This is a genomic window from Rhizobium oryziradicis (genome assembly GCF_001939045.1).
GTDB lineage: Bacteria > Pseudomonadota > Alphaproteobacteria > Rhizobiales > Rhizobiaceae > Allorhizobium > Allorhizobium oryziradicis.
Genome location: NZ_MKIM01000021.1, coordinates 57452 through 115122, shown reverse-complemented (window position 1 = coordinate 115122; position 57671 = coordinate 57452). Strand labels below are relative to the sequence as shown.

Genomic DNA, 57671 nt, shown 5'->3' with positions numbered 1-57671 from the left:
GAGGCGGGATGCCCGGCGGGCCTGTTCAATCTCGTCATGGGTGCAGGCTCGCGCATTGGCCCGGCGATGCTCTCGGATGCCCATATTCAGGCAATCTCGTTTACGGGTTCGGTTCCGACCGGTCGCGGCATTGCGCGGACGGCAGCAGAGACGATGAAAAAGGTTCAGCTCGAAATGGGTGGCAAAAACCCCATGGTCGTGATGGAGGATGCCGATCTTGAGGTGGCTGTATCCGTTTGTCTCAACGGTGCGTTTTTCTCGACCGGTCAAAGATGCACAGCCTCGTCTCGCCTGATTGTGCATGAAAAAATTCACGACGCCTTTGTCGAAAAATTGTCTGCGCACATGCGCGACCTCAAGGTCGGGCCAGCTCTGGATGCCACAAGCCAAATCGGCCCTGTTGCTTCTGAGAGCCAGTTGAACGGCAATCTTGGCTATGTCGCTTTGGCAAAAGAGGAGGGGTGTGACGTTATCGGTGGTGAGCGGCTTGACGGCCCAACCAACGGATATTTCCAACGCCCCGCACTGTTTATCGGTGCCAGCAATGACATGCGCGTGAGCCGGGAAGAAATTTTTGGCCCCTGCGCCAGCGTCATCAAGGTCTCCGATTTTGATCATGCGTTGAGCATCGCCAATGATACGCAGTTTGGCCTTTCATCCGGCATTTGCACGCAAAGCCTGCGCTATTCGCGTGAGTTTCGGCGCAACAGCCAATCGGGCATGGTCATGGTCAATCTGCCGACCGCAGGTGTTGATTATCACGTGCCCTTTGGTGGCCGCAAAGCCAGCAGCTTTGGCCCCCGCGAACAGGGGCGCTACGCCGCCGAATTCTACACAACGGTCAAGACGGCCTACGTGTCTGCATCCTATTAAAAAAACAGCGCCGGTCGAGCCGAGCGCATCCGAGAGAGGGTTCCATGACGATTTTAAACAGCACCCGGGAATTGCAAATCACTGATGCCGCGCATCACCTGCACCCTTTCACCAATACGCGAGAGCTCAACGCGCGTGGCGTCCGCGTCATCACAACAGGCAAGGGTGTTTATCTGCATGATTCCGAGGGCAACAAGATCCTCGACGGGATGAGCGGTCTTTGGTGCGTGAATGTCGGTCATGGTCGCAAGGATATCGTCGATGCCGTGGCCAAACAGCTGGAAGAACTGACGTTCTACAATACGTTTTTCAACACCACCCATCCGCCCGTTGTTGCGCTGTCAAAGCTGCTCTCGGAAGTGACGCCCAAGCAATTCAACTATTTCCATTTTACCGGCTCCGGCTCGGAATCCAATGACACAATCTTCCGGCTGGCACGTTATTATTGGCAGTTGATGGACAAGCCGGAGAAGACGATCTTCATCTCCCGCAGAGGCGGCTATCATGGCTCCACCGTTGCCTCGGCATCACTGGGCGGCTTTGGGTCGATGCACGAGCAGGGTGGCCTGCCAATTCCAGGCATTTTCCACGCTCCACCGCCATCATGGTGGGCCAATGGCGGCGATTTGACCCCGGACGAGTTTGGTTTGAAGGTTGCCAATCAAACACTGGAACTGATTGACTCCATTGGTGCGCACAAGATTGCAGCGATGATCGGCGAGCCGATTATGGGTGCTGGCGGCGTCATCATTCCACCCAAGACCTATTGGCCCGCCGTGGCCAAGGGGCTGAAAGAGCGCGACATTCTGTTCATCTCCGACGAAGTGATCTGCGGCTTTGGCCGCACCGGGGAATGGTTCGGCTGCGAACTGATGGGCACCGAGCCTGACTTCATGACCATGGCCAAGGGTATTACATCCGGATATGTGCCCATGGGCTGCGTCGGCGTGTCAGACCGCATTGCCAATGTTTTGTTGGAAAAAGGCGGCGAGTTTGCGCACGGCTACACCTATTCCGGCCATCCGGCAGCATGTGCTGCGGCCATTGCCAATCTGGAAATTATCCGCTCGGAAAAGCTGGTGGATCGCGTTCGTGACGATATTGGCCCGTATCTTCAAAGCAAATGGAAAGCCCTTGCTGACCATCCAATGGTTGGTGAAGCGGTGATGGAAGGTCTTATTGGCGCTTTCCAGTTTACGCCAGATAAGAACGCCCGTTCCAACTTTGCCGATGAAGCCAAAATTGGTTTGACCGCCCGTGATTTCTCGTTTGAAAATGGTTTGGTCATGCGCGCTGTTGGTGATCGCATGGTCATTGCACCGCCATTGACGATTACCCATGCCGAAGTGGATGACCTGATGGAAAAGACCATCAAGGTTATTGATCTCACCTATGCCCATGTTCGAAAAAATGGGCTCATTGGCTAAGTTGAAATCCACACAGATGTTGAACTGGTAGTAAGCATGACAACAATATCACCAACCGGCTCTAACCTCGATGAAGCCAGTGAATTTCTCGCAAAATACCCTGAGGTCGAGGGTATCGATATTGTCATGACGGATTGCCACGGCATTGGCCGTGGCAAGATTATTCGCCGTCATGAACTGGCTTCGCTCTACACTTCGGGCCGTGCCATGCCGAGTTCCCTGTTTGGGCAGGATGTGGCCGGTGACGATGTGGATACGTCGGGGCAGGTGCTGGATGGCGGTGGAGACAAGCGGTGCTGGCCATTGCCCGGCACACTGGGCATGATGCCGCACACCAAGCGTGGCCAGGTTCTGGTGAGCATGTATGATGCAAGTGGGGAGGCCTATCCGGCCGAGCCACGGCATGCACTGGTTCGCCAGATCGAAAAGTCCGTAGCGAGCGGTTTCACCCCGATGGGTGCGTTTGAGCTGGAATTCTATCTGGTGGACCGCAAGCCTGACCAAACTGGTCGGTATCAGCCAGCGGGTTACGTGATGACGGGCCGACGCTCGCTCAATCGAAATACGATGGCCGTGGACGAACTGGATGAAATGTCGCCTCTGTTCGATGCCATTTATGAAGGGGCGGCCCATCTCGGTTTGACGCTGGAATCGTTGATTTCAGAATATGCGGTTGGGCAATATGAGTTGACCATTCGTTACCGCGACCTGCTGCGGGCCGCTGATGATGTGATCATTGCCAAGCGATTGATCCGGTCGTGCGCGAGACGGTTTGGCGTGGAGGCTTGCTTTATGGCAAAGCCCTTTGGTCTTGAAGCTGGCTCTGGCATGCATCTGCATCTGTCGCTGGCTGATAGGGCCGGCAACAATCTCTATGCCGACCAGGCAGATGGATCACTCAGCCCTTTGATGCTGCAATCCATCGCCGGCATCCGCAACACGGTCGGTGATACGATGCTGGTTCTGGCGCCCTTTCTCAATTCATGGCGCAGGTTTGCGTCGGCATCCTATTCGCCAGCATCGGATGATTGGGGCGTTGAAAACCGCACGGTGGCACTGCGCATACCGGGCACGCCGGGCAAAACCCGCCATTTCGAACACCGCGTTGCCGGTGTGGATGCCAACCCTTACATGGTTGCCACAGTGACACTCGCTGGCGCTTTGCGCGGGATTGCCGAAAAGCTGGATCCAGGCCCCGCTGTCGAAGGCAATAGCTATGCCGAGCAGCGCGCCAACAGCCTGCCCAAAAGCTGGCTTGAGGCCATTCATAGAACGGAGCAATCCAGCTTTGTGAAGGATGTTTTGGGCGCAAGTCTGCATCAGGCTTTCACCGCCGTAAAGCATGCGGAATATCAACGCCTTGCGCTTGAGGTGTCTCAAGCCGAATGGGATCTTTATGGGTTTGTTGTGTGATGACAGATGAAAGCTGCACGCCTATTTCTCCCGGTCTTGAATTTGTTTTCGATATAAATGCAGAGATCGGGCAGCCGCTGGATGGTGGTGTAGGTCGCAATGGCCATCGACGGATTATCCCCATTCTGGGCGGCGTGGTGCGTGGACCACGGCTCAACGGTCGTGTTTTGATGGGCGGGGCAGATTACGAGTTGATCCGCAGCGACGGCTGCTCCGTGGTGACCGCGCATTACACCCTTGAAGCCGATGATGGTACCCCGATTTATATTCGCAATCAGGGCCTGTTTATCGCCCCGCGCGAGACGGTTGTGCGGGTTGAAGCGGGCGATTTTGTCTCGCCGGACCAATACTATTTTCGGTCCGCGCCGATCTTTGATGCACCCATCGGTCCCCATTGCTGGCTGTCCGATGCGCTGTTTATTGCCTCCTGCGCGTTCAAGACCACAGATGTGACCATTTCTGTCTACAAAGTGACTTAAAGCGTATTGCGGCTTATCCGCCTCAGGAAAAATGCTTTAAGTATTTGTTTTTTCGATACCGCAAAGCCGCTGCAATCCTTTGCGAAACAGACTCTAGCCGGAGCAGTAAAATGACGCCGAAGCACAAGACAATAGGCATTCTGGTCACCGGGCACACGCCCGAGGAACTGAAGGAGGATTTCGGCACCTATGCCGATATGTTCGTGTCTATGCTCGGGGATTTCAACTTCACGTTTAAGCGCTATTTTGTTGTTGATGGTGAGTTTCCTGACGGACCACACGATGCCGAGGGCTGGTTGGTCAGCGGGTCGAAGTTTGGCGTCTACGAAGATTACGCCTGGATCCGGCAGCTTGAAGATTTCATCCGCTCGGTTCATGCCGCAAATGTGCCGATGGTGGGCATTTGCTTTGGACACCAAGCCATGGCCAAGGCGCTGGGCGGCGAGGTTGAAAAATTCAATGGAGGTTGGGCTGTCGGAACAACAACCTACCAGAGGCCTGAGCTGAACGAAGAGCAGGTGTTGTTGGCCTGGCATCAGGATCAGGTCATCAAGGCACCAGCCATCGCACAGGTTGTTGGCTCCAACGATTTCTGCCAAAACGCAGTGCTGCGCTATGGCGACTGGGGCCTCTCCTTTCAGCCGCATCCCGAGTTTAGCCCTGCATTTTACAAGGGACTGCTCGATACCCGCTCGTCCGTTCTGCCACTAGCCCTTGTTGAACAGGTGCGCGATGTCACGCAGCCTTTATCAACGCAGCCTGTGGTCCAGGAGATTGGTGAATTTCTGGCGCGCGAGCGTTGAAGAAGCAAAGTTGGGCGCTGTTGCAGCAGCTCTCACCGCAAGGACGTCACCGAGGGTCATTGTTTCTCAATCGATTGGGCTTTTGCTTTGTCTAAAAAGAAATGCCGCCCGAGATGACCAATACCGTCTTGAATATCCGCCGTGATTGCGATTTTGAGTGCTTCAATGTCTTTATCGCGGATGGCGGCTATAGCCTCGGCATGGCGGTCAACGCGGTAACTTTCGGCGAGATTGGCGGTTGCTGCACGCATAAACGGCCCAAGCCGAACCCAGATGGAATCCAGCAGGCTCAGCAGCACAAAACCGGAGTTCACCTCAAAAATGCAGCGGTGAAACGCGATGTTGAGCCGTGTTGCCCCCTGAAAATCGCCTGCGTCATAAGCTTCTTCAAGTTGTTTATCGATGGCCTGCAGCATGTCAATGCGTGCGGTCTCGATGTGCGGCAGCGCCCGCTCTGCCGCCAATGTCTCCAGCGCAATTCTGGTTGCAATGATTTCATCAAATTTCACAGGCGTCATATCTGGAACGCGAACACGCCTGTTGTCCATATATTCCAGCGCGCCATCGGCAACCAGACGGTGCAGTGCCTCGCGCACAGGCATGGCGCTCACCTTCAGACTTTCGGCAACGCCATTAATGGTAATGGGCAAGCCGGGTTCGACTGCTCCACACATCACTTGATCGCGCAGGGTTCTATAGACCCACTGCTTGGCCGATTCTGAGGCTCTTTTTTTTTCCTTGATCATTGCTCACTCTGCTTTGTTGCAACACGGACCATGCCCTCTCCCTATCATATGCGCGCAATCTGCGAAGAGTAACGGCAATGTTTTTTTAAAAAGCGCATTTAATTCTTGCAATTTGATCAAATTGAGTTTGATATGATCAAAACAATGCGATCGCAGATCACATAAATGGGGAATGAATGGATGACGCTTAATGCTGAAGCAGGGCACGGCGATGCTGTGGCTTTAGATGCTGTGACGAGAGATTTTGGCATCTATCGTGCCGTCAATGAAATCTCGCTTTCGATTGCCAACAATGAATTTTTTACGCTGCTCGGCCCTTCAGGGTGCGGAAAGACGACTCTCTTGCGCATGATTGCTGGTTTTGATTGGCCAACCAGCGGCCGCATTTTTGTGGCAGGCGATGAAATGACGCATTTGCCGCCCAACCGCAGACCCATTAACACCGTTTTCCAAAGTTATGCGCTGTTTCCGCATATGACTGTTGCCGAAAATATTGGCTTTGGACTTCGCATGCTGAAGCGTCCACGCGAAGAAGTCACAGCCACCGTTAATAAAATGCTGGATCTCATCCATTTGAGCGGTCGCGGTGATCAGTCTGTGACGCGCCTATCCGGCGGGCAGCAACAGCGTGTTGCCCTTGCGCGGGCGCTGGCACCGCGCCCCAAAGTTCTCCTGCTGGATGAGCCGCTTTCGGCGCTGGATCTGAAGCTGCGCAAGGCCATGCAGATTGAATTGAAACGCTTGCAGGCCGATACCGGCATTACCTTTATCTTCGTGACCCATGATCAGGAAGAAGCGCTGTCCATGTCAGACCGCATCGCGGTGTTGAGTGAAGGGTCGGTGCGACAGCTGGGAGCGCCCAGTGAGCTATATGACCGCCCTGCTGACCGGTTTGTGGCGGATTTCATTGGCGAAACAAATTTCCTGACCGTCGATGTGAGCGATATTTCGGCAGGAGCAGGGCGCGTCACATTGGCGTCTGGCGCTGTGGTGGGTGCCAAATGCCCCCAAGGGCTTGCCGCTGGAAAAGCAACGGCCGTCGTGCGCCCGGAGCATGCCCAACTTGTTACGAATGACGCCGATGCACTGCTGAGGGGGACGATCCGAGATGTCATTTATCTGGGAACAGATACGCATCTTCACGTTACCTTGTCTGATGGCGGTCATTTCATTGTGCGTCAGCAAAACCTGACGGCAGGCACGTGCGGTGTCGAGGCCGGTCAAACGGTTGCCATCGGCTTTGCCGAAGGCACGCTTCAGCTTTTGAAGGATTAGGCCATGAGCACTTTGTCTTTGCAGGAAAGCGCCCGCAAAAAGGCTGACATCCGGGGACGTTGGCTGAGATCGGCACCGGCGCTGGTTCTTGTGACGTTGGGTGCGGCGGCCCCTCTGCTCGTGGTCTTTATCTATTCGTTTTTAAGCCCCGGTGATTATGGGGATGTGAAATTTGAACTTTCGGGGCAGGGCTGGTTCGGCGTTCTGTTCGAGGTGGATTTTCTGGACGGCACCGTCTCGTTTGCCCAGACCAATCTGGATGTTCTGGTTCGAAGCATCAAACTCGCATTGCTGACGACACTGATCTGCGCCATTGTCGGCTTTCCAACTGCCTTTTTTATCGCAACCCGCAAGCGGCAGGTGCGATCCGTCTGGCTGTTTCTGATCACCATCCCGTTCTGGACAAATATGCTGATCCGCACTTTTGCGATTCAGGATTTGTTGCGCACAGAGGGGATCGTCAATTTCCAACTCTTACGTTTTGGCATCATCGATCAGCCTATTCAGTTTTTGTACACGGATACGGCTGTGCTTTTGGGCATGCTCTATGTCTTTCTGCCGCTGATGGTTCTGCCGCTCTATTCCAGTCTGGAGAAGTTTGATTTCCGGCTCGTTGAAGCGGCTTATGATCTCTATGCGTCGCGCTGGGCGATGTTGACCAAAGTGATCATGCCGCTTGCGGCACCCGGTTTGATTGCGGGGTCTGTGCTGGTGTTTATCCCGGCAGTTTCCAACTACATCGTTCCACAGCTTCTGGGGGGCGGCAAAAACATGATGATCGGCAATCTGATCGACCTTCAATTTGGCCAGGGGCGAAATTGGCCTTTGGGTTCTGCGCTTGCGGTGAGCCTAGTTGCCATCGTCTCCGTGGTTCTGGTGGTTGTCATGCGACGGGCAAAGGGCGCGGAGGTCTCCCATGGCTAAAATGAAAAGTACCTCCTATCTGCCAGGGGTTGCCCCTGTGGCGGCGCTGGTTTTCTTCTTCCTGTACGCGCCAATCGGCGTGCTCGTCTTATATGCCTTCAACGCGGGCACATCGGTGACGGGTTGGGAAGGCTTCTCTCTGCGCTGGTTTGCTGCTGCATGGAACGATCCGCATGTGTTTGATGCAGCCAGCCGCTCGCTCTTCATTGCCGCTTGTGCCTCTGTTATTGCCACGGCCGTCGCAACACCCGCGGCACTGGCAACCACACGAGTTGCCGAGTACCGTGGCAAGGGCTTGAAAACATCGATCATCAATTTGCCACTGCTGGTGCCAGAAATCGTAACCGCTGTGGGCCTGTTGATTGTGTTTTCGCGTCTCAAGGTTTGGACCGGCTACACAGGTATCGGATATATCGTCCTTGCCCACGCCGCATTCTGCGTTCCCTTTGCGTATATGCCGCTGCGGGCGCGCTTGTCGGACATGAACCGCTCATTGGAAAACGCCGCTTCGGACCTGTATGCCTCCAGCTGGCAAACCTTCAGATTCGTCACCTTGCCGATGATTTGGCCCGCCATCATTGCCGGCGGCATGCTCTCTTTCGTGATTTCCCTCGATGACGTTGTCATTACCGAATTCATCAAAAGCGGCGGGCAGGAAACCATCCCCACCTACATGCTGGGCCAGATCAGGCGTGGCGTAACACCCCAAATTAACGCGATCGCAACCGCCTTTTTAGCGATCTCCATTGCGATTGTGACGGTGTTTTACTTCGTCAACCGCACCGACAATCAGGAGTAGAACTTGTCCGGGAGCCATGGTCAGCTGCTTTCCCGAAACGACAAACCCACACCCTGGCCAACAACAAGTAGTAAAAAAAATAGAGGAGAACGATTATGGCCTGTAAATTTGCATTGGTATCGACAGCGGTCATAGGGTTGATGACCGCGTCCATGGGCACAGCTTCGGCTGAAGGTGCCCTCAATATTTTCACCTGGGGCAATTACACGAGCCCCGAACTGATCAAGAAATTCTCAGACACCTACAAAGTGAAAGTATCCATCACGGAATACGATTCGAATGACGCTGCTTTGGCAAAAGTTCGTCAAGGCGGAACAGGCTTCGATATCGTGGTCCCCAGTTCTCCCGTCATGCCAGTCTGGATCAAGGAGGGCTTGCTGCTTGAAACCCGACCAGACCAGATGGAAAACTTCAAGAATGTTGACCCGAGATGGGTGAATGTCGATTTTGACAAGGGGCGGCATTACAGCGTTCCTTGGGTTTGGGGTGCCACAGGGGTAACCGTCAACACCAAGGCTTATAAGGGCGACATCAATACCTCGGCACTCTTCATGGATCCGCCAAAGGAACTGGCTGGCAAGGTCAATGTTGTGCCGGAAATGTCTGATGTCTTGGCGCTGGCGACTTACTATGTTGGCGGCAAGCAGTGCACCGATGACAAAGCCGTTTTGCGCAAGCTGCGTGACACATTGAGTGCTGCAAAAAAGAAATGGGTGTCCATCACCTACAGCAATGAAAACCAATATGCCGGCGGTGAGTTTCTGGCTGGCGTGAACTGGTCTGGCGCGTCCTATCGCTCGCGCATGCTTGATGATGCCATCAAGTTTGGCTATCCGAAAGAAGGCTTTCCGCTCTGGACGGACAGCGTGGCCGTCCTGAAAGATGCGAAAAACGTCGAGAACGCCAAGTTGTTTCAAAACTTCATTATGGCCCCGGAAAATGCGGCCCTGATCTCCAACTTCAACCGCTATAACAATGGGATTATGGGGTCTGAGCAATATATGGACCCAAGCCTGAAAAACGCACCGGAATTATTCCCATCAGCCGAATTGTTGTCGCACGGCATTTTCACCATTCCGTGCTCGCCTGAGGTGCAAGCTATCTACAACAAGATCTGGACCGAAGTGATGCGGTAATCATCCTATCTGGCTGACACCCTGTTGATGTCAGCCAGATATCCAGACTGTCATGCAAGACATGTCAGTGCCCCCCGGCGCTGTACACAAACCTTGTGTTTCTCCATGTAATTTCCAGGATGTTCGTGATGACCGAAGCAGCTTCGATTGTAATTAAAAATGGCCGCGTTTTGACGATGGATGTGGACACACCAACGGCCAGCGCTCTGGCAATACGGGATAACCGTATTGTTGCGGTGGGAAACTGGGATGATGTTTCTGGCTATGTTGGTGATACAACCCGCATCATTGATGCGGGCGAGGGCACCGTTTTGCCGGGCTTCAACGAAGGACATATGCATATTTTCAGCGGGTCGGTCTCGCTGGTGCAGCTCAATGTGTATGGCCTCAAAGGATTTGAGGTACTGAAGGACGCTGTTCTGGACTATGCGAATGCCAATCCCGATTTGAACCTGTTGATCGGCAATGGTGCTGACTACGGCATTATCGAACCAAAACGCCTTAGCAGACATGATCTGGATGCCATCATAGCTGATCGCCCCTTTATCCTGTTCGCCTTCGACCATCACATCGCCTGGGCCAACACGCTGGCACTGGAACAGGCTGGTCTATTGCATGGCCGTGATGTTGGTGTGGGCAATGAAGTGGTGATGGGGCCGGATGGGCTAGCCACGGGCGAATTGCGCGAAGCAAACGCATTTGGCCCGGTTGTTGATCTCTCTGAAAGTGGTGGCCGGGACATGCTGGGCATCTCAACGGGCGGTGATCCGGAAAACATCACGGATGAGGAGCGCAACAGCGATATCGCGGTGATCAAGCAGGGGCTGGCCTATTGCGCTTCGCTCGGCATCACCTCCATCCAGAATATGGACGGCAGCCTCTACCAGCTCGAACTTCTCGAGGAAATCAAGAACACCGATGGCTTGCCCTGCCGCGTTCGCATGCCATTTCACATGAAGAATTTCATGCCGCTCAGCGATATTCAGGACAAAGCTGTGGCGTGGCGGGCGCGCTTTAACGACGATCATTTGCGGTCTGACTTTATCAAAATGTTCATGGATGGCGTCATCGAAGGTGAAACCGCCGTCATGCATGATGATTATGCCCATAAGCCGGGCCTAAAAGGCGATCCACTGTTTTCGCAAGAGGCGTTTGATGCCATCGCCATCGCGGCAACCAGGGAAGGTCTTCCGATTGCCGTCCACGCCATTGGTGATGGTGCCGTCAATATGGTCTTGAACGGGTATGAGGCGGGCATCAAAACCACAGGAAATGTGGCCATCCGTCACCGGATAGAGCATATTGAAGTGGTGTTGCCGACGGATATTCCGCGCTTCAAAGAGCTGGGCGTTGTCGCTTCCATGCAGCCTCCACACCCACCAGGCACAGGCTCCTTGCCGCTGCATCCTTGTATCGATTATATTGGCCGTGAACGCTGGCCTTATTCTTACGCATGGAGAACATTGGTGGATGCTGGTGCTAAAATGGTGTTTGCAACCGACTGGCCCGTATGCCCTCTGGATCCAATGGTGTCGATTGAGCAGGCCATGACCCGCCAGAAATGGGCGGATGATCTTCAGGATCAACGGTTGACGCTGCAAGAAACGCTGCAAGCCTATACGATTAACGGTGCCTATGTGGAAAGCATGGAAGACCGCAAGGGCATTTTGAAGAAGGGCTATCTGGCCGATATTGTTGTGCTTAACGGCGACGTTGAAGCCGTCCCATCCAACGCTCTGTCACAGGTTCGACCCGTGGTTACCATCTGCGATGGGCAGGTTACATTTGAGGCCTGACACGTGGTGGAGTGCATGTTCCGGCGCATGCCATGTGCGCCGGAACACCGTGCTTGCGTTGACGCAAGCGAAAAAGATACTAAATGGATTTTATGATCACCCGTGCGGGCGACGCCATAAATAAGGACGTTGAGACATGACCAAAACTGCGCTGATCATCATTGATCTCCAGAATGATTACTTCGCCGACGGAAAATTTCCGCTGGTTGGGATTGATGAAGCAACACAGACCGCCGCTCATATTCTTTCGGCAGCGCGCACGGCAGGTGATCTTGTCATCCACATTCGCCATGAATCGGCACCCGGTGAAGATGCTCCGTTCTTTTTGGCTGGCACGCAGGGCGCCGAAATTCATGATCAGGTCAAGCCTCTCGCTGACGAGATTGTGGTGACAAAACAACAGATCAATGCGTTTCTCGGAACCAATCTGCAGGATGTGCTGAAGCAAAATGCAATCAGCAATGTCACCATCATCGGTGCCATGAGCCATATGTGTGTTGACGCTGCCGTTCGCGCGGCGTCGGATTTGGGCTTTACCACAACGGTTGTGCATGATGCTGTGGCAACGCGTGATATGGAATTTGGCGAAACCACAGTTCCTGCCAAAGCGGTCCACGCGGCGTTCATGGCGGCTCTGGCCTTCGGTTATGCCAATGTTGTTTCATCTGAGGACTATTTGAAGGCTGAACCCGCCTGACGTTTTTGCGGACCTGCTTGATGCCAATCAGCTTTGTTTTCCTCGGCACGTCCTGTGTGGCGAGGGGTATTTTGTGTTGCGTATTCTGGTCTGAAGGATAGCGGGCCGCGCACCATGCGCGGCGCGGCTGATGTGCTGACGTGGCTGTCAATGCGCATGCATCTCAGCTTTGTCATTCCCAACGTAGGTTTTGTGCGGGTCGTTCTTCCTGTCCGCCTGCGCCGTCAACAACCACAACAACAGGCAGGGCAGAAGGGTCAATGTCAGCACCGTGGCACCGGCCAGACCACCGATGATGGCAAAGGCCATCGGCCCCCAGAAGATCTGCATCGCAATCGGCACCATGCCCAGAATAGCGGCAAGTGCGGTCAGCACGATGGGGCGCGCGCGATGCACGGCTGCCGCAACGATGGCCTGACGGATTGGCTGGCCAAGTGCCACGTTCTGATCAACCTCCTGAATGAGGATGACGGCATTGCGGATGATCATGCCGGACAGCGCGATAACGCCGAGCTGTGCCACAAAGCCCATGGGGGTTGCTGTGGGCAGCATGGCCGCCACCACCCCAATGAGGCCGAAGGGTGCCATGGCCATGGCAAGCGCCATGCGCGAGAAGCTTTGCAACTGCACCATCAGCAGGAAGATGATGACGATGAGCATGACCGGCACCACGGCAAACACCGAGGAATTGCCCTTGGCGGCCTCTTCCGTAATCCCACCGGCGGTGATGGCATAACCGATCGGCAGGCTTGCACGCAGACTGCTCAGTTTGGCGTCCAGCTCTCCCGCAACTGTTGCAGCCTGAACACCCTTTGGTACATCGGCCTGCACAATGATCATCGGCTTGCCCTGACGATGCCAGATCACCGGCTCTTCGAAGCCGTAATCGACATTGGCCACCTGGCGCAGCGGAACGCTTCGGCCATCGCCGGTGCGCAGTTGCAGGTTTCCGATGGTGTCAACCGAGGTGCGATCGGCCTGGATACCCTTGACCACCACATTGACCAGCCGGTCGTCGTCGCGCACCGTTGTCACGGTCGAGCCAGCGAAGATCGCGGCAATTTCGCTTGCCACCGACTGTGAACTCATGCCGAGCGCACGTGCCTCGACCTGATTGACCACCACGGTGACTCGCCGCTGCGGCTCGCCGGCTGTCATGTTGACATCGCGTGTCAGGGAATGGCTATCAACAACAGACGCCGTCTGCAGCGCCAGTTCGCGGACCTTGGCATAATCAGGACCGGTTACGCGGAATTTCAGTGGCCAGCCAACCGGAGGACCAAGCTCCAGCGGCGAAACGCGCGTGATGACATCCGCAAAGTCGCGTGTCATCGCCTGTTCGAGGCGCGCGCGCACCGCGTCGCGCTCCTTCACACCCTTGGTGACAATTACCGTCTCGGAAACATTGTCGTTTTCCAAAAGGAGATCCATCGGCAGGTAGAAGCGCACCGAGCCGGAGCCGACATAGGTGGTGAAGTGGTCAACATCCGTATCCGCCTTGAGAAGGTCTTCCAACTGCTTTGCCCGTGCATCGGTGGCAGCGCGCGAGGCGTTCTGCGGCAATGTCAGGCTGACCAGAAGTTCCGGACGGTCGGAGGCCGGGAAGAACTGCTGTTCCAGCCGTGTGGCACCAAAGCCGGACAGAACAAGAAGCGCAAGGGCAATGCCCAGCGTCAGCCAGCGATGGCTGAGCGACCAGTCAAGGCTCTTGCGGTAAGCCTTCATGACGCGGCCACCTTCGTGGTCGGCGTGCTTCATTGTGTTCGGCAAAATCCAGGTGCCGAGAATGGGCGAAAACAGCACCGCGACAATCCAGGATGCCACAAGGGCGATGAAGACCACCATGAACAGCGAGAACGTGTATTCGCCAGCGCTGGAGGCCGCAAAACCAACCGGAATGAAGCCTGCAATCATCACGAGGGTGCCCGTCAACATGGGAAAGGCTGTCGTCTCGTATGCATGGCTTGCAGCGACCGATTTGTCCTGCCCGTTTTCAAGGCACGACACCATGGTTTCCACCGTAATCATCGCATCATCCACCAGAAGGCCAAGCGCGATGATGAGGGCACCGAGCGAGATGCGTTGCAGGCCAATGCCCGCAAGGTCCATGCCAAAGAAGGTCATGGCCAGCACCAGCGGAATGGAGGCGGTGATAACGAGCCCGGCACGGGTGCCGAGCGACACGAAGGACACGGCCAGCACGATAACGATGGCTTCGATCAACACCTTGACGAAGCCGCCGACGGCTTCCTTGACCACGGTTGTCTGATCGGCGACCTGCGTCATCTCGATGCCATGCGGCAATTGCGCCGCAATCTCTTGCATTTTCGCCTTCACGGCTGAACCGAATTCCAGAAGATTGCCATTGGCCGCCATGGAAATGGCAAGGGCAAGAACAGGCTGACCATTGACGCGCACCGCAGGCGCTGGGGGATCAACCAGCGTGCGTGAAATCGTTGCCACGTCCTCCAGACGGATAAAGCGGTTATCGACCTTGAAGACCAGATCATGCAGGCTCTTTTCCGACACGAAGGCTCCGCTGACGCGCAGCGAGATATTATCCTGCGGCGTGCGCACGATACCTGTCGGCGTCACTGCATTCTGCGCCTGAATGGCGGCAACTGCGGCAGCCGGATCAATGCCGAGGCTTGAAAGCTTGCTGGAGGAAAATTCGATGACGATCTCCTCTTCCTGAACGCCCAGCACATTGACCTTGCCAATGTCCTTGACCGACAGGATTTCGGCACGCACCGCATCCACCCGGTCGCGCAGTTCGCGCTTGGAAAAACCGTCGGCATGGAAGGCATAGATGCTGCCAAACGTGTCGCCGAATTCATCATCGAAGAGGGGGCCTTGCACGCCCTGCGGCAGCGTGGGCACAATGTCCTGCATCTTCTTGCGCACCTGATACCAGATGCCCGCAACCTTTTCCGGCGGTGCACTGTCACGCAGGTTGACGAAGATGACCGACTGGCCGGGGCGTGAATAGCTCTGGGTAAAATCGAGATACGGCGTTTCCGAAAGCTTCTTTTCCAGCTTGTCGGTCAGAAGGTTGACAGTATCCGTGGTGCTGGCACCCGGCCAGACGGCCGAGACCACCATGGTTTTGATGGTAAACGGCGGATCTTCGTTGCGCGAGAGGCGGTCATAGCTCCAGATGCCGCCAAGGACGGTGAGAATCATCAGGAAGACAACGAAGGACTGGTGCTTCAGCGCCCAGGCCGACAGGTTGAACGCCTTGCGGGGAGGGGTATTGGAAACACTCATCACTTGCCCTCACTTTCCAGCCGCACTTCCACACCATCGCGCAGCTTGCTGACGCCAGCGGTGGCCACAATATCGCCATTGGCAAGGCCGTTGGAGATAAACAGATCCCGCTCATCGAAACGCTCGACGGTAACGGCCTTGTAAGCAAGCTTGTGGGTTGCGGAGTCATAGACCAGAACCGCCGGATTGCCCTTGTTGCTGGTGAGCGCAGACGCTGGCAACTGCACAAGCGGCTTGGGCGAAAGCGTTATGGTGCCCACCACAGCCGCACCGAACTGCATGTTGTTGCCCTGGTCATCAAGCGCAACCTTGACCCGGAAGGTGCGCGTGACCGGATCGGCGGAGGGTGTGACTTCTCTTACCTTGCCGCTTGCGATGACGGCGGGATCAGAGATCAGCCGCACCTCGACCGGAGGCGCTTCAAGCCGGGCGTTCATCAATTTCTCGGGAATGTCGAACACGGCATCGCGCTCGCGGTCGGAAATCAGAGTGACCACCATCTGACCAGCTGCCACCACCTGCCCTTCATTGGCACCGACAGCGGAGATAATGCCATCGCGTGGTGCCTTGAGATCGGTATAGGAGAGCGTTTCCTGAGCATTGGCGAGGGCTGCGCGGGCAGAATCGACACGGGCGCGGGCGCTCTGAAGATTGGCATCTGCCTCCTGCATCTGGGCGCGGGGAATAATGTTCTTGGCGAAGAGCTCGCGGTTGCGATCCGCTGTCGTCTGCGCAAGATCGTAACCGGATTGTGCTGTGGCGAGATCTGCCTGCGCGGTGAGCAGATTGTTGCGCGACGGTGTTTTGTCGATGCTGGCGAGAATGTCGCCGGACTTGACCGCGGTGCCGTTTTCGACCCGCGTCAACAGTTGACCGTTGATGCGGAAGGACAAGGGCGTTTCATAGCGTGGCTTGACCTCGCCAATCTGTGTCACGGTTTCGCCGAGCGGGCGCACCTGGGCCACCACAGACTTTATGGGACGTGGTGCCTTGGCCTCCGGTTGCTCCTCGGAACACCCGGACAGAAGCAGCATCGCCCCGCCGAGAAGAAGTGATGTCTTGAAGAAGAATGTCATTGCTAAACTCCTTGCGGGCTCATGCCGCGAAACAGGTAGCTGATGCTTTCATCCAGCAGCTGGCTGATGTCTCCCAGCTCAAATGTGTTCAGCGTGCATGCGAGGGTGATAATGCCGTGAACGTTGCCCCACAGAATATTGGTTACAAGATCAGGATCTGAAGCATGGATAAGACCCTGAGACTGAGCTTTCAAAACTTCGGATTTCAGCATGTAATAAGGGGCCATCGCCTCAGCATCCGCCTCCAGAGAGGCCGTAGCACCCTGGTCATTTTCGAGGAAGATCAACCGGAAGCGGTCTTTGTCCTCCAGCGCAAAATCGGCATAGGCATGCAACATATGCCGGATGATGCCGATGGGACTTTCAGTGGCCTCTTGTTTGTGAGCAAAGCGCTCCTTCAGGGCAAGGAGTGCCGTCGAGCAGCAATCCAGGATCAACTCCCGTTTGCTGGGGTAGTAACGATAAAGAGCGCCCGCCGTCAGATGAAGGCTGTCGGCAAGCTTGCGCATCGACAGGCCGACAAGCCCGACCTCACTGGCAATAACAATCGCGTGGCGCTGAATGACCGCCCGAAAATCGGCAATCTCCTGCTCGGTCAATGAGTGGCGTGGCATGGTGTCTCCTTTTGTATACGCGTTCAATAAACGCGTTCATTAAATACGTCAACAAGATTCTGTAGGGTTCAGACTGAACCTGCGAGGCGCTTGCTGACGACAACACCAAAGACGAAGACAAGACGATCGAGCCGCAAATCCGGGGTTGCTTCCGGGGCAAGAATTTGGCTTTTCGCCATTGGGGACGCACCCGCCTGAGGGCTCAGGCAAGGCAAGGCAAACCAAACCGGTTCAATCTGGACGTGGCAGACACCGGAGGTGGCTCACGCCCCTCGTGCGCGCAGCGCTGCTGCGAGCGGAAGCCTTGTTGCGGCATAAGCCGGAAGGGCACCGCCCAAAATGCCAATGGCCAGGCCGAGAAGACCTGCGGTCACCATAACATCCGGAGTGACAGCAAGTTGAAAGGCCATGCGGGTGTTGTTCGCACCGAGGGTGCTTGCCTGCCAGCCATTGAAGGCGAGCCATGAGGCGGCCAGACCCAGCATCACGCCAGCGCTTGCAAGCAGTATCGCTTCAACCCATGTTGCCATGAAGGCGGAGAGGCGGCTGAAGCCAAGTGCGCGCACCGTGGCAATCTCCACAGTTCGATCAGAAACGGAACTCATCATGGTGTTCAGCGCGCCAGCCGTTGCCCCAATAGCCATGAGAAGCGCAAGTGGCCAGCCAAACAGGCGGATCAGCTGTGCTGTGCGCTGGGATTGGCCGGCGTAGAGATCGGCCTCGGACAGGGCGAAAGTCGGTGCGGTGGCAATTGTTGCAAGCTTTTCCTGCAAGAGCGCGAGAGACCTCGCGTCCTCCAAGTGCAGCCTGAGGCTTTGAACCTCTCCCTGTCGGTCGAAGGCAGAGCGAACGGCATCGATACTGCCCCATATTTCTGATTCAAAGGCACTGCCATGGGCCGAAAAATGGCCTGTGACCGTCCACTCCAATGCGCCGAGCCGAACAGTATCACCAAGGCCGAGACCAAACTCATGGGCAAAGCGGTTGCCAACGACAATTTCGCGCGTGCCGGGTGTGAAGAACCGGCCACCGGAGAGGTTGATACCGTCGCGGATTGTTGTGCCTGCGCTATCCATCCCGCGCAGGGCCAAGGTTTGTGCGGTTCCATCGGCCGGATTCTTGATGTCGACCGGCACGACAATTTCTCGCGACAGGATGATTTGGCCCTTCGCATCGCGGGTGACACCGATGTCCCCGCTCATGGCCTCAAGGGTGCGGATAAATGCGGCCGGTATATCCGATGCCGCTTCCTGATGGGTGCCGCCGCCGAGCACCACCGCCACCATGGGTGATCCCGCCCCGGCCAGTGCCTTTTCAAACCCTTTTGCCAAGGACAGAAACCCGGCAAGCACGCAGACCACAAGAGCAACGGACAGCGCCATGGACAGCGAAATTGCGACACGGCGTGGCAGGCTAGAGAGAGTGGCCCGGATCATCACCTGTGTTTGTTTGATCGGAAATGGCATGGGGTTACCTCGTTCTGAACGCTTTGATGATGGGGGTTCGGATGGCATTCATGGCGGGCAACAGGCCTGTTGCGAGACCAAGTGTGATCATGATGGCAAGAGCCTTGGCGACTATGGGTGGCGAGAAAACCAGCCCGAGATCGGAACCGGCAAACAGGGTTGCCGCTTTGGCCAGGACCAGGCCGGCAATTCCACCGGTGATAAAGATAAACAGGGTTTCCCCAAGAACGAGGCCAGCGATGACAGGTTGCGAAAAGCCAAGTGTTTTGAGCAGGCCGATTTCAAATGTGCGCTCACGCACCGCAAACACCATGGTGTTGACCACGATCATCAGAAGAGTGACAAAGGCGGCACCCACCACAAGATGAACGATCAAGCCGACATCGGCATATTGCCGCAGGAACGCTTCGAGAAACTGCTTTTCTGATTGCGTGCGGGTTGGTGCGGAAGAATTGGCAAACAGCGCATCGATCCGGGCGGCCAGATCGCCTGCACGCACACCGGGGCGCGGGCGAACAATGAAGGCATCGACGCTATCTTTTCCCTTGGCCCGCGCCGCATTCACATAATCGTAGCGGGCAATGATGAAGTAAGTGTCGGTGGATGCGTTCTCGCCATCGAAGATACCCGCAATGTCGAAACGCCAGTCGCGGCTGCCGTCCTGTCGGGCAGTATCAAAAGCGGTCACGGTGATCGTTTGGCCCGTTACCCACCCTTGCGCGTCGGCAAGGGCGCGCCCAACGAGAATCCTGTTGCGGGCCACACCAATTGCGTCAAGAAGAGCTGGTGTCAGGCCGAGGCTTTTACCGTTGGCGGCCATCAACAGTTTTGGATCTCCTGCGCTGATGGCGACGGTGTTTTTCTCAGGACCGACAAAGCCGCGCAGCCGGGTTATATAGGCCAATCCGGCAATATCGGCCTCTGCCGCAAGTCGTGACATGTATGCAAGCGGCAAGGGTTGGGCGCGGCCACTTGTGCTCATCACGCCCAGGATGTCATCGCTGGCGGCAGATGCACCCTGCGTGCCATCGAGAAAACTTGCCGTCAGGCCATAAATCAGAAAGGCGACGGCAATACAGACCATGAGAAGCATGGTGCGCAGCGGCTTTCTCCAGGCATTTTTCCGGGCGAGATCGAAAAAACTCATCAGGCAACCCTCTCTTCTTCGATGAAATTGCCTTTGTCGAGATGCAGCGTGCGCTTGGCAAAAAGTGCTGCCTGTGGATCGTGTGTCACCATCACAATCGTTTTTTCGAGCTCGTGGTTGAGAAAGCGCAGCACGGCAAGGATATCGTCGGCGGATTTGCGGTCGAGGTCACCGGTTGGTTCATCGCACAAAAGCAGACCCGGATCAGAGACGATGGCGCGGGCGATGCCCACTCGCTGCTGTTGGCCACCAGACATCATCATCGGATATTGCTTTTCACGCCCCGCAAGGCCAACAAGATCAAGAACCTTATCCACCCGGATGCGCCGCTCCTTGCGCGACAAGGGTTTTAACAGCAGCGGCAACTCAACATTTTCGGCGGCTGTCAGCATCGGCAAAAGATTGTAGAACTGAAAAACAATGCCCATGTGATGCGCCCGCCAGGATGAGCGCGCGGCCTCGCCCATCTGGTCTAACCGGCTGCTGCCGACGCGCAAGGCTCCGGCGTCGGGCCGATCAATTCCGGCCAGCATGTTGAGCAAGGTCGATTTGCCCGAGCCTGATGGCCCCATGACCGCCACGAAATCGCCGCGCGGGATGGAGAGATCAAGGTGCGAGAAAATCGAGATCAGCTCACCGCCGATGCTGTAGGATTTTTTCACACCGTTGAGGGCAATATAGGCGTCTGCTTGTTGTGTGTTGTCGATCATCGGGCAGCTTCTCCTGCGTCATGAAGGGAGATGCGAATGCGCGCGGCCATGTTTGGCCGAATGCCGGCTGGTGGATTATTCACCGACAGGCGCAGTGTGATTGTGCCTTTTTCCGCCGACGCAATTGGCGCAAGCCGCAAAATTTCAACGGCAAAGGGGTGTTCGGGAAAACCATCGAGCACGGCTTCGCCGCGAAGTCCCGGCTTGAGCGAGGCGATGCTGGTTTCCGCAACATCTGCGTCAATCACGAGGTGCTCTGTATCCGTGAGTGTCACCAGGCTGAGGCTTTCACGGACGCTATCGATGCGTGCCAGCACCATATCGCCAACATGGGCATCGAGACGGGTGACGGTGCCTGAGAAGGGGGCGCGGATGGTCAGTGCTGCCAGCTTTTCGTCCGCGATACGAATGGAGAGTTCTGTGCTGGCAATGGATTGCTGCGCCTGCGCCCGTGCGTTCACCGCCTGATCCAGCGCGGTTTGCGCGTCTTCAAATGCTTGCCTTGATGCGGCATTACTGGCCGTGAGGGTTTTGCTGCGCTCAAACGAGGCGCGTGCCTGGACCAGATCAATCGTGCGTGCCGCAAGCACAAGCTCAGCCGCTGCCTTTGCAGCATAGGCTTGCTCCAGCGCAAAACGGGCAGATGCATCCTCCAACTCAATCAGAACCTGATTTTTCTCGACATGCTCGCCCGGCTCCACTGAAATATGCGTGATCCGCCCTTCATATTTGGAGAAAATTGTCGTCGTCTTTGGTGCAACGACAAAGCCAGATCCAGTGATCTCGCGGGCCAGTGGCAGAGGGGCCGGAATGCCGCCAGGCTCCTCTGTGAGCGCGCCCGCAGATAGATCGACCTGCCTTGGGGCAGGGGCGGCACCCGCGTTTGGATACGCCCCATCAGGGATAAAGTGGAGCAAGGCCCCGATGCCGTCCGCAACACCTGACGGATAGGCCATGACACCTGCGGCGGTTGCTAACGTCGCAACAGCCAGAAAGAAGAGAGCTGGCCGCCGACGTTGTGGTTTCGGCGGCACGATGTCGTGCGGGGGTGCTGCAAGTGACAGGGACTTGAGCGTATCGGCAATTTTTCGGTCCTGCTCGCTGACCAGATTGAGATGTGTTTTCATGCGCCGATGATGGCAGGCGGCACGGTGTGCGAGACCTGAAACCTGTTTCAAGTCGTTCTCAATCGCGATTGAGGACGTTGATGCCCGCTATATGGCGCGTAAAGGACGCTGTAACGCTTTAAATCTGCGGCATAATTCCTCAAATCAAATCCGATTTAAGGAATTATGCAGTGGAATGCGGGGTTGCCTGCCTGTGAGCAATTTTGACGAGAAACTGGCCCATTAAATGGGCAGGAATGGCAGTGCTTAAAGCGTAGTCGTTTCCGCTTGACACATGTTAAATCAGTATGAGATGCTCGAATTCATTCAAAAATTGCATTGTAGAGCTTCATGGAAACGCGCGATCTTCAGACCTTTCTTGCGGTTGCGGCCAGTGGCAGCATGACGAAGGCTGCCGATATGCTCGGATGTTCGCAGCCCTCCGTGACGCGCACTATTCAGGATCTGGAAGAAGAGCTGGGTTTTGAGCTGTTCCATCGGGTCGGGCGCAGGGTGCAGCTCTCTGAAGAAGGCGTGGCTTTTGAAGAAGAAGCGCGGCGTCTGCTGATGTCCTTCACCGAGCTTGCCGCGCGCGCCAAAACCATTGCGGCTGGCAAAGGGCGTATTTTGCAGATTGTCACCACCTCTGCGATTGGCACCGGCCTGATCCCCACCGCGATGGCGGAACTCAAGGGGGTAGAGCTGCCGCACGAGACCCATCTGGGGCAGTTTCTGCCCAATGTCGTTGCCCAGGAAGTGCGTGGTGGCCGGGCAGAAATCGGCTTTTCAAGCCTGCCGCTGGACACGCCCGGCCTCAATGTTCTCAGGCTCTACTCGGCACCCGATGTCGTGGCCCTTCGTGAGGACGATGCGTTGGCGGATCTTGATGTTGTGCCGCTCTCGGCCTTTGCTGGTCGCCGCCTTGCGACCATGCTCAATCCCTTGCGTTTTCAGCTGCATATCGCAAGGGCGCTGGCGGCGCGCGGCATTGAGACCGGCCCGGTGATCCGCACCAATATTTCCTACGGGGCGCTTCAGATTGTGCGCCAAACAGGGGTTGCGGCGATTATTGACCCCGTCACCGCCTATGGCCTCAGCCTGCCCGGTGTGGTGATCCGCCCGATCGACGTGACAGTTCCATTCTACTGGGGTGTGATCGCTGCCGAAAACCGGCCTCTTCGCCCGATCACGCAGGCGTTGATTGAGTCCGTGGAAGTGGTGGCAGAGCGCTCGATTGCCGGTTTCAAGAAACTCGATCCGGCCATGTCCGGGCAATTGGTGACAGGTCCGGTCTTGGGCGAACACAGCGGAACACCAACATGAAGCACACTCCTTCTCTCTCCATAGCAACCGGCCTCGCTTCACTGGAGGCAAGGCTTGCGCAGGATCTTGCATATCTTGAACTACCAGCCAAACCTTGGGTGCCTGCGCGTTCCCATGATGGCCAGCCTGTTCGGGATGTGGTTGTCATTGGTGCTGGCATGTGCGGGCTTGCTGCAACTGCCAAGTTGATCCTGACGGGCATTACCAATGTGATTGCCTATGACGCAGCGCCCGCAGGGCTTGAAGGGCCATGGGTGACCTTTGCCCGCATGGAGACCTTGCGCTCACCCAAGGGCCTGACTGGCCCGTCATTGGGCCTGCCCCAATTGACCTTCCGCGCGTGGTTCACAGCGCAATGGGGCGATGAGGCCTGGCAATCGCTTGACAAGATCCCCAAGGATCAGTGGATGGACTATCTGGTGTGGTACCGAAAGGTGCTTGATCTGCCGGTGCAAAACGGCGTGCGGATGACGGGTATCTCCGAAGTGGGCGATCTCATCGCAATCGACGTTGAGGGGGCAGAGACAGGCCGGGTTTTGACCCGCCGTCTGGTTTTGGCCACAGGCCGCTCCGGGCTGGGTGGGTTTTCCGTTCCAGATTTCCTCAAAAATGTTGACCGCAGCCGTTGGGCGCATTCCGCCGACGATATTGACTTCGACAAACTCAGAGGCAAACGCGTCGCGGTCATCGGTGCCGGTGCCTCGTCCATGGATAATGCAGCCGCAGCGCTTGAAGCGGGCGCGGGCGCTGTTGATCTGCTGATCCGCCGCAAGGAAATGCCCCGCATCAACAAAATGACGGGCATTGGCAGCCAGGGCGTTGTGCATGGCATGCACCAATTGCCGGATGCCTGGAAGTGGAAATTTGTCGATTACACAGCTGAGACCCAAACGCCGCCGCCACGCTCATCCACGCTGCGCGTTTCGCGCCATGACAATGCCCGGTTTTTTCTCGATTGCGGCATTCTTTCCGTCAAGGACGATGCCGATGGCCTGTTGATTGAGACCACGCAAGGGTCGATGCGCTACGATTTTCTGATCGCCGCAACCGGCTTTTCAAACGATTTCAACGGTCGCCCGGAATTTGCAGCCCTTGCCCCCCATATTCGGAGCTGGTCGGATGGCCGCTACACGCCTGAGATGGGGCATGCGCGAAAGAGCATGGCGGAAGCGCCCGATCTTGGTCCGGCGTTTGAATTCAAGGAGCGGGTTGCTGGCTCTTGCCCGATGCTGTCGCATATCCACTGTTTCAATGATGCCGCCATGCTCACCCACGGTAAGGTCTCCGGTGACATTCCGGCAGTCAGTGCCGGTGCCGACCGCCTGGTACGGGGCATTGCGGCATCGCTGTTTGCGGAGGATGTCGAAGCCCATTTTGCCAATCTGGTGGCATACAACATCCCGGAACTGCAGGGCGATGAGTGGGTGGATTCAACACCCACACTGAAAAAGGAGACTGCGTTGTGATGGACGCGATGGACAAGGTGGCCGGTCTTTCGCCGGAGGATTCGGTTTTCAAGGCAAGGCGGTTCCGTCCCGAATTCGTGCAAGGCGGCGAGCAGTGCCGTCTGTCTGTGTTGCAACCAGCGCAGGATCAAGGGCTTGCGGTTGATCTGCGCCTTGCGCTGGCCCGCCGGATGGCCGCGCTGAATGCAGATCAGGTGTTGATGGATGATTATGATGCGCAACTTTTAGCGCTCGATCCGTCAGAACAGCTTTTGGCGCTGGCGCAAGGCGAGACCAAACTGGATGAGCCACTGGCAGCCATTGCCCGCCATGTTGATCTGGTCACGCTGACGCCGCGCGCGGCGCAAGCCAGCGACATTGAACGGCTTGTGCAAGCCGGTCTGAACAATCCGCAAATCGTCGCTCTTTCCGAGCTGATCGCCTTCGTCAACTTCCAGACCCGCGTGGCGACTGGCTTGCGCTTGATGAGGTCACTATGATCGGCTCTGTTCGTTTGAAGCCATTGACATGGCATCCGCATATTGCCCCGGTGGAGCTTGCTGACGCCACGCCTGAGCAGTTGGACGCGATGAAGGTCACGCCATCGGCTAAGAAAGTATCGGACTATGTGCGCACGCTGGTGCATGATCCCGATAGTTACGTTGCCCGCACCGTGTTGTTCAACGCCATCATGTATGTGGACGGCGGGCTTGCGCGGCCGGATCGGGAGCTGGGCGCGCTGGGAGCCTCCATGGTCAATGGCTGCACCTATTGCGCCGTTGTGCATGCCCGCCGCCATGCTGAGCTGACCAAGAGTGATGATGTGGTCACAGCGCTCTATTTCAACAGACCTGAAGCGCTGGGGCCACGCGATGCGGCAATTTACGCCTTTGCCCGCCGTCTGTCCGCGGCACCATCAGAGGCAAGCAAAGAGGACATCGCGGCACTGCGCGCCATTGGCATGGATGATGTCGAGATCATTGATCTCATTCACGCCATCTCGATCTTCGGTTGGGCAAACAGGCTGATGCATGTTCTTGGCCATGCCGATAGCGGCAAATGACGGGAAAAAAGGGTTTGAAATGCCCATGAACCATTGTCTCACACCCGAAAGGACACCCATCAGAAATGCTTGAGATCAAAGATTTAAAGCTGTCCTACGGAAGCTCAAATATCCTGAACGGCGTTAACCTGTCTGTCAAACGCGGTGATGTGGTGTCGATCATTGGCCCCAGCGGCACTGGCAAGACGACACTGCTGAAATGTATCAACTATCTGGCCAAGCCAAGCTCTGGCACCATCACATTTGATCAGATCAAGATGGATTATCAGCATGCTGACAAAAGCACGGTGCAGGCGATCCGTCTGCGGACCGCGATGGTTTTTCAGCAATTCAACGTCTTCAAAAACATGACGGTCATTCAGAATGTCATGGACCCGCTGGTGGTTGTGCAGCGCAAATCCAAGGAAGAGGCCCGGGAAATTGCTCTCAAGGAGCTGGAGCGTGTGGGCCTGTCGTCGCGGCAGGATCATTACCCATCCCAGCTTTCTGGCGGACAGCTTCAGCGAACCGGCATTGCCCGCGCTTTGGCCGTTCGGCCTGATGTGATGCTGTTTGATGAACCAACCTCATCGCTTGATCCCGAACTGGTGGGCGAGGTGCTGAAAGTAATCAAGGATGTCACATCATCCGGGCTGACCTCCTTGCTTGTGACCCATGAAATGCAGTTTGCCAAGAATATCTCAAACCGAATTGTTTTTATGGATCAAGGCGTTGTTGCAGCCGATGGCAGTCCGGAAGAGATTTTCGAAGCCCCCTCACTACCCCGCCTTGCTCAATTTTTGAAATCTGAACACTCACTTCAATAGAGTTTGTCAGGGAAAAGTGGAATCCGGTTTTTCTGATCAGACAAACTCAAACAAAAGAATCGGGAGTCTGTCTGGTTCAATCTGAACCTGACAGACTCCAGCACACGATCCGATCACAGGAGAACGTAAAGATATGTCTTATAAAGCCTCTTTCACGCGCCGGCATTTCGGTCTTGCCGCCGTTGGCGGCGTGGTCATGGCCCTTGTGACAACAACGGTAGGCTATGCTGAAACTGCTGTTCGGACGATCAAGATCGCGACGGCTGCCGAATCCAAACCATTGTCCTGGGGCGCAATTGGCGTCGAGCCACAAGGCTATGAGCCTGACCTGCTCAAGGCCATCAATGCAAAGCTGCCGCAATACAAGTTCCAGATGGAAGGTGCCGCCGACATTGCTCAGGAAACCGGCCTCGCCACCGGCAAATATGACATGATCACTGGCGGTTACTATAAGTCGGAAGCCCGCGCCAAACAGTTCCTCATTCCGGATAACCCGATGGGTGCCAGCATGATGAAGATCTATAGCCGCAAGGATAGCAATATCAACGGCATGAAGGATCTTGTTGGCAAGCGGATCGTGCCTGTTACGGCTGGCGGCGGCGTTTACAAGTTTGTGACCCAATGGCAGAAAGACAACCCGGACCACAAGGTTGACATTTCCACCTCCAGCGCGGGCATTCCCTATCCCAACCGCTTGAAAGAAGTGGAGAACGGCAAGTATGACGCTCTGATCCTGCCATCCAATCTGGGTGAGCAAACAGTGATCGACAATCAAAAGCTGGACATCAAAGCATCCGAGCCGGTCTCGATCAATAACACCTATATTCTGATCCATAAGTCCGACGAGAACAAGGCGCTGCTTGATGACGTCAACAAGGCGCTCAAGGAACTCAAGGACGACGGCACGATCGACAAGCTGTCGCAAACCTGGTTCGGCGAAAACATCGCCAGTTATATGAAGTAACTCTATCATCAGCGGCAAAGCTGAATTGCAAAAAGGAGTGTTTCAAAGTGGATTTTTCTACAATGATTCCCGAGCTGATCTCAGCATTGCCGCTGACACTCGCGATCATGTTTGTTGCCATGATCGTCGGTTTCGTCCTCGCTCTTATCGCCACAACATTTCGGGTGCGCAGGGTGCTGGTGATCAGCCAATTGGCCGACCTCTACGTGTCCTATGCCCGGAGTGTTCCCGTGGTTTTGCAGCTTTTCGTTGCCTTCTATGGGCTGCCTTTGCTGTTCAGTCTGTTCGGCATCAAGGATTTCCTATCCGCAAACGTGGCGGCAATGGTGGGGTTGAGCCTCTATCACGGAGGGTATCTGTCAGAGGTGATGCGGCCCGCCTATCTGGCCGTGGAACGGGGGCAGCATGACGCCGCAGACAGCCTTGGTTACACATTTGGCCAAAAAGTGACCCGCATTGTCGGGCCGCAGGCCGTGCATATTGCCTTGCCCGGTTATGGCAACGCCATCATGTATCTGATCCACAATGTCGCGCTGGTGATGTATATCGGTGCTGCTGACGTGATGGCAACGGCCCATCTGGTCATGGAGCGCGACTATAATCAATATCAGTTCGAAACCTATCTGGTTCTGGCGGTGATTTATTCGCTGCTGTGCCTGATCGCCTGGCTCATTGTGCGCATGTTTGAGCGCCGCTCACCCATGTATGTGCCGACAACCGTGACGGGCAGGGCCGCACGGATCGCCAGCATTTGATAGAGAGCCAGAATTTGATAGAGAAGGGCATCAGCCTATGTTTAATACTGAAGTCTTGCTCCCGGATCTTTGGGAAATTCTGGGCGCCGTGCCCGTCACACTCGCCATGGCGTTTATTGTCTTTGTGCTCTCAACGCTCATCGGCGGACTGTTTGCATTCATTGAATATCGACGCATCCCGGTGCTGCGAGAGATCGTGACCACCTACAAGGTCATCTTCAAAGGTGTGCCCATGGTGGTGGTCATTTTTCTCGCCTATTATGGTCTTCCACCGACATTACAGTTTCTTGCTTCATTGGTCGGCATCGCTTTCAACGGACACACCACCCCCAACTGGGTCATCCTGGTTGTTGCGTTGACGGCTTGCGTTGCCGCATTTCAGGCTGAAATTATCAAGGGTGCCTTGAATTCTTTTGATAAAGGCCAATCCGATGCGGCTCTATCGCTTGGTTACAAAAACAGCCAATTGTTCCGAAGAGTGATGTTTCCGCAAATCATTGTGGCAGCGATTCCCGATTTTGCCAATTCGATCATGGTGATCATGAAGGCACTTTCTCTCGGCTTCGCAATCGAGGTCGTTGATATTTTTGCCCAAGCGCAGCTCACCGCCGCGCTGAATTTTTATTATCTGGAAGCCTTTATCATTGCCGTGGTGATCTACATGGTCATTGCCTACATCGTCACCCAAATCGCCGACAGGATGGAGACAGCCCTGAGAATACGAACCTGAGGCAAAGGTGGGGCTTTGGCCGATGAGGGGTCAAATCAACACCAAGATCGGCCAGTTCCCACTTTTCGGCTGGTTCTCTATTCCGGAGTTGTCTCTCCACCGCGATGAAACGCGGTGGAGCGAGCCTGCGTCCCATCAAGGGCTCATCACATCACGATCAGGCTTTCTCAAGCTTGATGCTCGTCGCATCAGCCGTCAAATAGCCGACGGCCGCTCCAAAGCGGTCCTTGTAGTTGGCCCGAACCAGGGGATCGAGCGTATCCTTCACCTTGGAGTGGATTTTTTCCCAATCGCCCGGATGCTGGAAGTTGCTCATCACATAGGTCCAGCCATTGAGTTCGTCGATGGCATGCAGGCCGGTTGATTCCGCGCCAGCCGGCACCGACATGATGCGCGACAGTTCTTTGGTATCAACATTATAGGCCCACAGGAAGTTGTTCACATGCATGCCGCTGTCCTCGCCGATGAACAGCGTGCGCAGGCGCTCCGAGAACTTGATATTGTCCGGGTTACCAATCTTGTCAGGATTGGCCGTGTTGCCGAGAGCATCGGAGGCAATATCTTCGCCGGTAAGCACAAAGTGGCTCTCGAATGGCACCCAATCGCTGGCGATTGCGGCACCGCCGCTATCCTTCTGGCCGCCAGCCATTGCATGGGCAAGGATGCCACCGGCTTCAAGCGGCTTTTCAAAGCCGATGCCCGAAGTCTCGTACCAGCCCTTGCCACCCTTGACCATGGAGTCCTTGATGTAGGAGATGGCTGAATAGGCGACCTTGTCCTTCGCATTGACGGTCGTGCCTTCCATTTTGGTAAATGCCAGGCTGCCGCCCATCAAGGCCGCGTAGCGATGGGTTTCGAGGAAGGCTGCGGCCTTTTCCATGCCGGGTTTCAACTTCACCCAATGAAAGCCTCCGCTCATGGCGATCTTGGTAAAGCTCGCATCCTTGGGATCTTCCTTGGCGATCTCCATGATATCCTGGGGCTTCACAGTATCGGCGAGCTTCTCGATTTCGGCACTGGTGGCGTGGCCGAGCTTCACCCAACTGATCTTGTCGGGCGATGCGGCCGTGTTGGTGGAAAGCTTGCCGGCAAATTTGGCAACATAGAGAGTACCCGCCGAGAGGTCGGCTTCTTTATCGGCAACGAACATGAACAGGCCGCCATTGGTGGCGTCATCGCCCATCAGCAATGTGCGCTGGTCTGGCATGACCTGCACCAGTTCGTGCGAAATGCGGCCGATGCAATAATGCTTGGTCAGGGTGCCGGTGCCGTTGGCATTGACCTTCACTTCTGGCAGATGGCCGTAATGGTAAGGATTTGCCGCCTTTTCGTCGCCAAACAGGTTTTTGCTAAAGCCCAGCAGCTGCTTGTTCGAGGAGACCGCGAATGCGTCGGGCTCATATTCTTCGCTCGACAGGTGGGTGTTCCAAGGTGAGAGGCTGGCACCGCAGGTGATCCACAGGCCATGCGCCTGAGCGGTATCAACATTGTGGTATTTTACCAAAGTGAGCTTGCCCGTGGCCGGATCCTGATCGAGCGTCAGCACCGCGATCGGTGAGGGCATGCGGCCATAGGTGTCGTCACCTTTTTGATCGCGCGACATATATTCAAATTGAACCACGGCGAATACGGCATCGCCCTTCACGCCATCAACCTTGGCTCCGGCGATCGGTGCCAGCAGGGAGGTGCCGTCGGGACAGTCAGAAAAGAACTGACGTTCCTTGCCAGGCACAGAGGTATCGATGATGGGCTTGTTGTGAATGTCGTAATAACCACCGGCGAGAATCTGTCCGCCCTTGCCATCCGGCACCATATCGCCTGTGATGAAGAAGGGCTCATAGGACAGCTTGAAGGCCTGGCTGCTGCCGTCGGCGAGCTTGACCGTCAGTTCAGAACCAACCGTGGTGGTGGCCATCGCAGCCGGATCGCTCAGCGAGGGTGCCGCCATGGAGCTGAAGGTTGCGGATGCGAAACCCACGGGCGCGGCCGCAGCATCCCGCGCTGCCCCAAGCGCCAGAAGCGAGCTGGCCGCGGAAGCGCCAAGTGGCAGCATCGGCACGCTGGCAAGAAACTTAAGTGCCTGACGGCGTGATGCATTTGTCGTATTGAACATGTTCCACTCTCCGGTTTTGTTCCGGGTCACTCCCCCGGTGACGACAGGGCCTGTTGATAACAACGGCCCTCCCTACATCTTGACCGGGTAACATGATCATAAGACACTTTGATGAAACAACGAGCCGGTATAAAAGCGCCGCGCCGAGTCCAATTTTCCCTGACAAACTCTAGAAGGTTGCGGGGGTGTTGATCCAGATGAGCGTGGTCGGCCCATCGAAATTGTTACGCCATGAATGCAGCCGGGTGCTTTCGAAATAAAAGCTGTCGCCCACCCGCAGGGTGTGAAACTGATCGCCATCGAGAATGACGTCCAGCCCGCCGGCCAGAACGTGGATAAATTCCTCGCCTTCGTGCTGGTAGGCCCCCTCACTGGAGGCACCCGGCGCAAGATCGAAGCGATGACACTCCATCTGATTGTTGCCGTCGGCAAGCACATGGATGGTTACGCCCGATGCCGTGGTTGGCCATGTTGTCCATTGCCCGTCTCGAACCAGAGAGGCACCCTTTCGCGATTTTCCCTGTCCGCTCAAGGCTGCAATGGTGGTGCCCAGATGCCGGGCGACATTGTGCAGCGTTGTGACAGAAATGCCCTGCGAGGTGCGCTCAAACGTCGACAACATCGACACCGTTGTGCCCGTTGCCCGCGCAACGGTCTCCAGTGTCAGCCCCGCTTCCTTGCGCAGATGCCTGACCTTCATCCCGATCGATAAATCGCCAGCCTCGCGCCCCTCTTCCGTGACCTCATCTGCACGGTCGGCGGCGTCATCCAGCATCAAGGCCTGTTTGATCGCAGCCGGATTGAGGCCTTTTTCACTTCGAAGCCAACTGATCGTCTTCAGCCGCTCAACCAGTGCCGCGTCATACAGCCTTTGACCGGACGGCGTACGAAGAGGGTCCACGAGCCCCTGCTGTTCCCACAGCCTGAGCGTGGACGGCGAAACGCCAGCCATGCGGGCTGCTTCGGCAATTTTGAGGTGGGTGAGGTCCATAAACCGGTGCTTTTGAGGATGCTGTGCTGATCGCTTTATAATTACAAAAAGCCCCGTTGCAAAGCTACAGAAAAAATGTAGAGAATATTCACGCGCGAAAACGCTGGGAACAACACACCGCAGGGGATGTCATCATCATGCAGAATCAGGAAATTGCCTCACGCCGCTCTGACGCCATTTCACGCGGTGTCGGCGTCACCACGCAGATTTATGCCGATAAGGCCCAGAATGCTGAAATCTGGGATGTCGAAGGTCACCGCTACATTGATTTTGCAGCCGGTATTGCCGTGGTCAACACGGGCCACCGCCACCCCAAAGTTATTGCCGCGGTAAAGGATCAGCTCGACCATTTCACGCACACCTGCCATCAGGTCGTCCCTTATGAAAACTACGTTCGCCTCGCCGAGCGCCTCAACACGCTGGTTCCTGGCGATTTCAAGAAGAAGACGATTTTTGTCACCACAGGTGCCGAAGCTGTTGAAAACGCCGTCAAGATTGCCCGCGCAGCCACCAATCGTTCCGCCGTCATCGCGTTCACGGGCGCGTTCCACGGTCGTACCTTCATGGGCATGGCGCTGACGGGCAAGGTTGTGCCCTACAAGACCGGCTTTGGTCCTATGGTGGCGGATGTTTTCCATGTACCCTTCCCGGTCGAGTTGCATGGCCAGAGCATGGAGGATTCGCTTGCTGTTCTGGACAAGATGTTCAAGGCTGATGTCGATCCCAGCCGGGTTGCGGCCTTTATCGTTGAGCCTGTGCAGGGCGAAGGCGGTTTCTACGAAGTTCCGCGCGCCTTCATGCAGAAGCTGCGGGAAATTGCGGACAAACATGGCATTCTGCTGATTGCGGATGAGGTTCAAACCGGCTTTGCCCGCACCGGCAAATTGTTTGCCATGGAGCATTATGGCGTTGTGGCCGATCTGACCACGATGGCCAAAGGCTTGGGCGGCGGTTTCCCGATTGCGGCTGTCACCGGCCGCGCAGATATCATGGACGCTCCCGGCTCCGGCGGCCTGGGTGGCACCTATGGTGGCAACCCGATTGGTGTTGCGGCAGGCAATGCCGTTCTTGACGTGATTGAGGAAGAAAACCTCAACGAGCGCGCAGCCTCGCTGGGCAACCGCCTGAAGCAGAAGCTACAATCCCTTCGCGAAGCCGTTCCGCAGATTGCCGATATTCGCGGCCCAGGCTTTATGAACGCCGTGGAGTTCAACATTCCGGGAACAAAAACCCCCAATGCCGACTTTACAAACAAGGTGCGTGAGCGCGCGCTGCAAAAAGGTCTCATCTTGCTGACCTGCGGCGTCTATGGAAATGTCATTCGTTTCCTCGCTCCACTTACCATCGAGGATAGCGTGTTTAACGAAGCGCTCTCCATTCTCGAAACCACACTTCGTGAATGCGCGTCGGAGGCTTGATCAATGACAATTTCGGAAAAACTACTCTCGCAGCTGAAGGATCCGTCCCTCGCCATCGATAAGGCGTTGATTGCGGGCAGCTGGCTAGACGCCAGCGAGAGCGGCAAGACCTTCGATGTCACCAATCCATCCACAGGTGATGTCGTTGCGACGCTTCCAGATATGGGACGCAGCGAGACCGCGCGTGCCATTGATGCGGCCTATAAAGCGCAGAAACTCTGGGCGGCCAAAACCGGCAAGGAACGCGCCAACGTCTTGCGCAAGCTGTTTGATCTTCTTGTGGCCAATGCCGATGACCTTGCCACCATCCTGACCATGGAAATGGGCAAGCCTCTGGCAGAAGCCAAAGGCGAAATCCTTTACGGTGCCTCCTACGTCGAGTGGTTCGGCGAAGAAGCAAAGCGTGTCTATGGGGATACCATACCCGGCCACCAGCAAGACAAGCGCATCATTGTCATCAAGCAGCCAATCGGCGTTGTGGCCTCCATTACGCCCTGGAATTTTCCAAATGCAATGCTGGCCCGCAAATTCGCGCCAGCGATTGCTGCCGGTTGTTCCATGGTTTCCAAACCGGCCGCCGAAACACCGCTTTCGGCCTTGGCGCTGGCAGCACTGGCGGAACGGGCCGGATTGCCAGCCGGATTGTTCAGTGTTGTTCTCTCAAAAGATTCGGCCTCCATCGGCAAGGAATTCACTGAAAACAACAAGGTGCGCAAGCTGACCTTCACGGGTTCTACCAATGTTGGCAAGATCCTGATGCAGCAAGGTGCCGCGCAGATCATGAAGCTCGGCCTGGAACTGGGCGGCAACGCGCCTTTCATCGTGTTTGACGATGCAGATATCGATGCTGCCGTCGAAGGTGCGATGGTTTCGAAATATCGCAACAATGGACAGACTTGCGTTTGTGCCAATCGCCTTTACATCCAGTCCGGTGTCTATGATGCCTTTGCGGAAAAGCTGTCGCAAAAAGTCTCTGCCATGAAGGTCGGCGATGGCTTTGAGGCGGGCGTCAACGCAGGGCCGCTGATTACGGCAAAGGCCTTGGAAAAGGTGCAGGAGCATATTTCAGATGCCGTTTCCAAGGGCGCATCCATTGCGCTCGGCGGAAATCCGGATGAGCGTGGCGGTCTGTTCTTCCAGCCAACCGTTTTGACCGGCGTGACGAAAGACATGATCATTGCCCGCGAGGAGACTTTTGGGCCTGTCGCACCGCTCTTCAAGTTCGAGACGGAAGAGGAAGTGATCGAAATGGCCAACAATACCGAGTTTGGCCTCGCTTCCTATTTCTACTCCAAGGATATGTCCAAAATCTTCCGTGTTGCCGAGGCGCTGGAATATGGCATGGTTGGCATCAATACCGGCCTGATTTCCACCGAAGTCGCACCGTTTGGCGGCATCAAGCAATCCGGCCAGGGCCGTGAGGGCTCTAAATACGGCATCGAAGACTATGTTGAGATCAAATATCTCTGCCTGAGCATTTAATGCCAGTATAAACGGAATGGGTCAGGTTGAAATTGAACCTGACCCATTCTCTTTTGTTGTGTTTGAGCGTGTCTAATCAGGCCGATAACTGAGATCGGCTCCGGATAAAAGCAGGAAAACCTCCGCTTTCATGGTCGAAACCGTTGCGTGCGGTATCGCAAGAGCAACGATTTTCCCTCAAATTAGCGCCACGAACCTTGCCCCATTTGACCTCTGCCGGTTGAAAGATCTTTCGGCTTAAGGACATAAAATCCTTTGCAACTGAAATAATAGATTTTATGTACAAAATGATTGCGCAATGGATGACATGGACATGTCTCGAAATTTCCCGGCTGAAATGGCTCTGATGTCTGCACTTGGAGGGCGCTGTATCGTTCTCGTCGGCATGATGGGCTCGGGCAAAACGTCGATTGGCCGGCCGCTGGCCGCGCGGCTTGGCCTTGATTTCGCGGACGCAGACGCTGAAATGGAAGCTGCGCACCGCATGACCATCCCGCAAATTTTTGAAAAGTACGGGGAGTCCTATTTTCGCGACGGCGAGCGGCGGGTGATCACGCGGCTCCTGGCAGAAGGACCGAAGGTCTTGGCGACGGGCGGAGGTGCCTTCATGAATGCTGAAACCCGTGCGCAAATTGCCGAGCGCGGGGTGTCGATATGGCTGAAGGCAGATCTTGATGTCCTGATCCGTCGTGTGCGTCGGAGCGGCAACCGGCCGCTGCTACAAACACCCGATCCTGAAGGCGCATTGCGCAAATTGATTGAGGATCGCTACCCAACTTACGCGTTAGCCGACGTGACGGTGATATCATCCGATGGTTCGCGTCACATCGCTGCGGCGAAGACAATGCAGGCTTTGATATCCTATTTGAATGTTTCGACCCCACCACCTGCGCCGTTAGGCACATAGAAAAGGATGTCTGACGGGCTTGTTCAGGGTTGAAGATTGCTCAGGCTCTGTTTGTCTCAGGCTCAAATCAAATAGAACCTCTGGTCTTGGTGGTTTGTTTTCAGCTTATTGTGCCTTGCGTCGTTTCCGGTGCTATCGGTGGAGAGCAGAGGGGTATACATTGGTTTCATGCGCGCGAAGCCTTTTGCTTACGCCCATTTGGAGACGCTATGAAAGACCCTTACGAAACCTTGGGTGTCGCCAAAACCGCCTCCAGCGACGAGATCCGCAAGGCGTATCGCAAGCTTGCCAAGACGCTGCATCCTGACCTCAATCCGGGCAATGCCAGAGCAGAAGAGCGTTTCAAGGACGTGTCGGCGGCCAATGAAATTCTCTCTGATCCAGACAAGCGCAAGCGCTTCGACAGGGGGGAGATTGATGCATCCGGCGCAGAGCGACCAAGACAGAACTATTACAAGGATTATGCCGCCAACGGTGCAGGTGGCAATCGCTATCAGAACACCTCCGGTTTTTCTGATTTTGGTGGTGCAGAGGATATTTTTGCAGACATGTTTGGTCGCCAGTCCCGTCAATCGCGCCGTGTGCGTGGTGAGGATTTGAACTACACCCTCACCGTTGATTTTCTCGATTCCATCAACGGTGCCAAAAAACGCATTTCCTTGCCCGACGGCGGGTCGCTGGATTTGGCAATTCCCGCCGGCATTCAGGATAAGCAAGTGCTGAGGTTGCGTGGCAAGGGTGCCTCCGGCGGCTCTCAAGGCGAGGCGGGTGATGCGCTTGTAACTATTAAAATCAATCCGCATGCCTTCTTCACGCGCAAGGGCGATGATATCCATCTCGATTTGCCCGTGACAATCCGGGAAGCCGTTCTGGGTGCGCGGCTGAAAGTGCCAACCCCCACAGGTGCTGTGATGGTGACGATTCCAAAGGGATCGAATACCGGCTCTGTTCTGCGGCTGAAGGGCAGGGGAATTGCCCATGGACAGAGCCATGGCGACCAACTGGTGACATTGCGGGTGGTTCTGCCAAGCAAAGCAGATGCAGAGCTTGAAGCTTTTTTGACCAACTGGACACCCAGCCCCGATGACGATCCGCGCAAGGACATGCTGTCATGATCATCAACAGGTTTGAATTTATCGATCGCACCCATATCAATCCACAGACCCTTGAGGTCTGGCTACAAGAGGAGTGGCTGCTGCCCAATGCTGCCTCAACGGATATGGAGTTTTCCGACATTGATGTTGCCAGGGCGGCGCTGATTTTGGATCTGAAAGAGCGGCTTGGGGTCAATGATGAAGGTGTGGGTGTCATCCTTCATCTTGTTGATCAGGTGCATGGCCTCCGCCAGTTTGCGGCATCATTGATGTCGACTACGTCAGACGAGGCGATCGGCAAAGTCGGATCGTCACAGCTGTAGTTGGAAAGCTTTAGCCAAACTTTAGAATATTGGGTCGAGATGGCGTGCGCGCCATTGCAGAGTGTTTATGGCGTGAGCCGTGCCAAAATCGACGTTATTGCCCATGGCATTCCTGACCGTGCCGATCGTGCTGACTTTTGGCCTTCTGTCGCCCAACACGGGCATTGAGGTGGCGATTGATGCCATGCCGGCCATTTTGAAGGTCGGGCCTGATGCGAAATACATTGTTCTCGGAGCCACCCATCCCAATTTGCTGCGCGAAGAGGGCGAAGCCGACCGCGACAGTCTGCGTGCGATGTGCGATGTCTATGTCACCCCATAGCTGGGTGGATGATTATGATGGAAAAACATAGCAGTTTTTCTATAAAATTGACCATCTAACGCCTTGGGTTAAAATTAGGTTCCATAATCCAGATTACCAACCTGGAGACTCAATGAGGGGTGGGTTCAAGGATGAAGTGCGACTTGCAATAGATAACAACGGTTTATCCTCTGCAAGGAAAGCGTGATCAAAAGCACCTATTCACACATCGACTTGGACGAACGTCGCAAGATCGCTCGCTGGCGTATGGCTGGAGATGGTTGCCGAGAAGCTTGCCCTCCCAAAACGGATAGCGGTCAGGCGGACAGCGGCCCTGAAAGCCGGTTGTCATCGACGATATGAAGGAGTTTGCAATCTCGCTGGCTTGGGATTTCGTAAAACCCACTTCACCGCCAGTCGGCAAAGTTCAGCGGGATCGCCTTGTTTGGTTTTTATTTCCGAAACGTTTTTGATAGCCGAATCCATATCAGGAGGCGGCAATGTGTTTCCCGTGCGCAAATGATCCAGGAAAGCATCTGCCATCTTCCGATAATCGGCATCCCAATTCACACCACCATTCCGCTCGATTTCATCACTGATGCGCCCTGAAATGCGGATCACCTCCCCCTGCACGGTCGAGGCCGCACCGCAAGACGGAACCAAAAGTTCCCAAAGTTCCTGGTGTTGGTCCTGCCAGGTCGAAGCTTTTGTGACGATGTTTGACTTGCCATCATGCAGCGCGCGTCGGGTAATCGGTGGAACGTCGAAGAGACCATAAAGACGATCAAGAGCGTTGCTGGCAGCACCGACGCTTTCAGGATTGAAGCCAGCCCTGTGAAACTCAAAATTTTTACCGATATTCTCGACCATCGCTCGCATTTCGGGAGTGACGGCCGACGATGGACCTGCTGGGCTACCAAAGAGGCGGCCAAAGAATGATTTCTTCGTGGTCGGAGCAGACATCACGCTCAATAGTAATTCGGCCATCGGGGCCATTCGTTCAATATGTGCGTTGTTGCAGCGCTCCAAGGCGAAGACCAACGGAGATTGTCCCCTCGAATTGAGCGCGTTGGGGTCTGCGCCATACTCAAGCAACAGGTGCGCCGTTTTAAGATTGCCGACAGCAGCAGCCTGATGTAAAGGCGTCCCGCGCCCTCCAGCAGCGTGGTTCACATCCGCTCCCAACTCCAGCAAGACCGTGATGTTCCCCTGCCAATGGCCTGCTCGGGCATGGAGGGGAGTGTCGCCGTAGCTATCACCGAAATGCAGGTCGGCTCCTTGTTCGACCAGCCAACGGGACAGATCGTCAGGGCAGTTATTGAAGGCCAGTGCGGATTGTTTCAACACTCCGCCGCGAGCATTGATGTCGACAACGTCGAAAATTGCTTTCAGTGCGTTCAAATCGCCGGACTTCAGGAGTTCATCGAAATCCTTCGGTAGCGTCTTTCGTTTAGCATTGGCCATTAGGCCTCCCTCAGAAATTACGGACGCGATCATGATCGCTTGGCTTTTACTTTATTGTAAGCAACAAGTGTTGTTTTTCGAACCGCCCTTGCGCCAGCGCTTGGCTGATCCTGACCGAACCGCAAGCATGGTCGAACGTGTCAGGAGTGCCTTCAGACGAGAACGTGATGATGTTCGTGCCGTACATCTCCCCTTCAAGACAAGCTCTGCATGACCATTTGCATCGCCGAATTGCCTTCATCCTGACCGGAGATCGCATCTGGACCGTGACAAACAGCCCTGATCTCAAATCGCTACAGCGCCTCTCACCCTATATGGCGCACAAAGGTTCGCTGTAGCTCTTTATATCTGCTGCTGTCAGGCGGAAAACATGCATCCTCGCTGCGGAATCAGCATTTTGCGACAGGCCTCTATAAAATGCAAAATCGTGTCATCTAGGCCCCTTGTTTGGGGCGCAGACATCGCCGTTTTGAGCCACAAGACGCCCTCGCTTGAAGACCCTGCGCTTTGCAGGAAAACCAACCACAGCCTGTGGGATATGACGGGCCGGAATTGCAACAAAATCAGCCATAGCCCCAACCTGAAGGCCATACCCTTCGAGCCTCAGTGCTTTTGCACCGGCCTCAGTTACGATTTCGAAGGCGGCGTTGAGCGCATCATCCGTAAAAAAGCCGGAGCGATAGCCAATGATTTCTGCCCGGCGGAGCATATCGCCGTCACCATAGGGCCACCAGGAATCGCGGATATTATCGCTGCCGCTGAAGACATTGACGCCTTCAGCGCACAACAAGGCAATCGGTGGAAAGCTATGATGGCCGGGCGCATTGGTCATGATGGAAATACCGCTTCTTGCGATTTTTGCAGCGATCTTGCGGGCTGCATCAAGATCCAGATCTCCAAGTCCGTAAGCGTGGCTGATCGATACATGTCCCTGCATGCCGAGCGCATCCGTGCGAGCGCAGATTTCTTCGACGGTGAAAGCGCCCATGCTGCCGCCCTCGTGCAGGTGAATATCCACATCCACACCACGTTTTTCGGCAATGCCAAACACAACGTCGAGATGCGCCGTGACATCACGGTCAAAGCTGGCCGGGTCCAGTCCACCAATCAAATCCGCACCACAGCCAATCGCTTCATCCAGCAGGTCTTTGGTGCCTGGGCTTTTCAGAATGCCGCTCTGCGGAAAGGCGACGATCTGAATATCAATCATTTCCTTATATTGTTCCCTTACCGCCAGAATTGTCTCCAGTGAGGTAAGCCCAACCGAGCTATCAACCATCACATGGCTGCGCATGTGAAGCGTGCCATGGGAAAGACAAAGCTCAAGCTGTTTGATGGCCCGCTCCGCCATCGGCTCAGCATTGGCCATATTTTCGGCCTGAAAAGCCACGCGCTCATGCACATCGAAACCATTGGTACATGGACGATGCGGCACCCATTGGCCACCGTAGAAACTTGTATCGAGATGGATATGCCCTTCAACAAACCCCGAAACCAGCAAATCCCCCGCAATATCAACAACAGGACCGGAGACCGGCTCCACTGACGCTGGCCGAATTGTCACGATCCGGCCATTGCGCACATGAAGATCGTGTAAAAGCCCATCCGTCAGTCTGGCATTGGTGAAGGTCGTTTCATTCATGGTCAGGTCTTTCCTCAAGTGTGTGCCTGGTTTCACTTTGGGTGAACATCGGACGCCAGATGACAGGCAACCTTGCCGCCCCCCAGACGCGCCCGTATAGCGGGCATTGTTTGGCTGCATGCTGCATTGGCTATGGGACAACGCGGATGAAAGGCGCATCCTTGCGGTGGATCAAGCGGGCTCGGTGGCTCCCCACCCATCAGCGCCCGGTCGCGGTTTGGGGCTGCCACATCTGGTATCGTCTGAAGCAAGAGCTGCGTGTAGGGATGTTGCGGATTGCTAAACAGCGCCTCAGTGTCGGCCTCCTCGACAATCCGCCCCAGATACATCACAGCGATGCGATCAGCCATATGCCGAACAACAGCAAGATTATGGCTGATGAAGAGATAGGTCAGGCCAAGCTCATCCTGAAGCTTGCGCATCAGGTTGAGAATCTGCGCCTGAACCGAAACATCCAGTGCCGAAGTTGGCTCATCACAGACAAGAAATTCCGGCTCGCTGGCAAGCGCACGTGCAATGGATATACGTTGCCGCTGGCCACCGGAAAAAGCATGCGGATAACGGTTTGCATCATCCGCAGAGAGCCCAACGGTTTGCAACAATTCGGCAACGCGGGCCTCAATGGCCTGCGCCCCCTTTCGCAAACCAAATTCGCGGATCGGCTCGGCAATGATGTCACCAACCCGCCAACGCGGGTTGAGGCTGGCATGCGGGTCTTGGAAAATCATTTGCGCTTCCATTGGCTTGCCACGGTTGCGGCCACGGCTTGCCGGGGCAAACATCATCGCACCCTCGCTTGGTTCGTAAAGTCCGGTCACAAGCCGCGCAACCGTGGACTTGCCACAGCCGGATTCCCCCACCAGTGCCAGACATTTGCCCTTTTCGACAACAAAACTAATGTCCTTGACGGCCTGCAGATAGCGCTTGGGCTTTCGTTCGACCACGCGGCTCAACCATGGTGCGGAGACATCAAAAACGCGGGACAGTTGATCCACTTCCAGAACGTTGTGACTGCTTCTCATTGCACACCTCCATCATGCAGAAAGCAGGCCACGCTGCTTCGCGCTTCTTCAACCAGCGCAGGGCGCATCATGCGGCACCGTGCGCCCGCATCCACACAGCGCGGGTTGAAGGCACATCCAACCGGAATGGCATTCAAACGCGGCATTGATCCATCGATCTGGGCAAGACGCTCGACCCGCGCTCTGAGTGCTGGAATGGCCCCCATCAGCCCGCGTGTGTAGGGATGTCGTGGCTGACGGAGCACATCCTCAACCGGCCCCATCTCGATCACGCGCCCGGCATACATCACAGCAACACGATCCGCTGTCTCGGCAATCACGCCCATATCATGGGTCACGAGCATCACGCTTGTGCCGTTTTCCCGACACAGGCGGCGCAGCAAAGCCGTGATCTGTGCCTGAATCGAAACATCCAGCGCAGTCGTTGGCTCATCCGCAATGATCAATTGCGGATTGCCAGCAAGGGCCAACGCAATCACCACCCGCTGGCGCATGCCGCCAGAAAATTGATGCGGATAATGGTTGATCCGCTCATCAGCTCCCGGAATACCGACCTGTTTCAACAATGCGATGGCTTTGGTGCGTGCATCCACCTTGCCCGCACCTGCATGACGCTGGATCGTTTCCATAAGCTGCTGACCGACTGAAAACAGCGGATTGAGCGATGTCAGCGGGTCTTGAAAAATGGCCCCGACCAGACGACCCCGGATGGATGCCATATCCGCTTCGCTCAAATTATCTGTTCTCTTGCCGCCAATGCGGATTTCGCCGCCGCAGATCTGGCCGGGCGGTTCGAGCAAGCCCAGAACGGCCATGCCGGTCATCGATTTTCCCGCACCGGATTCGCCAACAACACCGAGGATTTCACCGGGCTTGATCGTCAGCGAAACATCGGAAAGAGCGGTCAGCATGCCTTTTCGTGTCGGAAACTCAACCGAAAGACCTCTTACATCCAGTGCAAGCGGACCGGAAGCTGCGGAATGCCTGCTGGTGCTCATGGCAAAATCTCGCTGTTGGATGGATGCAACGGGTAGCTGGGAGGAAAGATTGTTTCGACGGCAGGATGGCCGAAGGTTCGTTCCGGATAACGGGCAATCAGACCCTCAAACTGCGCTTGCGCCTGTGTTCGTGCTGCCTTCAGATCAAGGTTTGCCACCTCACCATCGCGCATCGATAAACGCCCATCGACAATGGTGGCACGGGTGACGCGGCCAGTGGCACCATAGACGAGGGTCTGAATGGGATCGATGCGTGGAGCGATCATCCGATCACCCATATCAAAAACCGCCAAATCGGCCTTGGAGCCGGGAGAAAGCCGTCCAAGATCCGTTCGGTTAAGGGCATCGGCACCGCCGATGGTCGCAGCATCATAAAACTCAGCCGCTGACGCGGCATCGCCGCGCCCTTCTGCAATGCGGTTTGCCATCAGCCCCACGGCCATGTTGAGCACCATATCCGGGGGAGCCGTATCCGTTCCCATGCCAAGGCGAACCCCCATGGCCTTCAAGCGCGAGAAGGATTTCAGCACCGATCCATGCCGGGCGGAAACAAGCGGACAATGGGCGACCGTTACCCCGTTTTCAGCGTAACGCACGAGATCCTCATCGGTCGCAACCGTGGCATGCGGCGCAATCAGGCGAGAAGACAGCAACCCAAGCTGATCCAGCCAGACTGGCGCGGTGGTGCCATGGAGATGCTGGACAATCTGGCGCTCCATGTCTCCTTGCGCCATATGCAGGCGCACCGGCAGATCCATCTCATCGGCCTGCGCACATGTTCTGCGCAGCAAAGCCTCTGTGCAGGTCTCTACCCGATCGGGAGCCAACATGCCGGACACCAGCCCTCCAGCGCTGCGATGAATCCGTCTGGCAAAATCCACTGCCGCCGCCAGTTCGGCAAAGCCCCTTGGCTCATCAAAGACCGGCTGCATAACGCCCGCATCATCCAGCACAACGCCGCCACTGCGATAGGCCGGACCAAGCCAGACGCGCAAACCGAGATCTTCGGCGGCACTGGCGGCAGCTTCAAATTCGGCAACCGTTTCACCCCAAGCCCGGTAAAAAAGCGAGGCGATTGGCAGCGCGGACGTGATGCCATTCAGCAGCAGTTGCGCAAAAGCATAACGTTTTTGAAACGCCAGCTCCTCCGGCGAATACATCTCATAGGCCCGTGCGGCATAGGCAGAGGGCCAAACGCGCCCTTTTTTCCAGCCGGGTTGATTGTCCATGGCCAGCACGGTCGTATCCAGATCAGACAGGGCGTCGAGATCGACGAAGCCCGGACCAATCAGGGCCTCACCCATGTCATAGCGCGCGGCAAGGTCACCATCGAAATCATGCCCGACCCAGAGGACACGATCATGGTCAATCACCACTTCGCCGTTCTCAAGCAAGCGGCGACCTTGTGGCAGATCCACAACAACGAAACGGGCGCGCAGCGCCCAGCGCCCGGGTGGGCGCTGGCCAAGGGCAAGCTCTTTCCATGGGCTGCCTGTCATCATGGCCGTTCCCGCAGAGTGACGCCATGACGGGCAACAACATGTCCGGCTGTCACCACCAGTGATCGGGGCTGATGGGTAACAATAGCCTCGCCCACGGTTTCACCTTCGACAATGACAACATCCCCTCGCCCGCCAACGGTCAGGGCATGTTGCGTGCGATCCATGGCAACAGCGCCTCCGGTTGTGCAAACATCAAGAGCCATCAGCAGTTCATCATCGCGGCGCAGGTTGTTTTTCATACCCAGCAGCATGGCACGCTCCAGCATGTCGCCGTTGCCATAAGGCCCCCACGTGTCGCGGAAGCCATCAACGCCTGCTCCAAACCTGACACCTGCCGCCCGCAGGCGTTTCAAAGAGGGCACTTCACGCGATGGCGGTGCAGTGGTCAGAATGGGAACATCCAGTTCTGCGCAGGTGTCGATCAAAGCCTGCGTCATGGTCCAATCGCCATGGCCCAGGCAGAAGGCGTGGCTGACAGCAACCTTCCCCTGCAAACCCAGCGACCGGATGCGCTCAAAAATCAGTTCCATGGAAAAGGCACCAAGCTCACCGCTCTCATGCAAATGGATGTCGATGCCTTTTCCATGTTTTTCGGCCAAAGCGAATATTGTATCGAGATGCCCTTTGGGGTCACGATCCATGCCGCAAGGGTCCAGCCCACCCACCAGATCGGCCCCCATGGCCATGGCCCGATCCAGCAGTTCGGCGGTTCCCGCACGACGCATCAAGCCCGATTGCGGAAAGGCAACGATTTCAATTTCCACCACATCAGCCAGTTGGCGGCGCGTTTCCATCACGCCTTCAAGCGCGATGAGGCCCTGATCCGTATCAATATCCACATGCGTGCGGATCAGGGTTGTACCATAGCCAACCGATTGCAGAGATTGGCGCATCGACTGGATATGTGCATCAAGCCCATAGTCTTTTTTCACCTTTCGCTCGTTGTCGATTTTATCAATCAGTTTGGGGCCGACTTCATTGACATACCAGGGATAGCCCAGAAGCGATTTGTCCAGATGGGTGTGGGCATCCACAAGGCCCGGAATGGCAATGCGCCCGTCGGCGTCTTCAATGGCCACACCCTCGGCCGCAAGCGTAGGCCCAATGGCGGCGATACGGCCATCGCGGATGAGAATATCGGCCAACGGGCCGCCCATAGGTCTTGTGTTTTGAAGCAGAAGATCACGCATAGAAAACCTCAGTTCAGCTTGGGATTGAGGGCGTCACGCAGCCAGTCGCCCAGGACATTGATGGAAACCACCAGCAGACACAGTTGCAGACCGGGGAACAACACGATCCACCATTGCCCGGAGAAGAGATACTGATTGCCAATCCGGATCAGTGTTCCAAGGGACGGCTGTTCCGGCGGCATTCCGACACCAAGGAAAGAAAGCGTTGCCTCGATGAGAATGCCAAGACCAAAATTCAGAGTTGCCGTTACCAAAAGCGGCGTGGTCGTGTTGGGCAAGATATGCTTGAGCAGGATGCGCCAGGTGGGCACGCGGATCAACCTTGCCGCCTGCACATATTCCTTGTTGCGCTCAATCATCGTTAAGGCCCGAACGGTGCGGGAATATTGCACCCAGGCCGATAGTGATATGGCCAGCACAATCACGCCCGAAGCCCCCACCTCGCGCAAGGAGGACGGAAGCGCCTGCCGCGCAAGGGCCGACACCAGAATGGCAATCAACATGGTCGGCATCGACAGCAATACGTCACCCGCCCGCATCAGCAGACCATCTGCCCATTTGCCATAGTATCCGGCAATCAAGCCAAGGGCAGAGCCAACAACCAGAGACACCGCAACCGAAGCCGCCCCGATGATAATCGAAGCCCGCGACCCGTAGAGAATGGCAGAAAGCAAATCGCGCCCCTGTGTGTCCGTTCCGAGAAGAAAGGGCCACTGTCCACCCTCCATCCACAGAGGCGGAATTTCTGCGTTCAACAGATCGAGTGAGGCGAGATTATAAGGGTTTTGAACGGTGATCCACGGCGCAAAAAAGGCAGATGCGAGGAGAAGCAGCAGCAGAACCGCTGCCACAACAGCAGAGGGATGGCGCGTAAAACTCCACCACACATCGGAATCCCGCAGACGTGCCAACCAAAGTGAGGCCGGTTTGCCAGAGCGATTGGAAGTCTGTTTGACAATCGTCATAGGCAACTCCCCTCAGATGGCGCGCAAACGCGGATCAATCATCGCATAGGCAATATCGACAACCGTGTTCAAGGTTACAAAGATGAAGGATACGATGCAGAGATAGGCGGCCATGACCGGAATATCGACGAAGGTGACAGCCTGCATGAACAGCATCCCCATGCCTGGCCATTGAAAGACCGTTTCGGTCACCAGGGCAAAGGCAATCAGGTTGCCAACCTGCATGGCCGTCAACGTAACAACAGGCATCAGGCAATTTTTAAGCGCATGACGAAACCACAGAGCCCGCCTTTTAATGCCACGGGCGCGGGCAAATTTAATGAAGTCTGCCCTTAATATTTCCAGCATTTCGGCCCGCACCAGGCGCATGACGAGGGTGATCTGAAACAGGGACAGCGATAACGCTGGCAAAACAATGGCAGCACGACCGGATGCCGTCAGAAGGCCAGTTGACCACCAGCCAAGATGCACCACGTCGCCACGACCGTAGCCCGGCAGCCAGCCAAGGCTGACAGAGAACACCAGGATAAGGATGATGCCAACGAAAAAGCTGGGCAGCGACACACCAACAATCGAGGAAAACTGCAAACTCTCAGCCCACCATCGACCCCGCCCAATGGCCGTGAACACCCCCAGCGGAATACCAATGGCCAGCGATAGAAGCGTGGCGATGATCACCAGTTCGAATGTTGCGGGAAAGCGTTCGCCAATCAGGGTGATAACGTTTTGCTGATTGCGCCAGGACAGCCCGAACTCGCCTTGTGCCGCATTCTTCACAAAACGCACGTATTGAACAATGAAACCATCATTCAGCCCCAGACGGGAGCGCAATTCATCGCGCTCCACTTGCGTAGCGCTTTCATTCACCATCATCTCAACGGGATCGCCCAGAAAACGAAAGATCACGAAGGCAAAGAACGCGACGGTCAGCATCACCAGAAGGGCGTTACCGATACGTTTGATAAGAAAGGCGAGCATGGATGCTCCTTTTCCAGAAAAGACGGATGAGCTTGAGCTGTAAGGACGCCCCCCGCGCCGAAGCGGGAGGACGCGCGGCGCTTACATTTTCACAAGCCAAAGGCGCGGAAGATTGTCGGAAAACAGCGGAAAATCGTGGATTTTCGCCCGCGTCGCCCAAGCAAGCGGCTGCTGATGCAGCGGGATCATCAGAGCATGGTCCTTGGCGATCTTTAACGATTGCGCTTCCAGTGCGAGACGCTTGCCCTGATCAAGCTCGACAGCCGATGCTTCTGTCACCGTATCAAACGCCTTGTCAGACCATCCGCCCCAATTGAAGATGCCGAAACTGCCTTCCTTGGTGTGCAAGACCTGCGACGTGAGGCTGTAGGTGTCCAGCATCGGCAGGGTTGCCCAGCCGAGCGTGTAAACATCCACCTTGCCTGCGGAGCGCTTCGGGGTTTGAACCGCACGTGTGCCTTGATCCAGCTTAGGCTTCAGGCCAATACGCGACCACATGGAGGCAACCGCCTGACAAATCTGCTCTTCATTGACGAGGGTGTCCGCGCAATTGAAATCGAATTCGAACCCTTCTGCACCCGCTTCTTTCAAAAGAGCTTTGGCCTTCTCCGGGTCAGCCTTCACGGGCATATCAAGTGCTGCATCATAGCCCGGAATTTGCGGTGCCACGAGGGCACCGGCATTGCGGGATTTTCCGCGCATGACCTTCTTGTTGATGAGATCAAGATCAATGGCAAGCTGCATCGCCTGACGCACCCGCAGATCTTTCATCGGGTTGGGTGCCCCGGACAGCAATTGATCGCGCTGAGAAAAGCCAATCATAACCGTTCGAAGGTCCGTGCCTTCCAGAACCTTGACCTCCGGCGAGGCGGTCAGCCGTGGCAGGTCTTGCACGGGTGCCTGATCGGTAAAATCAATATCCCCGGCAAGCAGCGCCGCCACACGGGTGGCGCTGGAAGCAATCGGGGTCAGCTCGATCCGATCGATATTGTGCTGAGGCTTATCCCACCATCCATCAAATTTGACAAAAACCGTCTTTGCGTCCGGCTGGCGGCTTTCAACCTTGAACGGGCCAGTGCCGTTTTCATGGTAAGTGGCATAGCCTTCGGTTCCCGAGCCAACATCGGTCGGAGCCTCGGCATTGTTGTCTTTCATCCATTGGGCATTAAAAATATAGATCGTCGTCAGATCGTTGAGAAGCAACGGATAATTGGCCGAAACATCGATCTCGATGGTGTGGGCATCGATCACACGCGAGCCCCTGTAGGCCGGAATGTTGCCCCGCAGAGGCGATTTCGGATTGGAGGCGCGCAACAATGACGCCTGCACATCAGCGGCAGTGAAATCAGCGCCATTGTGGAATTTGACACCGTCACGCAGCTTGAAGCGCCAGGTTGTTGGCGACACGATTTCCCAGGATGTTGCCAGCGCCGGTTCGATCTTCAAATGACGATCATAGCGAACAAGGCCCTCATAGGCATGGTTCAGCACCCCCAGGGCGAAGCTATCTCCATAGGAATAGGGATCGAGCGAGCTGATGTCACGCGAGGCACCCCATTTCAACGTCGCCGACATCGCAGGCATTGTAAAGGCCAACAGAGCAATCCCTGTGGCCAGGATTTTTGATAATCGCACTTTTAATTCCCCTCGGATTGCATGCAATGTAGACAAAACCTTGCCTTGTTTTGCATAACATGCGGTTTTAACCGTGAGCTCACAGGAGGCATTTTGCCTTTTCTCCATCAGCTTATATAAACGCTAATCCATAGCGCGTGCAAAATCAATAAAAAATTGCATGCAATTTATGAGGCTAGATACCGTGCATTTTTTATGCAATATGAGGATAAAATGCATGCAGGAGGGAAGACCACAGCAATGTCGACAAATCTGAGCAGGAGTGATGCGATCTATGCATCCCTTCGCCGAGCGATCCTGGAACAGGCGTTGAAGCCGGGTACAAAGCTGCCAGAGGATTCGATTGGCGACACATTTAGCGTCAGCCGCACCAGCGCGCGCAACGCCTTGCTGCGTCTTGCCGCAGATGGCCTTGTCGAAATCAAGCCCAATCGTGGTGCAGCGGTTGCCATGCCCACATTGGAAGAGGCCGAGGAAGTTTTCGCGTTACGTCGTTGCCTCGAACGCGAAGTGATCGAGAGACTGTGCAAACGCATGCCCCGGGATGGCATTGATGCCCTGATCAGCCATGTGCGGGAGGAAGAACGCGCCCTTCAAGCCTCGTCGCCCCGCTCCATCCGGCTTGCGGGCGAATTTCATATTCTGCTTGCCGAGTTGACCGGCTCAAAATTGCTCATTGATTTTATCAGCCAGGTTGTGTCGCGCTCATCGCTTATTCTGGCCCGCTTTGGCCGCCCGCATTCCGCCGAATGCGGTATTGATGAACATATTCAATTGATTGAAGCGCTGAAACAGCAGAATATCAAAGCCGCAGGCCATATCATGGATCATCATCTGCATGCCGTTGAGGATCGGGCCAGAGCGGATGACAAAGACATCGGCCCTGACATTACTGAAATCCTCAACCGCTACATGAGCGCATCGGACTGACATGCACCAGACAGACACATCGCCTGCGCGATCTCAGCATGGCATGGTAACCACCCCGCATCCATTGGCAAGCGAGGCGGGAGCCAAAGTGTTGCGCCGCGGTGGCACAGCCATCGAAGCCGTCATTGCGGCCGGAGCGGCTCTCACGGTTGTTTACCCCCACTTTTGCGGGCTGGGTGGCGATGCCATCTGGATCATTGCCGATGGAGAGGGACGGCGCAAGGCGATCATGGGGATTGGTCAGGCAGCAACCCAGTTGCCGCAGTTTGACACCATCCCGACCCGTGGCCCGCTATCAGCGCTGACAACGGCAGCCGTTGTTGACAGTTGGGGCAAGGCTCTGGACTTTTCCCGGAACCATTGGGGCGGCACGGAAAACCTAGGATCACTGCTCAACGATGCAATTCTCTTGGCGACCGACGGTTTCCCGGCCAGCCGATCACAACAGCATTGGCATGGCTTTCGGCGTAGCGAGATCGAAAACTGGCCCGGCGTTGCTCATCACTTCGTGCCACAAGGGCAGCAACGCCAGCCAGAATTGGCGCGGGTTCTGGAAGCAATCGCTCTTCATGGCCACCGCACGTTTTACGAGGGTGAAACCGGGCAACGCATCGCAAACGGCTTGGAAAAAGCCGGTAGTCCGCTGCGCATGCAAGATCTGGAAAAAACGGTGGCAAGCCTGGTGGAGCCGATCTCCCTTTCCTATCGCGGCATCGAGCTTCTGGCACCACCACCCCCTTCGCAAGGTGTGACAACCCTTACCATTATGGGCATTTTATCCAATTTTCCGATGCAGGATATAAACCCAGGCTCGGTCGATTTCTACCATCTGTGTGTGGAGGCGGTGAAACAGGCTTTTCTCGATCGCGGGCAGATTGCTGACCCTGATGTCGTAGAACAAGATTGCACCCAATGGCTCGAAGCCCATGTTCTTTCGGCAAAAGCCTCCACCATCAACCCGGCGCGTGCCATGCCCTGGCCTCATCATTTTCAAACCGGGGACACGGTCTACCTCGCTGCTGTTGATACACAGGGACAATCCGCCAGCGTCTTGCAAAGCACCTATTATGATTGGGGTAGCGGTGTGTTGTTGCCCGATACAGGTCTGCTTTGGCAGAACCGCGGCGCGGCCTTCAGCACCGATCCTCTCAGTCCCAATGTGCTGGCACCCGGCAAGCGCCCTTTTTACACGCTCAACCCGGGCATAGGCCTGAAAAATGGCAGCCCCCATCTGCTCTATGGAACCCAAGGGGCTGATGGCCAGCCACAAACGCTGACAGTCATTCTCAGTCGCTTGATAGACCACGGGCTTGATCCCCTCGCCGCTCTTTCAGCCCCACGGTTTTTGCTTGGTAAAACCTTTTCTGATAGCCGCGACACGCTGAAAATCGAGAATGCTGTCGGTGGCGATGTCGTCACCGCTCTGGCCGCCCGTGGGCATGATGTGATGCCGATTGATGCTTTGAGCGCTCTTTCAGGTCAGGCCGGGGTTATTTGCCGCAGTGAAAATGGCTGGCTGCAAGGTGCTCATGATCCGCGCAGCGATGGCTACGCAATCGGGATCTAAAGCAATGCGGACATTGAAAAAACGAGGAGAGAGGCGATGAAGGTTGATCTTCTGCTTCGCAATACCCGGATTGCGCAGTGTTCAGATTGCATCGACATTGCCATCACGGATGGCGTGATCGTCAAAATGGAGCCGCACATTCATTGCGTTGCTGTGGAGACGGAGGATCTCGAAGGAGCCTTTGTCTTTGCCGGATTTGTCGATAGCCATATTCATCTCGATAAAGCCTGCATCATGGAGCGCTGCTCGATTTGTGCCGGCACACTGGAAGAAGCTGTGCGCGAAACAACAAAGGCAAAGGCAGGCTTTACACAAGAAGATGTGTTCCAGCGCGCATCAAAGCTCGTGGAAAAAGCCATCATGCATGGCACCAATCGGATGCGAACCTTCGTGGAGATCGATCCGCGTGTTGGCATGCAATCTTTTGAGGCCATCAAGCGGGTGCGCGACCACTATGCAGACGCGATTGACATTCAGATTTGCGCATTTGCACAAGAAGGCCTGACGCAGGAGCCTGAGACGGAAGCGATGCTGGATGAGGCTCTTTTTTCAGGGGCGGATCTGATTGGAGGCTGTCCCTATACCGATACCAATCCACGGGAACACATTCAGAAAATCTTCGCTCTGGCCCGCAAACACGATGTGGATGTCGATTTTCATCTCGACTTCAGTCTTGATCCGCAAAAGACCGATCTGCCAGCCGTGATCGAAGCCACTCACGCACACAAGTATGCAGGTCGCGTCACTATCGGCCACGTCACCAATCTGTCTGCACTTGATCCAGCCGCTCTTTTTGAGGTCGGACGGAAAATTGCAGAGGCAGGAATTGCGCTGACTGTGTTGCCAGCCACGGATCTCTTTCTGATGGGAAGGGACTATGGTGCCCATGTTCCACGAGGCATTGCGCCTGCACATCGTCTTGCTGCCCTTGGCGTCAAAACGGCAATAGCAACCAACAATGTGCTCAACCCGTTCACGCCCTTTGGCGATGCATCTCTTGCACGAATGTCCAATCTCTACGCCAATGTCATGCAAATCTCCCGCGATTCAGACATTGAAATCGTCTTCGATATGGTTGGAATGCATCCGGCTGAAATCCTTGGCATGCAACGCAAACTGGCTGTTGGAGAAAAAGCAGACATTATCGCACTGGATGCGACGGACCCATGCGAGGTTGTGAGATCATCCGCAAGCGCCATTGCGGGGTGGAAAAATGGTCGAAAAACCTTCACACGCCCCAAGCCGCAGCTTTTGAGCGTTCAAAAGTCGCCATTGTTTCAAAACGATAGGAATGGCGGCTGATTATCAGCGCGCTAGAGTTTGTCAGGGAAAACCGGCTCCCACTTGTCGGACCAAAGCTGTCGAGGATCTCTTCCGCCGTTTGGCTGTCCTTTTCGACTCCACGTTTGCTGTGTCGCTTCACCTGCCTTCAAACGGCGGCTTTGCCGATAAATGGCACCTCGATGAGAGCGGGTCAGCATCGAGGGCCAAAAATAATCGCTCCGGCGTGCGGTTGATGCTGAAGGGAAATCTTCCGCCAATCATTCAGAGGGGGCGCACTGGAGCCACCCATGGCCCGGCTGATAGCGCCAGGCAATGCACCCAAACGGATCGAGTGTGAAGAGCGACAGCCAGCCATTGTCAAACAGCGCCCGCACATGCGCATGCCGTTGCAGAATATCCGAGATAGCCTCTTTTGGTGCTTCGACCGCAACCGTTAACCGTAAGGGTTCATGCACAAAGGCCTCGCCATCATGCACGGATTGCCATGGCAAGCCCGTCCGCAGAGTGCCGCCATTGCCTTCCACGACGCCGATACCGCCCACGACATTGTGCAACAGCTTGTTGCCCGCTCCAAACAAGTCAGGTGCCACAGCAGAGCCAAAATATTGCAGGCTGATCCAGCTGGCCACAACCACGGGGGCGGTCAGGATCAGTTCGAGCACTTTGAAGCCTTCATCCTGCTGCCATGCATAGTCGTGCAGAAAAGCCTGCCCTTCGAGATTGCGTCCCCGGGTCCGCGACCGAGGCGCGGCAATGAAGGCCCGGCAGCCCGCAAGGCCAAATTCAGGCCGAACTTCCGCCCAATCCCGGCTCCGCTCAAAGATGGAGCTTGCGGTGGCGCGGGGCAAACGCTGCGCCCGCTCGGTCCGGGCAAGCCGCCCGGCCTGCTCCAGCCAATTGCGAATGGGTGCAAGATCGTCCTTCGATGAGAGATCGCCATCAAACAGCGTCACCGCATCGGTTGTTGTGTCATGTAGAGCCGCAATGAACGTCGTATCCGCCGGAATGACGATACCTTTTTCGGCAAGCGCTGTCCGCACCGCAGCCTCATTCAGCAGGCCCGCTAGCAGCCGCGCATTCACATCACCGGCGTAGCCGCCGCAGGCACCACAATGCAGCGCGCTGGCGTAAGGGTTGTTCACGACATTTGCCCCATGGCCGCAGAGAAGCACAACACGCGCAAAGTTATCGGTCAGCGACATGGCCCGCAGCACGGTTTCGGCCATCGTGATCCGCCGCTCAAGATCAATCTCCGCACCAAACCGTGGGGCGGGGGCATCGGGCTTGTGGCCTTTTGCAAGTCCCAGTCCATCTTTCAGCAGCTTTGCAGCATAGACAGGCCCCATGGCCTCCACAAAAGCAAAGGAGGAAACCGCCGCCAGCTTGAACCGGCCCCAGGCCCGCACCGCGCGAGCGGCAAACCGTGTCTGCTGATCGCTTTTATCCTCGCTCTCGACAGCGCTACAGGTGAAGACCGAGGGCTTCAGCAGCACTGGCAAACGGTTTTCGCTGACATCTGAGGCAAGGCCCTTGTGGCTGGTGCCCAGCCCGAAGAAACCGGCAAAGCCCGCCGTCTGGATGCCGGGATCAATGCTTTCCAAGGCCCGCCGAAACACTTCCGAGCGCACATCAATGCAAAAGGCCGCATGTAGCAGGGGGCGCTGATCTGTGAGCTGCACAGGCGAGGATGTGCTGAGTTTTTCGGCCAGCGCCCGTTGGGCAGCCCGCTCCGCTGCGGATTGCAGCACCGCATCGATCTGAACCTGCTCATCAACGATCATCGGAGCAAGATGAGCGTTGCGAACGCTCCGCCATTGCCCGGCCATCGCGGCCTGATACCGCTCATAGAGCGCTTCTTCAAACACCAGCCGGATAGCCAACAGCTCCAGCGCGGTTTGATCCGATCCACCATCCAGCTCGGCTTTCCATTGCAGATGCCGGGCATAGTGTGCCCAACCGCCCAGCGTCAGCAGCAATTGGTGGAAATAAGTGCCCGGCTCCGCGCCAAAGCCCAACCGCTTTGCTGCCCGCTCAATCAATCCTTGCGCCGTTTCCGGCGTGCTGGCCACCGAGAGGCCAAACCCTTCCAGTCCCAGAATTTCCGGTGTCAGGTCATGAATGGCAAAGGCCCGCCAAGCGGCATAGAGACCATTATGCCGGGATGCAGCCCAAAGCGCCTGCCCCTGATCGAAGAAGCCTGCGGCAAACGTGCCGATCCGTTCCGCCACCAATCCCGGCCAATCCTTGCCGGAGGCATGGGCTGCCAGATCGGCAATGGTGGGCAGGACCAGCGGGGCCGGCGGCTCTTGCTGTGCTGCTGCCTTCAAGTCGGCAAGATCAAGCTGTCCGGCAAGCGTGCTGTTGTTGAGCGCTGCGACCAGATCGACATCAATGATCTCGCCCTTGGTGATCCGATCAGCATAATGTTTCCGCGGCAGGGCGAGGCGCACGCCGCCGATCCGCGCCAGAAGCGCCGCCGTCTCTTCAAAACTGGCCTGAGCCTGCCCGAAGAAGGGATTGACAGCCACAGTGGCCGTCAGCGGCCAGGCGGGAGGAATGGCCCGCACCGCCTGATCAGCCGCTTGCGCCAAGGCATCACCGTGCAGGGTATCGATTTTTATCATCTTATTCATCGGTTCAATCCTTGACTGGAGTTGCGGCTTGGGTGGTCGCGGCTTTGTTATGCTGCCAGCCGCCCAGCAGCCGATCAAAGAGGGCGTTGACGTAAAGGCCGTTGGTGAGATGAACCCGGAGGCCCGCCGCTGCCGGATGATAGGCCCAGAGCGGGAAGAGTGCTTGTGCTACGGCCACCGTGCCGAAGCTGATCACCCCTAAAATCATCAGTGTCCATTCCAGCGGGCCGGGGCGCGGCGTGGCTGGTAGGGTGCCATGCATCAGCATGTCCGCGCCGTGCTGCAAGGCAAAGTAAGCCGTGGCCGCAAAGAGCGAGGCAAGCAGGGTGCGCCGGGTCAGCGCCCAAGGGGCGGCATCGGCAAGGCCCTGAGCAATCAGATAGGCCACACCGAAGATCAGAATGGCCCCCAGCGCAATGGCCTGCGGTGGTTTTTCCGAAAAGCCGAAGAGCAGGCCGATCATGCCGTAGATGGTCAGCGCCAGCAGAAAGGCCCGCGTCACCGCTTTACCATCGGGAATGGCCACCGGCCCGGGCCTGCGAATGGCGGCCACCGTTTCAATGGCCGTGCCCGACGAGAGAAACGCATGGGCCTTGTAAAGCGAGTGGGCAACGATGTGCAAAAGCGCGATGGGAAACAGCGCCAGCCCGCATTGCAAGATCATAAAGCCCATTTGCGCGACCGTTGACCAGGCCAGCGAGGTTTTGACCGCTGGCTGCGTGAGCATCACAAGGCTGCCAAACAGGGCCGTAAAGCCGCCGATCATCACCAGAACCGCCAGCACCACCGGGGCCTGCAACATCACATCGGCAAACCGAATGAGCAGAAAGCCGCCAGCATTGACCACGCCTGCATGCAGCAGAGCCGAAACCGGGGTGGGCGTTTCCATCACTTCGGTCAGCCAGCCATGGGTGGGAAACTGCGCCGATTTCAGGATGGCCGCGAGTGCCAAAAGGGCGCTAGCAAGCACGCTCCACGAGCCGCCCGCACCCTCCCGGGCAGCGGTCAGGATTGCAGAAATCTCACCTGTGCCGAAGGTGAACCCCAACACCAGAGCGGCAGCAATCAAGCTCGCATCGCCAATCCGTGAGACAATAAACTTCTTGCGCGCCGCCCGCTGTGCTGCCGCCCGTTGCGGATAAAACAGCAGCAGTTGATGCAACAGCAGGCTGGAAGCGATCCAGCCGATCACAAACTGCAACAGCGTGCCGGACTGGACGAGAAAGAGAACGGCGGCGAGCGTCGCGGTCATCCAGCCGGTGAACGGCCCTTGCCGGGCCTCGCCATCCAGAAAGGTTCCGGCATACCGCAGCACCACCCAGCCAATAAAGGAAACCAGACTGAGCATGACGAGGCTGACCGGGTCAAGCCGCGATCCGAAGGTGAAGAGGCCGATGCCAAACATCGGCCCCGTCGCCGATCCATCTCGGATCAAGACGATCGTGGAGACAAGAGCGATGACCATGGCACCGATGGCTGCCAGTTCAGCCACCTTGATGGCCAGGCGTGGCCTCTTTGCAGGCGCAAAACAGGAAAAAAGCGATGCCGCAACCAGAAAGAGCGGCGCGAGAAGAGGCAAGGCGTGGGTCACAGACATTCTCCGATCTTGCCCGCCGACACCAGAGCAGCGGGCTTGTGAGGCACCTGTTAGCAGCCGCAGCATTCCAATAAAAATTCATTGTTTTTGAGATTTCGTTCTATAAAATAGAACTATGGTTGATTTGAACTATCATCATCTGCGCTATTTCCGTGCCGTCGCCCACGACGGCAACCTCACGCGCACGGCGGAGCGGCTCAACCTGTCGCAATCTGCCTTGTCCATTCAAATCAAGCAGTTGGAGGAAAGGCTCGGCCATGCGCTGTTTGAGCGGCGCGGTCGTCAGCTTTACCTGACAGAGGCCGGGCGCATCGCACTGGATCACGCCGACACAATTTTCTCAACCGGTGAAGAACTGGTGGAAACGCTGAAGCAATCAGGCCGTAGCCGCCGCAGCATTCGCATCGGTGCGCTGGCAACACTGTCGCGCAACTTTCAGATGGAGTTTTTGCGGCCCATTCTGGGTATGAGCAACGTGGACATGATTCTGCGATCCGGCAGCACAGGCGAATTGCTGGCCGCCTTGGAAACCCTGAACCTCGATATTGTGTTGCTCAATCAGGCACCGATGACCGATTCACTCACCCCTTTTATCGCCCAGCATGTCTATCAGCAGCGTGTCAGCCTGATCGGCAAACCCTCTTATGGCGCGCGCGGGGCCATGCTTGCTGACCTTTTGGCTGTGCATCCGGTTATTCTGCCCACTTTGGAAAGCGGGGTGCGCGCCCAGTTTGATGCGCTGGTGGAAAGGCTCGGGTTGACACCCCAGATCGCCGCCGAGGTGGATGACATGGC

The 57671-nt window shown here is 56.1% G+C and carries 50 protein-coding genes and 1 pseudogene (2 of these 51 running past the window's edge); 30 read left to right on the top strand and 21 right to left on the bottom strand.

Annotated features, from left to right (window positions below; genetic code table 11):
* From BJF95_RS03360 to BJF95_RS03340, 5 genes are all read left to right on the top strand, one after another.
* Positions 1-873 carry the 3' portion of an aldehyde dehydrogenase family protein gene (locus BJF95_RS03360; RefSeq protein ID WP_075638132.1) on the top strand. The gene continues 597 nt to the left of window position 1, outside the view, so the window shows 873 of its 1470 coding nt (coding positions 598-1470); its start codon lies off the left edge, out of view; its stop codon occupies positions 871-873.
* 44 nt (positions 874-917) lie between these two features.
* Complete coding sequence (locus tag BJF95_RS03355; RefSeq protein WP_075638040.1) at positions 918-2300, top strand: aspartate aminotransferase family protein; 1383 nt, start codon at positions 918-920, stop codon at positions 2298-2300.
* 36 nt (positions 2301-2336) lie between these two features.
* Entirely contained in the window at positions 2337-3713 is a 1377-nt protein-coding gene (locus BJF95_RS03350) for a glutamine synthetase family protein (protein WP_075638039.1), read from the top strand.
* Positions 3713-4192, top strand: a complete 480-nt coding sequence (locus BJF95_RS03345; RefSeq protein ID WP_075638038.1) for a DUF3237 domain-containing protein — start codon at positions 3713-3715, stop codon at positions 4190-4192. Before BJF95_RS03350 ends, BJF95_RS03345 begins: the two co-directional genes overlap by 1 nt.
* A gap of 110 nt (positions 4193-4302) precedes the next feature.
* On the top strand, positions 4303-4995 hold the full coding sequence (locus BJF95_RS03340) for a type 1 glutamine amidotransferase (protein WP_075638037.1): 693 nt from the start codon (positions 4303-4305) through the stop codon (positions 4993-4995).
* Positions 4996-5051: 56 nt separating this feature from the next.
* Here the strand turns inward: BJF95_RS03340 and BJF95_RS03335 are convergent, their stop codons facing one another.
* Positions 5052-5741: a GntR family transcriptional regulator gene (locus BJF95_RS03335; protein WP_075638036.1), complete on the bottom strand. Its 690-nt coding sequence runs from the start codon at positions 5739-5741 to the stop codon at positions 5052-5054.
* A 180-nt stretch (positions 5742-5921) separates the two neighbouring features.
* Between BJF95_RS03335 and BJF95_RS03330 the strand changes: the two genes are divergently transcribed.
* From BJF95_RS03330 to BJF95_RS03305, 6 genes are all read left to right on the top strand, one after another.
* Positions 5922-7016 carry an ABC transporter ATP-binding protein gene (locus BJF95_RS03330; protein ID WP_075638131.1) on the top strand — a complete coding sequence of 365 codons (1095 nt, stop codon included), beginning with the start codon at positions 5922-5924 and terminating at the stop codon, positions 7014-7016.
* Between the two features lie 3 nt (positions 7017-7019).
* The gene (locus tag BJF95_RS03325) at positions 7020-7940 is read left to right on the top strand and encodes an ABC transporter permease (protein WP_075638035.1); all 921 of its coding nucleotides are present in this window, start codon (positions 7020-7022) and stop codon (positions 7938-7940) included.
* The gene (locus BJF95_RS03320) at positions 7933-8739 is read left to right on the top strand and encodes an ABC transporter permease (RefSeq protein WP_075638034.1); all 807 of its coding nucleotides are present in this window, start codon (positions 7933-7935) and stop codon (positions 8737-8739) included. The genes BJF95_RS03325 and BJF95_RS03320 overlap by 8 nt, the downstream gene beginning before the upstream one ends.
* A gap of 95 nt (positions 8740-8834) precedes the next feature.
* Positions 8835-9875 carry an extracellular solute-binding protein gene (locus BJF95_RS03315; protein ID WP_075638033.1) on the top strand — a complete coding sequence of 347 codons (1041 nt, stop codon included), beginning with the start codon at positions 8835-8837 and terminating at the stop codon, positions 9873-9875.
* Between the two features lie 128 nt (positions 9876-10003).
* Complete coding sequence (locus tag BJF95_RS03310) at positions 10004-11671, top strand: amidohydrolase (RefSeq protein ID WP_075638130.1); 1668 nt, start codon at positions 10004-10006, stop codon at positions 11669-11671.
* A gap of 136 nt (positions 11672-11807) precedes the next feature.
* Positions 11808-12368 (top strand): cysteine hydrolase family protein, encoded by a 561-nt coding sequence (locus BJF95_RS03305; RefSeq protein ID WP_075638032.1) that lies wholly within the window; start codon positions 11808-11810, stop codon positions 12366-12368.
* A gap of 147 nt (positions 12369-12515) precedes the next feature.
* On the opposite strand, the gene BJF95_RS03295 is transcribed toward BJF95_RS03305, so the two are convergent.
* The 7 genes from BJF95_RS03295 to BJF95_RS03265 form a co-directional block, all read right to left on the bottom strand.
* Entirely contained in the window at positions 12516-15635 is a 3120-nt protein-coding gene (locus tag BJF95_RS03295) for an efflux RND transporter permease subunit (protein WP_075638030.1), read from the bottom strand.
* Positions 15635-16711, bottom strand: coding sequence for an efflux RND transporter periplasmic adaptor subunit (locus BJF95_RS03290; RefSeq protein WP_075638029.1), 1077 nt, complete (start codon positions 16709-16711; stop codon positions 15635-15637). The genes BJF95_RS03295 and BJF95_RS03290 overlap by 1 nt, the downstream gene beginning before the upstream one ends.
* Before the next feature lie 2 nt (positions 16712-16713).
* Positions 16714-17325: a TetR/AcrR family transcriptional regulator gene (locus BJF95_RS03285; protein ID WP_075638028.1), complete on the bottom strand. Its 612-nt coding sequence runs from the start codon at positions 17323-17325 to the stop codon at positions 16714-16716.
* Between the two features lie 263 nt (positions 17326-17588).
* Complete coding sequence (locus tag BJF95_RS03280; RefSeq protein WP_075638027.1) at positions 17589-18791, bottom strand: ABC transporter permease; 1203 nt, start codon at positions 18789-18791, stop codon at positions 17589-17591.
* 4 nt (positions 18792-18795) lie between these two features.
* Positions 18796-19938, bottom strand: coding sequence for an ABC transporter permease (locus BJF95_RS03275; protein WP_075638026.1), 1143 nt, complete (start codon positions 19936-19938; stop codon positions 18796-18798).
* Positions 19938-20648: an ABC transporter ATP-binding protein gene (locus BJF95_RS03270; RefSeq protein ID WP_075638025.1), complete on the bottom strand. Its 711-nt coding sequence runs from the start codon at positions 20646-20648 to the stop codon at positions 19938-19940. The genes BJF95_RS03275 and BJF95_RS03270 overlap by 1 nt, the downstream gene beginning before the upstream one ends.
* On the bottom strand, positions 20645-21775 hold the full coding sequence (locus tag BJF95_RS03265; protein WP_083638679.1) for an efflux RND transporter periplasmic adaptor subunit: 1131 nt from the start codon (positions 21773-21775) through the stop codon (positions 20645-20647). The genes BJF95_RS03270 and BJF95_RS03265 overlap by 4 nt, the downstream gene beginning before the upstream one ends.
* Positions 21776-22105: 330 nt before the next feature.
* Here BJF95_RS03265 and BJF95_RS03260 point away from each other — a divergent pair, with 330 nt between their 5' ends.
* From BJF95_RS03260 to BJF95_RS03225, 8 genes are all read left to right on the top strand, one after another.
* Positions 22106-23077 (top strand): LysR family transcriptional regulator, encoded by a 972-nt coding sequence (locus BJF95_RS03260; protein WP_075638023.1) that lies wholly within the window; start codon positions 22106-22108, stop codon positions 23075-23077.
* Positions 23074-24543, top strand: a complete 1470-nt coding sequence (locus tag BJF95_RS03255) for an NAD(P)-binding domain-containing protein (protein ID WP_075638022.1) — start codon at positions 23074-23076, stop codon at positions 24541-24543. The genes BJF95_RS03260 and BJF95_RS03255 overlap by 4 nt, the downstream gene beginning before the upstream one ends.
* Positions 24543-25022, top strand: coding sequence for a CMD domain-containing protein (locus BJF95_RS03250; RefSeq protein ID WP_245297227.1), 480 nt, complete (start codon positions 24543-24545; stop codon positions 25020-25022). The genes BJF95_RS03255 and BJF95_RS03250 overlap by 1 nt, the downstream gene beginning before the upstream one ends.
* Entirely contained in the window at positions 25019-25585 is a 567-nt protein-coding gene (locus BJF95_RS03245; RefSeq protein WP_075638020.1) for a peroxidase-related enzyme, read from the top strand. Before BJF95_RS03250 ends, BJF95_RS03245 begins: the two co-directional genes overlap by 4 nt.
* Positions 25586-25650: 65 nt before the next feature.
* Entirely contained in the window at positions 25651-26391 is a 741-nt protein-coding gene (locus BJF95_RS03240; protein ID WP_075638019.1) for an amino acid ABC transporter ATP-binding protein, read from the top strand.
* Positions 26392-26524: 133 nt separating this feature from the next.
* The gene (locus BJF95_RS03235; RefSeq protein ID WP_075638018.1) at positions 26525-27355 is read left to right on the top strand and encodes a transporter substrate-binding domain-containing protein; all 831 of its coding nucleotides are present in this window, start codon (positions 26525-26527) and stop codon (positions 27353-27355) included.
* 47 nt (positions 27356-27402) lie between these two features.
* Positions 27403-28110: an amino acid ABC transporter permease gene (locus tag BJF95_RS03230; protein WP_075638017.1), complete on the top strand. Its 708-nt coding sequence runs from the start codon at positions 27403-27405 to the stop codon at positions 28108-28110.
* Positions 28111-28147: 37 nt separating this feature from the next.
* Positions 28148-28840, top strand: coding sequence for an amino acid ABC transporter permease (locus BJF95_RS03225; RefSeq protein WP_075638016.1), 693 nt, complete (start codon positions 28148-28150; stop codon positions 28838-28840).
* A gap of 157 nt (positions 28841-28997) precedes the next feature.
* Here BJF95_RS03225 and BJF95_RS03220 read toward each other — a convergent pair whose 3' ends face one another.
* Complete coding sequence (locus BJF95_RS03220; RefSeq protein ID WP_075638015.1) at positions 28998-30953, bottom strand: PhoX family protein; 1956 nt, start codon at positions 30951-30953, stop codon at positions 28998-29000.
* 169 nt (positions 30954-31122) lie between these two features.
* Positions 31123-31944, bottom strand: coding sequence for a MerR family transcriptional regulator (locus BJF95_RS03215; RefSeq protein ID WP_075638014.1), 822 nt, complete (start codon positions 31942-31944; stop codon positions 31123-31125).
* 137 nt (positions 31945-32081) lie between these two features.
* On the opposite strand from BJF95_RS03215, the gene BJF95_RS03210 reads away from it, so the two are divergent.
* The 6 genes and pseudogenes from BJF95_RS03210 to BJF95_RS03185 form a co-directional block, all read left to right on the top strand.
* Positions 32082-33362 carry a 4-aminobutyrate--2-oxoglutarate transaminase gene (locus BJF95_RS03210; protein WP_075638013.1) on the top strand — a complete coding sequence of 427 codons (1281 nt, stop codon included), beginning with the start codon at positions 32082-32084 and terminating at the stop codon, positions 33360-33362.
* 3 nt (positions 33363-33365) lie between these two features.
* Positions 33366-34844 carry an NAD-dependent succinate-semialdehyde dehydrogenase gene (locus BJF95_RS03205; RefSeq protein WP_075638012.1) on the top strand — a complete coding sequence of 493 codons (1479 nt, stop codon included), beginning with the start codon at positions 33366-33368 and terminating at the stop codon, positions 34842-34844.
* Positions 34845-35142: 298 nt separating this feature from the next.
* Positions 35143-35751, top strand: a complete 609-nt coding sequence (locus BJF95_RS03200) for a shikimate kinase (RefSeq protein ID WP_139317388.1) — start codon at positions 35143-35145, stop codon at positions 35749-35751.
* Positions 35752-35960: 209 nt separating this feature from the next.
* A complete protein-coding gene (locus tag BJF95_RS03195; RefSeq protein WP_075638011.1) occupies positions 35961-36866 on the top strand; it encodes a DnaJ C-terminal domain-containing protein in 906 nt (301 codons plus the stop codon).
* Positions 36863-37168 (top strand): chaperone modulator CbpM, encoded by a 306-nt coding sequence (locus tag BJF95_RS03190; RefSeq protein ID WP_342587938.1) that lies wholly within the window; start codon positions 36863-36865, stop codon positions 37166-37168. Before BJF95_RS03195 ends, BJF95_RS03190 begins: the two co-directional genes overlap by 4 nt.
* A gap of 54 nt (positions 37169-37222) precedes the next feature.
* Positions 37223-37487: pseudogene (locus BJF95_RS03185) on the top strand (glycosyl transferase family 1); the annotation flags it as partial.
* 330 nt (positions 37488-37817) lie between these two features.
* On the opposite strand, the gene BJF95_RS03180 reads toward BJF95_RS03185, so the two are convergent.
* Positions 37818-38933: an ankyrin repeat domain-containing protein gene (locus tag BJF95_RS03180; RefSeq protein ID WP_075638009.1), complete on the bottom strand. Its 1116-nt coding sequence runs from the start codon at positions 38931-38933 to the stop codon at positions 37818-37820.
* A 167-nt stretch (positions 38934-39100) separates the two neighbouring features.
* Between BJF95_RS03180 and BJF95_RS24005 the strand changes: the two genes are divergently transcribed.
* On the top strand, positions 39101-39271 hold the full coding sequence (locus BJF95_RS24005; protein ID WP_175577190.1) for a hypothetical protein: 171 nt from the start codon (positions 39101-39103) through the stop codon (positions 39269-39271).
* A gap of 92 nt (positions 39272-39363) precedes the next feature.
* Here BJF95_RS24005 and BJF95_RS03175 read toward each other — a convergent pair whose 3' ends face one another.
* The 8 genes from BJF95_RS03175 to BJF95_RS03140 form a co-directional block, all read right to left on the bottom strand.
* Positions 39364-40575, bottom strand: coding sequence for an amidohydrolase family protein (locus BJF95_RS03175; protein ID WP_075638008.1), 1212 nt, complete (start codon positions 40573-40575; stop codon positions 39364-39366).
* Between the two features lie 32 nt (positions 40576-40607).
* Positions 40608-41597, bottom strand: coding sequence for an ABC transporter ATP-binding protein (locus BJF95_RS03170; protein ID WP_075638007.1), 990 nt, complete (start codon positions 41595-41597; stop codon positions 40608-40610).
* The gene (locus BJF95_RS03165) at positions 41594-42595 is read right to left on the bottom strand and encodes an ABC transporter ATP-binding protein (protein ID WP_075638006.1); all 1002 of its coding nucleotides are present in this window, start codon (positions 42593-42595) and stop codon (positions 41594-41596) included. The genes BJF95_RS03170 and BJF95_RS03165 overlap by 4 nt, the downstream gene beginning before the upstream one ends.
* Positions 42592-44094 (bottom strand): amidohydrolase family protein, encoded by a 1503-nt coding sequence (locus BJF95_RS03160; protein ID WP_075638127.1) that lies wholly within the window; start codon positions 44092-44094, stop codon positions 42592-42594. Before BJF95_RS03160 ends, BJF95_RS03165 begins: the two co-directional genes overlap by 4 nt.
* Positions 44094-45287, bottom strand: coding sequence for an amidohydrolase family protein (locus BJF95_RS03155; protein WP_075638005.1), 1194 nt, complete (start codon positions 45285-45287; stop codon positions 44094-44096). The genes BJF95_RS03160 and BJF95_RS03155 overlap by 1 nt, the downstream gene beginning before the upstream one ends.
* A gap of 8 nt (positions 45288-45295) precedes the next feature.
* The gene (locus tag BJF95_RS03150; RefSeq protein WP_075638004.1) at positions 45296-46252 is read right to left on the bottom strand and encodes an ABC transporter permease; all 957 of its coding nucleotides are present in this window, start codon (positions 46250-46252) and stop codon (positions 45296-45298) included.
* A gap of 12 nt (positions 46253-46264) precedes the next feature.
* On the bottom strand, positions 46265-47230 hold the full coding sequence (locus tag BJF95_RS03145) for an ABC transporter permease (RefSeq protein WP_075638003.1): 966 nt from the start codon (positions 47228-47230) through the stop codon (positions 46265-46267).
* Between the two features lie 81 nt (positions 47231-47311).
* Entirely contained in the window at positions 47312-48814 is a 1503-nt protein-coding gene (locus tag BJF95_RS03140) for an ABC transporter substrate-binding protein (protein WP_075638126.1), read from the bottom strand.
* A gap of 291 nt (positions 48815-49105) precedes the next feature.
* Between BJF95_RS03140 and BJF95_RS03135 the strand changes: the two genes are divergently transcribed.
* The 3 genes from BJF95_RS03135 to BJF95_RS03125 are packed head-to-tail and all read left to right on the top strand — an operon-like array spanning position 49106 to position 52664.
* Positions 49106-49795 carry a GntR family transcriptional regulator gene (locus tag BJF95_RS03135; RefSeq protein WP_075638002.1) on the top strand — a complete coding sequence of 230 codons (690 nt, stop codon included), beginning with the start codon at positions 49106-49108 and terminating at the stop codon, positions 49793-49795.
* A gap of 1 nt (position 49796) precedes the next feature.
* Complete coding sequence (locus BJF95_RS03130) at positions 49797-51362, top strand: gamma-glutamyltransferase family protein (RefSeq protein WP_245297222.1); 1566 nt, start codon at positions 49797-49799, stop codon at positions 51360-51362.
* A gap of 36 nt (positions 51363-51398) precedes the next feature.
* A complete protein-coding gene (locus tag BJF95_RS03125) occupies positions 51399-52664 on the top strand; it encodes an amidohydrolase family protein (protein WP_075638001.1) in 1266 nt (421 codons plus the stop codon).
* Positions 52665-52903: 239 nt separating this feature from the next.
* Here the strand turns inward: BJF95_RS03125 and BJF95_RS03120 are convergent, their stop codons facing one another.
* Together BJF95_RS03120 and BJF95_RS03115 are read right to left on the bottom strand one after the other, a co-directional pair.
* A complete protein-coding gene (locus tag BJF95_RS03120) occupies positions 52904-55279 on the bottom strand; it encodes a YbcC family protein (protein WP_075638000.1) in 2376 nt (791 codons plus the stop codon).
* A 4-nt stretch (positions 55280-55283) separates the two neighbouring features.
* Complete coding sequence (locus tag BJF95_RS03115; protein WP_175577189.1) at positions 55284-56876, bottom strand: proton-conducting transporter transmembrane domain-containing protein; 1593 nt, start codon at positions 56874-56876, stop codon at positions 55284-55286.
* A gap of 115 nt (positions 56877-56991) precedes the next feature.
* Here BJF95_RS03115 and BJF95_RS03110 point away from each other — a divergent pair, with 115 nt between their 5' ends.
* Positions 56992-57671, top strand: the 5' portion of a protein-coding gene (locus BJF95_RS03110; RefSeq protein ID WP_075637999.1) for a LysR family transcriptional regulator. Its footprint extends 196 nt past the window's final position; only the first 680 of its 876 coding nucleotides appear in the window; the start codon lies at positions 56992-56994; its stop codon lies beyond the right edge, outside the window.

What these genes read in the sequence shown, in the direction of transcription:
- BJF95_RS03345 (WP_075638038.1), top strand. Translation starts at nt 3,713, where the DNA reads ATGACAGATGAAAGCTGCACGCCTATTTCTCCCGGTCTTGAATTTGTT.
- BJF95_RS03315 (WP_075638033.1), top strand. Translation starts at nt 8,835, where the DNA reads ATGGCCTGTAAATTTGCATTGGTATCGACAGCGGTCATAGGGTTGATG.
- BJF95_RS03255 (WP_075638022.1), top strand. Translation starts at nt 23,074, where the DNA reads ATGAAGCACACTCCTTCTCTCTCCATAGCAACCGGCCTCGCTTCACTG.
- BJF95_RS03190 (WP_342587938.1), top strand. Translation starts at nt 36,863, where the DNA reads ATGATCATCAACAGGTTTGAATTTATCGATCGCACCCATATCAATCCA.
- BJF95_RS03240 (WP_075638019.1), top strand. Translation starts at nt 25,651, where the DNA reads ATGCTTGAGATCAAAGATTTAAAGCTGTCCTACGGAAGCTCAAATATC.
- BJF95_RS03320 (WP_075638034.1), top strand. Translation starts at nt 7,933, where the DNA reads ATGGCTAAAATGAAAAGTACCTCCTATCTGCCAGGGGTTGCCCCTGTG.
- BJF95_RS03180 (WP_075638009.1), bottom strand. Translation starts at nt 38,933, where the DNA reads ATGGCCAATGCTAAACGAAAGACGCTACCGAAGGATTTCGATGAACTC.
- BJF95_RS03125 (WP_075638001.1), top strand. Translation starts at nt 51,399, where the DNA reads ATGAAGGTTGATCTTCTGCTTCGCAATACCCGGATTGCGCAGTGTTCA.
- BJF95_RS03330 (WP_075638131.1), top strand. Translation starts at nt 5,922, where the DNA reads ATGACGCTTAATGCTGAAGCAGGGCACGGCGATGCTGTGGCTTTAGAT.
- BJF95_RS03305 (WP_075638032.1), top strand. Translation starts at nt 11,808, where the DNA reads ATGACCAAAACTGCGCTGATCATCATTGATCTCCAGAATGATTACTTC.
- BJF95_RS03350 (WP_075638039.1), top strand. Translation starts at nt 2,337, where the DNA reads ATGACAACAATATCACCAACCGGCTCTAACCTCGATGAAGCCAGTGAA.
- BJF95_RS03260 (WP_075638023.1), top strand. Translation starts at nt 22,106, where the DNA reads ATGGAAACGCGCGATCTTCAGACCTTTCTTGCGGTTGCGGCCAGTGGC.
- BJF95_RS03250 (WP_245297227.1), top strand. Translation starts at nt 24,543, where the DNA reads ATGGACGCGATGGACAAGGTGGCCGGTCTTTCGCCGGAGGATTCGGTT.
- BJF95_RS03275 (WP_075638026.1), bottom strand. Translation starts at nt 19,938, where the DNA reads ATGAGTTTTTTCGATCTCGCCCGGAAAAATGCCTGGAGAAAGCCGCTG.
- BJF95_RS03210 (WP_075638013.1), top strand. Translation starts at nt 32,082, where the DNA reads ATGCAGAATCAGGAAATTGCCTCACGCCGCTCTGACGCCATTTCACGC.
- BJF95_RS03225 (WP_075638016.1), top strand. Translation starts at nt 28,148, where the DNA reads ATGTTTAATACTGAAGTCTTGCTCCCGGATCTTTGGGAAATTCTGGGC.
- BJF95_RS24005 (WP_175577190.1), top strand. Translation starts at nt 39,101, where the DNA reads ATGATGTTCGTGCCGTACATCTCCCCTTCAAGACAAGCTCTGCATGAC.
- BJF95_RS03265 (WP_083638679.1), bottom strand. Translation starts at nt 21,775, where the DNA reads ATGAAAACACATCTCAATCTGGTCAGCGAGCAGGACCGAAAAATTGCC.
- BJF95_RS03175 (WP_075638008.1), bottom strand. Translation starts at nt 40,575, where the DNA reads ATGAATGAAACGACCTTCACCAATGCCAGACTGACGGATGGGCTTTTA.
- BJF95_RS03335 (WP_075638036.1), bottom strand. Translation starts at nt 5,741, where the DNA reads ATGATCAAGGAAAAAAAAAGAGCCTCAGAATCGGCCAAGCAGTGGGTC.
- BJF95_RS03195 (WP_075638011.1), top strand. Translation starts at nt 35,961, where the DNA reads ATGAAAGACCCTTACGAAACCTTGGGTGTCGCCAAAACCGCCTCCAGC.
- BJF95_RS03135 (WP_075638002.1), top strand. Translation starts at nt 49,106, where the DNA reads ATGTCGACAAATCTGAGCAGGAGTGATGCGATCTATGCATCCCTTCGC.
- BJF95_RS03245 (WP_075638020.1), top strand. Translation starts at nt 25,019, where the DNA reads ATGATCGGCTCTGTTCGTTTGAAGCCATTGACATGGCATCCGCATATT.
- BJF95_RS03155 (WP_075638005.1), bottom strand. Translation starts at nt 45,287, where the DNA reads ATGCGTGATCTTCTGCTTCAAAACACAAGACCTATGGGCGGCCCGTTG.
- BJF95_RS03325 (WP_075638035.1), top strand. Translation starts at nt 7,020, where the DNA reads ATGAGCACTTTGTCTTTGCAGGAAAGCGCCCGCAAAAAGGCTGACATC.
- BJF95_RS03355 (WP_075638040.1), top strand. Translation starts at nt 918, where the DNA reads ATGACGATTTTAAACAGCACCCGGGAATTGCAAATCACTGATGCCGCG.
- BJF95_RS03115 (WP_175577189.1), bottom strand. Translation starts at nt 56,876, where the DNA reads ATGTCTGTGACCCACGCCTTGCCTCTTCTCGCGCCGCTCTTTCTGGTT.
- BJF95_RS03150 (WP_075638004.1), bottom strand. Translation starts at nt 46,252, where the DNA reads ATGACGATTGTCAAACAGACTTCCAATCGCTCTGGCAAACCGGCCTCA.
- BJF95_RS03340 (WP_075638037.1), top strand. Translation starts at nt 4,303, where the DNA reads ATGACGCCGAAGCACAAGACAATAGGCATTCTGGTCACCGGGCACACG.
- BJF95_RS03280 (WP_075638027.1), bottom strand. Translation starts at nt 18,791, where the DNA reads ATGCCATTTCCGATCAAACAAACACAGGTGATGATCCGGGCCACTCTC.
- BJF95_RS03130 (WP_245297222.1), top strand. Translation starts at nt 49,797, where the DNA reads ATGCACCAGACAGACACATCGCCTGCGCGATCTCAGCATGGCATGGTA.
- BJF95_RS03145 (WP_075638003.1), bottom strand. Translation starts at nt 47,230, where the DNA reads ATGCTCGCCTTTCTTATCAAACGTATCGGTAACGCCCTTCTGGTGATG.
- BJF95_RS03295 (WP_075638030.1), bottom strand. Translation starts at nt 15,635, where the DNA reads ATGAGTGTTTCCAATACCCCTCCCCGCAAGGCGTTCAACCTGTCGGCC.
- BJF95_RS03140 (WP_075638126.1), bottom strand. Translation starts at nt 48,814, where the DNA reads ATGCCTGCGATGTCGGCGACGTTGAAATGGGGTGCCTCGCGTGACATC.
- BJF95_RS03310 (WP_075638130.1), top strand. Translation starts at nt 10,004, where the DNA reads ATGACCGAAGCAGCTTCGATTGTAATTAAAAATGGCCGCGTTTTGACG.
- BJF95_RS03220 (WP_075638015.1), bottom strand. Translation starts at nt 30,953, where the DNA reads ATGTTCAATACGACAAATGCATCACGCCGTCAGGCACTTAAGTTTCTT.
- BJF95_RS03200 (WP_139317388.1), top strand. Translation starts at nt 35,143, where the DNA reads ATGGATGACATGGACATGTCTCGAAATTTCCCGGCTGAAATGGCTCTG.
- BJF95_RS03235 (WP_075638018.1), top strand. Translation starts at nt 26,525, where the DNA reads ATGTCTTATAAAGCCTCTTTCACGCGCCGGCATTTCGGTCTTGCCGCC.
- BJF95_RS03290 (WP_075638029.1), bottom strand. Translation starts at nt 16,711, where the DNA reads ATGACATTCTTCTTCAAGACATCACTTCTTCTCGGCGGGGCGATGCTG.
- BJF95_RS03270 (WP_075638025.1), bottom strand. Translation starts at nt 20,648, where the DNA reads ATGATCGACAACACACAACAAGCAGACGCCTATATTGCCCTCAACGGT.
- BJF95_RS03160 (WP_075638127.1), bottom strand. Translation starts at nt 44,094, where the DNA reads ATGACAGGCAGCCCATGGAAAGAGCTTGCCCTTGGCCAGCGCCCACCC.
- BJF95_RS03285 (WP_075638028.1), bottom strand. Translation starts at nt 17,325, where the DNA reads ATGCCACGCCACTCATTGACCGAGCAGGAGATTGCCGATTTTCGGGCG.
- BJF95_RS03215 (WP_075638014.1), bottom strand. Translation starts at nt 31,944, where the DNA reads ATGGACCTCACCCACCTCAAAATTGCCGAAGCAGCCCGCATGGCTGGC.
- BJF95_RS03120 (WP_075638000.1), bottom strand. Translation starts at nt 55,279, where the DNA reads ATGAATAAGATGATAAAAATCGATACCCTGCACGGTGATGCCTTGGCG.
- BJF95_RS03170 (WP_075638007.1), bottom strand. Translation starts at nt 41,597, where the DNA reads ATGAGAAGCAGTCACAACGTTCTGGAAGTGGATCAACTGTCCCGCGTT.
- BJF95_RS03165 (WP_075638006.1), bottom strand. Translation starts at nt 42,595, where the DNA reads ATGAGCACCAGCAGGCATTCCGCAGCTTCCGGTCCGCTTGCACTGGAT.
- BJF95_RS03205 (WP_075638012.1), top strand. Translation starts at nt 33,366, where the DNA reads ATGACAATTTCGGAAAAACTACTCTCGCAGCTGAAGGATCCGTCCCTC.